Source organism: Acinetobacter kookii, from assembly GCF_900096895.1.
Lineage (GTDB): Bacteria > Pseudomonadota > Gammaproteobacteria > Pseudomonadales > Moraxellaceae > Acinetobacter > Acinetobacter kookii.
In genome coordinates this window covers 1-56,411 of record NZ_FMYO01000014.1, presented here as the reverse complement: position 1 = coordinate 56,411, position 56,411 = coordinate 1, and the positions used below count along the sequence as shown (strand labels likewise).

General features: G+C 43.9%; 47 protein-coding genes. 25 read left to right on the top strand and 22 right to left on the bottom strand.

The window, feature by feature from the left end; all coding sequences use genetic code 11:
• Positions 1 to 470: 470 nt before the first annotated feature.
• The 6 genes from BLP85_RS14085 (at position 471) to BLP85_RS14060 (ending at position 5,296) form a co-directional block, all read left to right on the top strand.
• The gene (locus tag BLP85_RS14085; protein WP_092820912.1) at positions 471 to 1,451 is read left to right on the top strand and encodes an MlaA family lipoprotein; all 981 of its coding nucleotides are present in this window, start codon (positions 471 to 473) and stop codon (positions 1,449 to 1,451) included.
• Positions 1,452 to 1,548: 97 nt separating this feature from the next.
• Positions 1,549 to 2,517 (top strand): RsbU family protein phosphatase GigA, encoded by a 969-nt coding sequence (gene gigA, locus BLP85_RS14080; RefSeq protein WP_092820910.1) that lies wholly within the window; start codon positions 1,549 to 1,551, stop codon positions 2,515 to 2,517.
• A 113-nt stretch (positions 2,518 to 2,630) separates the two neighbouring features.
• A complete protein-coding gene (gene gigB / locus BLP85_RS14075; RefSeq protein ID WP_092820908.1) occupies positions 2,631 to 3,149 on the top strand; it encodes an anti-anti-sigma factor GigB in 519 nt (172 codons plus the stop codon).
• A 24-nt stretch (positions 3,150 to 3,173) separates the two neighbouring features.
• Positions 3,174 to 3,998: a carbon-nitrogen hydrolase family protein gene (locus tag BLP85_RS14070; protein WP_092820906.1), complete on the top strand. Its 825-nt coding sequence runs from the start codon at positions 3,174 to 3,176 to the stop codon at positions 3,996 to 3,998.
• Positions 3,999 to 4,118: 120 nt separating this feature from the next.
• The gene (locus BLP85_RS14065) at positions 4,119 to 4,544 is read left to right on the top strand and encodes an organic hydroperoxide resistance protein (protein ID WP_092820903.1); all 426 of its coding nucleotides are present in this window, start codon (positions 4,119 to 4,121) and stop codon (positions 4,542 to 4,544) included.
• Between the two features lie 113 nt (positions 4,545 to 4,657).
• On the top strand, positions 4,658 to 5,296 hold the full coding sequence (locus BLP85_RS14060; protein ID WP_228143306.1) for a hypothetical protein: 639 nt from the start codon (positions 4,658 to 4,660) through the stop codon (positions 5,294 to 5,296).
• 114 nt (positions 5,297 to 5,410) lie between these two features.
• Here BLP85_RS14060 and gspE read toward each other — a convergent pair whose 3' ends face one another.
• Positions 5,411 to 6,898: a type II secretion system ATPase GspE gene (gspE, locus tag BLP85_RS14055; RefSeq protein ID WP_092820899.1), complete on the bottom strand. Its 1,488-nt coding sequence runs from the start codon at positions 6,896 to 6,898 to the stop codon at positions 5,411 to 5,413.
• Between the two features lie 94 nt (positions 6,899 to 6,992).
• On the opposite strand from gspE, the gene BLP85_RS14050 reads away from it, so the two are divergent.
• Together BLP85_RS14050 and BLP85_RS14045 are read left to right on the top strand one after the other, a co-directional pair.
• The gene (locus tag BLP85_RS14050; protein WP_092820897.1) at positions 6,993 to 7,823 is read left to right on the top strand and encodes a hypothetical protein; all 831 of its coding nucleotides are present in this window, start codon (positions 6,993 to 6,995) and stop codon (positions 7,821 to 7,823) included.
• Between the two features lie 8 nt (positions 7,824 to 7,831).
• Positions 7,832 to 8,758 carry a mechanosensitive ion channel family protein gene (locus BLP85_RS14045; RefSeq protein WP_092820895.1) on the top strand — a complete coding sequence of 309 codons (927 nt, stop codon included), beginning with the start codon at positions 7,832 to 7,834 and terminating at the stop codon, positions 8,756 to 8,758.
• A 164-nt stretch (positions 8,759 to 8,922) separates the two neighbouring features.
• Here the strand turns inward: BLP85_RS14045 and BLP85_RS14040 are convergent, their stop codons facing one another.
• Positions 8,923 to 11,637 (bottom strand): DUF2339 domain-containing protein, encoded by a 2,715-nt coding sequence (locus BLP85_RS14040; protein ID WP_092820893.1) that lies wholly within the window; start codon positions 11,635 to 11,637, stop codon positions 8,923 to 8,925.
• 163 nt (positions 11,638 to 11,800) lie between these two features.
• Between BLP85_RS14040 and polA the strand changes: the two genes are divergently transcribed.
• Positions 11,801 to 14,566, top strand: a complete 2,766-nt coding sequence (gene polA / locus BLP85_RS14035; protein WP_092820891.1) for a DNA polymerase I — start codon at positions 11,801 to 11,803, stop codon at positions 14,564 to 14,566.
• Positions 14,567 to 14,803: 237 nt separating this feature from the next.
• On the opposite strand, the gene BLP85_RS14030 is transcribed toward polA, so the two are convergent.
• Genes BLP85_RS14030 through ppx form a run of 5 tightly spaced genes read right to left on the bottom strand, consistent with a single transcriptional unit; the run spans position 14,804 to position 19,941 of the window.
• Complete coding sequence (locus BLP85_RS14030) at positions 14,804 to 15,373, bottom strand: YggT family protein (protein WP_092820889.1); 570 nt, start codon at positions 15,371 to 15,373, stop codon at positions 14,804 to 14,806.
• 27 nt (positions 15,374 to 15,400) lie between these two features.
• Positions 15,401 to 16,231 carry a pyrroline-5-carboxylate reductase gene (gene proC / locus BLP85_RS14025; protein WP_092820887.1) on the bottom strand — a complete coding sequence of 277 codons (831 nt, stop codon included), beginning with the start codon at positions 16,229 to 16,231 and terminating at the stop codon, positions 15,401 to 15,403.
• 28 nt (positions 16,232 to 16,259) lie between these two features.
• A complete protein-coding gene (gene tilS, locus BLP85_RS14020) occupies positions 16,260 to 17,609 on the bottom strand; it encodes a tRNA lysidine(34) synthetase TilS (protein ID WP_092820885.1) in 1,350 nt (449 codons plus the stop codon).
• Complete coding sequence (locus tag BLP85_RS14015; RefSeq protein WP_092820883.1) at positions 17,546 to 18,370, bottom strand: acetyl-CoA carboxylase carboxyltransferase subunit alpha; 825 nt, start codon at positions 18,368 to 18,370, stop codon at positions 17,546 to 17,548. Before BLP85_RS14015 ends, tilS begins: the two co-directional genes overlap by 64 nt.
• A gap of 50 nt (positions 18,371 to 18,420) precedes the next feature.
• Positions 18,421 to 19,941 (bottom strand): exopolyphosphatase, encoded by a 1,521-nt coding sequence (ppx, locus tag BLP85_RS14010; RefSeq protein WP_092820881.1) that lies wholly within the window; start codon positions 19,939 to 19,941, stop codon positions 18,421 to 18,423.
• 261 nt (positions 19,942 to 20,202) lie between these two features.
• Between ppx and trxA the strand changes: the two genes are divergently transcribed.
• The 3 genes from trxA (at position 20,203) to BLP85_RS13995 (ending at position 22,795) form a co-directional block, all read left to right on the top strand.
• Complete coding sequence (gene trxA / locus BLP85_RS14005) at positions 20,203 to 20,529, top strand: thioredoxin (RefSeq protein ID WP_092820879.1); 327 nt, start codon at positions 20,203 to 20,205, stop codon at positions 20,527 to 20,529.
• 328 nt (positions 20,530 to 20,857) lie between these two features.
• The gene (gene rho / locus BLP85_RS14000) at positions 20,858 to 22,126 is read left to right on the top strand and encodes a transcription termination factor Rho (RefSeq protein ID WP_005007569.1); all 1,269 of its coding nucleotides are present in this window, start codon (positions 20,858 to 20,860) and stop codon (positions 22,124 to 22,126) included.
• Between the two features lie 420 nt (positions 22,127 to 22,546).
• Complete coding sequence (locus tag BLP85_RS13995; protein ID WP_092820877.1) at positions 22,547 to 22,795, top strand: hypothetical protein; 249 nt, start codon at positions 22,547 to 22,549, stop codon at positions 22,793 to 22,795.
• 177 nt (positions 22,796 to 22,972) lie between these two features.
• On the opposite strand, the gene BLP85_RS13990 is transcribed toward BLP85_RS13995, so the two are convergent.
• The 3 genes from BLP85_RS13990 to pheS all read right to left on the bottom strand — a co-directional run bounded on the left by BLP85_RS13990 (position 22,973) and on the right by pheS (position 26,763).
• Positions 22,973 to 23,269 (bottom strand): integration host factor subunit alpha, encoded by a 297-nt coding sequence (locus BLP85_RS13990; RefSeq protein WP_086197465.1) that lies wholly within the window; start codon positions 23,267 to 23,269, stop codon positions 22,973 to 22,975.
• Entirely contained in the window at positions 23,266 to 25,647 is a 2,382-nt protein-coding gene (pheT, locus tag BLP85_RS13985) for a phenylalanine--tRNA ligase subunit beta (protein WP_092820875.1), read from the bottom strand. Before pheT ends, BLP85_RS13990 begins: the two co-directional genes overlap by 4 nt.
• A gap of 135 nt (positions 25,648 to 25,782) precedes the next feature.
• Positions 25,783 to 26,763, bottom strand: coding sequence for a phenylalanine--tRNA ligase subunit alpha (gene pheS / locus BLP85_RS13980; RefSeq protein ID WP_086197467.1), 981 nt, complete (start codon positions 26,761 to 26,763; stop codon positions 25,783 to 25,785).
• 157 nt (positions 26,764 to 26,920) lie between these two features.
• Here pheS and BLP85_RS13975 point away from each other — a divergent pair, with 157 nt between their 5' ends.
• Entirely contained in the window at positions 26,921 to 27,964 is a 1,044-nt protein-coding gene (locus tag BLP85_RS13975) for a hypothetical protein (RefSeq protein ID WP_092820873.1), read from the top strand.
• 95 nt (positions 27,965 to 28,059) lie between these two features.
• Here BLP85_RS13975 and BLP85_RS13970 read toward each other — a convergent pair whose 3' ends face one another.
• Both BLP85_RS13970 and orn read right to left on the bottom strand, forming a co-directional pair.
• The gene (locus BLP85_RS13970; protein WP_092820871.1) at positions 28,060 to 28,836 is read right to left on the bottom strand and encodes a tRNA threonylcarbamoyladenosine dehydratase; all 777 of its coding nucleotides are present in this window, start codon (positions 28,834 to 28,836) and stop codon (positions 28,060 to 28,062) included.
• Positions 28,837 to 28,983: 147 nt separating this feature from the next.
• Positions 28,984 to 29,538 (bottom strand): oligoribonuclease, encoded by a 555-nt coding sequence (gene orn, locus BLP85_RS13965; protein ID WP_092820870.1) that lies wholly within the window; start codon positions 29,536 to 29,538, stop codon positions 28,984 to 28,986.
• A gap of 125 nt (positions 29,539 to 29,663) precedes the next feature.
• On the opposite strand from orn, the gene rsgA reads away from it, so the two are divergent.
• From rsgA to secB, 4 genes are all read left to right on the top strand, one after another.
• Positions 29,664 to 30,728 (top strand): small ribosomal subunit biogenesis GTPase RsgA, encoded by a 1,065-nt coding sequence (gene rsgA / locus BLP85_RS13960; protein WP_092820868.1) that lies wholly within the window; start codon positions 29,664 to 29,666, stop codon positions 30,726 to 30,728.
• Positions 30,729 to 30,822: 94 nt separating this feature from the next.
• Positions 30,823 to 31,230 (top strand): rhodanese-like domain-containing protein, encoded by a 408-nt coding sequence (locus BLP85_RS13955; RefSeq protein ID WP_092820866.1) that lies wholly within the window; start codon positions 30,823 to 30,825, stop codon positions 31,228 to 31,230.
• 18 nt (positions 31,231 to 31,248) lie between these two features.
• Positions 31,249 to 31,503: a glutaredoxin 3 gene (gene grxC, locus BLP85_RS13950; protein ID WP_086197473.1), complete on the top strand. Its 255-nt coding sequence runs from the start codon at positions 31,249 to 31,251 to the stop codon at positions 31,501 to 31,503.
• Between the two features lie 38 nt (positions 31,504 to 31,541).
• A complete protein-coding gene (gene secB, locus BLP85_RS13945; RefSeq protein ID WP_092820864.1) occupies positions 31,542 to 31,997 on the top strand; it encodes a protein-export chaperone SecB in 456 nt (151 codons plus the stop codon).
• A gap of 157 nt (positions 31,998 to 32,154) precedes the next feature.
• Here the strand turns inward: secB and BLP85_RS13940 are convergent, their stop codons facing one another.
• The 8 genes from BLP85_RS13940 to BLP85_RS13905 form a co-directional block, all read right to left on the bottom strand.
• A complete protein-coding gene (locus BLP85_RS13940; protein ID WP_092820862.1) occupies positions 32,155 to 32,961 on the bottom strand; it encodes an enoyl-ACP reductase FabI in 807 nt (268 codons plus the stop codon).
• Between the two features lie 163 nt (positions 32,962 to 33,124).
• Entirely contained in the window at positions 33,125 to 33,859 is a 735-nt protein-coding gene (locus BLP85_RS13935; RefSeq protein ID WP_092820860.1) for a Bax inhibitor-1/YccA family protein, read from the bottom strand.
• 173 nt (positions 33,860 to 34,032) lie between these two features.
• Positions 34,033 to 34,854, bottom strand: coding sequence for a TatD family hydrolase (locus BLP85_RS13930; RefSeq protein WP_092820858.1), 822 nt, complete (start codon positions 34,852 to 34,854; stop codon positions 34,033 to 34,035).
• Positions 34,854 to 35,849, bottom strand: coding sequence for an RsiV family protein (locus BLP85_RS13925; RefSeq protein WP_092820856.1), 996 nt, complete (start codon positions 35,847 to 35,849; stop codon positions 34,854 to 34,856). Before BLP85_RS13925 ends, BLP85_RS13930 begins: the two co-directional genes overlap by 1 nt.
• Before the next feature lie 67 nt (positions 35,850 to 35,916).
• Positions 35,917 to 36,741 (bottom strand): hypothetical protein, encoded by an 825-nt coding sequence (locus BLP85_RS13920; RefSeq protein WP_092820854.1) that lies wholly within the window; start codon positions 36,739 to 36,741, stop codon positions 35,917 to 35,919.
• Between the two features lie 157 nt (positions 36,742 to 36,898).
• Positions 36,899 to 38,491 (bottom strand): peptide chain release factor 3, encoded by a 1,593-nt coding sequence (locus BLP85_RS13915; RefSeq protein WP_092820852.1) that lies wholly within the window; start codon positions 38,489 to 38,491, stop codon positions 36,899 to 36,901.
• A 124-nt stretch (positions 38,492 to 38,615) separates the two neighbouring features.
• Positions 38,616 to 40,685 carry a putative bifunctional diguanylate cyclase/phosphodiesterase gene (locus BLP85_RS13910; protein ID WP_092820850.1) on the bottom strand — a complete coding sequence of 690 codons (2,070 nt, stop codon included), beginning with the start codon at positions 40,683 to 40,685 and terminating at the stop codon, positions 38,616 to 38,618.
• 356 nt (positions 40,686 to 41,041) lie between these two features.
• Positions 41,042 to 43,243 (bottom strand): carboxy terminal-processing peptidase, encoded by a 2,202-nt coding sequence (locus tag BLP85_RS13905; protein ID WP_092820848.1) that lies wholly within the window; start codon positions 43,241 to 43,243, stop codon positions 41,042 to 41,044.
• 198 nt (positions 43,244 to 43,441) lie between these two features.
• On the opposite strand from BLP85_RS13905, the gene nagZ reads away from it, so the two are divergent.
• Both nagZ and BLP85_RS13895 read left to right on the top strand, forming a co-directional pair.
• Positions 43,442 to 44,464 carry a beta-N-acetylhexosaminidase gene (gene nagZ / locus BLP85_RS13900; RefSeq protein ID WP_092820846.1) on the top strand — a complete coding sequence of 341 codons (1,023 nt, stop codon included), beginning with the start codon at positions 43,442 to 43,444 and terminating at the stop codon, positions 44,462 to 44,464.
• 135 nt (positions 44,465 to 44,599) lie between these two features.
• On the top strand, positions 44,600 to 45,460 hold the full coding sequence (locus BLP85_RS13895; protein WP_092820844.1) for a class I SAM-dependent methyltransferase: 861 nt from the start codon (positions 44,600 to 44,602) through the stop codon (positions 45,458 to 45,460).
• A 28-nt stretch (positions 45,461 to 45,488) separates the two neighbouring features.
• Here BLP85_RS13895 and BLP85_RS13890 read toward each other — a convergent pair whose 3' ends face one another.
• A complete protein-coding gene (locus tag BLP85_RS13890) occupies positions 45,489 to 46,820 on the bottom strand; it encodes an alpha/beta fold hydrolase (RefSeq protein ID WP_092820842.1) in 1,332 nt (443 codons plus the stop codon).
• 303 nt (positions 46,821 to 47,123) lie between these two features.
• On the opposite strand from BLP85_RS13890, the gene BLP85_RS13885 reads away from it, so the two are divergent.
• From BLP85_RS13885 to BLP85_RS13865, 5 genes are all read left to right on the top strand, one after another.
• Positions 47,124 to 48,389: a glutamate-5-semialdehyde dehydrogenase gene (locus BLP85_RS13885; RefSeq protein ID WP_092820840.1), complete on the top strand. Its 1,266-nt coding sequence runs from the start codon at positions 47,124 to 47,126 to the stop codon at positions 48,387 to 48,389.
• Between the two features lie 126 nt (positions 48,390 to 48,515).
• A complete protein-coding gene (locus BLP85_RS13880; protein WP_092820838.1) occupies positions 48,516 to 48,917 on the top strand; it encodes a hypothetical protein in 402 nt (133 codons plus the stop codon).
• A gap of 313 nt (positions 48,918 to 49,230) precedes the next feature.
• Entirely contained in the window at positions 49,231 to 50,451 is a 1,221-nt protein-coding gene (locus tag BLP85_RS13875) for an acetate/propionate family kinase (protein WP_092820836.1), read from the top strand.
• 55 nt (positions 50,452 to 50,506) lie between these two features.
• Complete coding sequence (pta, locus tag BLP85_RS13870) at positions 50,507 to 52,648, top strand: phosphate acetyltransferase (protein WP_092820914.1); 2,142 nt, start codon at positions 50,507 to 50,509, stop codon at positions 52,646 to 52,648.
• A 125-nt stretch (positions 52,649 to 52,773) separates the two neighbouring features.
• Positions 52,774 to 53,271: a hypothetical protein gene (locus tag BLP85_RS13865; RefSeq protein WP_092820834.1), complete on the top strand. Its 498-nt coding sequence runs from the start codon at positions 52,774 to 52,776 to the stop codon at positions 53,269 to 53,271.
• A gap of 172 nt (positions 53,272 to 53,443) precedes the next feature.
• Here the strand turns inward: BLP85_RS13865 and BLP85_RS13860 are convergent, their stop codons facing one another.
• Positions 53,444 to 54,055: a class I SAM-dependent methyltransferase gene (locus tag BLP85_RS13860; RefSeq protein ID WP_092820832.1), complete on the bottom strand. Its 612-nt coding sequence runs from the start codon at positions 54,053 to 54,055 to the stop codon at positions 53,444 to 53,446.
• Positions 54,056 to 54,690: 635 nt separating this feature from the next.
• Here BLP85_RS13860 and BLP85_RS13855 point away from each other — a divergent pair.
• The gene (locus BLP85_RS13855; RefSeq protein WP_092820830.1) at positions 54,691 to 56,217 is read left to right on the top strand and encodes a fumarate hydratase; all 1,527 of its coding nucleotides are present in this window, start codon (positions 54,691 to 54,693) and stop codon (positions 56,215 to 56,217) included.
• Positions 56,218 to 56,411 lie beyond the last annotated feature (194 nt).

Below are 56,411 nucleotides of genomic sequence, written 5' to 3'. Positions count from 1 at the left end.
CGAGTAATTTCTACCATCAATCAATGAAAATAATTTCGATCGATCAACCAGTAAAAATCCACACAAGTTGTTCTTCATAATCTCTTAATGATCTTCTTCCTGGTTCGTCACCAGCAAGCTAGGTCGGCTATATTACGCTTTCTTTTCAGAAAGTCAACCAGTAATGAAAAATATTTTTAAACTTTCTTCCTAAAAACCCAACTCAATCAATTTTAACTAAGTTACTGTTTTATCAGAAGTTTTAATCTTCATCACCGCCGATGGATGTGCATTCTACAGTATTTCCAACCCAATGCAACACCCTTTTTTAACTTTTCACATCATCAGGATATTTTTTAATCATTTTATCTTTTTTTTCCTACATATTTTGATCAAATTTGTTTTAATAAGCCTATGCAGAGACCTGTTAATATATTTTATTACGTATTTTTAGCTTTAAGTACCGGCTTCATAGAGCTCTAGGATTTTTTATGCGTCACTTTCATTATATTTGGGCTAGCTTTTTATCTTTAGGGTTAATTTCTCCTGTATTTGCACAAGATTTAGTTCCGTCTGCTGAATCTCAAACTACATCGGATCTAGACTCTTCTACATCACAAACTCAGACAGCTCAAACCTCCCGTCTTGATGCACTCAAAGAGTTAAAAAATATTAAAGCTAAAGACTTAAGAGTAGACGCCAATGCAACTCAACCTGAAAACCAGAAGGATCCTTTACAACCTTTAAACAGACAGATCTTTGCTTTTAATGAAGTATTGGATCGCAATGTTGCCCGCCCTCTCGCCATTCAATATAAGGAAAAAGTACCAACTGAAGTGCGTGGCTCTTATCGCCAGTTTCGTAAAAATTTAGGCGAACCATGGAATGTGGTAAACCAGCTGATTCAAGGCCGTCCGCTTCGTGCGGCAGAATCTTTAGGACGCTTTACCATTAATACCCTCACCACCTTAGGCTTTGCTGATCCTGCTCGTCGTATCGGTTTATCTGCCGAAGAAGAAAACTTTGGCACGACACTGGGTTATTACGGTATTCCTTCCGGTCCTTATCTGGTGTTGCCTGTGTTTGGCCCAAGTACATTCCGTGATACTGTGGGGCTGGTTGTCGATGGCCAGGCCCGTCCCCAAAAGTATCTTTTAGAAGATCGTGAAGGACTGTACTGGAGTGAGCAAGTGCTACGCGGTATTGATGCGCGTTCGCAACTTTTAGATATTGAAGATGTGTTACAAGGTGATAAATATTCTGCAATTCGCGATATTTATTTACAGCGTAAAAACTTTTCAATTGCCGAAAAAAAAGGACTGGAACCTGAAACCCTGTTCATTGAAGATGACCAAGACAGCTCTCAGGATCAGGATCAGGATCAGGATCAGGATCAACAGGACAATCCTGATCAATCCAGTGATGCAACCTCTGAAGATTATGCAAACACCACACAAGTCGCATTTATTTAATAGTAATATGATCAGCACAGCATCTTCCTTTGCTGATCATTAGATTGTTATAGTACAGCTCTCGATGTTATCAATTTAAGGATCATACAATTTCTTTATGTATTTCATTCAACCGACTCGCAATATTCCTTATTTAGATCAGGTACTCAGCGCACTTTCCGGTGTGCAAATGATTCACATAGACGATATTGATTTGTATGACCCAACCATCCTGGCAATTGCTGATGTACAGGACTATCTTATCCATCAGTGGTCACTTCCCACGATTGTGCTGGCTTTTGAAAATGAAGGCACAGCTTTAGCCCAAGCCTGGGAGCTTGGAGCTTTAGCCGGCTGGATCTGGAACAAGCTGCCACGTGATCCGGAAGATTCCTTACTGAAAATTGATGCTCAGTACAAGCGCAATCAGGATAGTCGCGACCTCCCTTCAGCCGCAGAATTACAAAAACGCTTACTTCCCAACCCTATAGAATTGATGAACTATAAAGTTGAAACCCTGTTTCAACCTTCTGCCTATCTGTCTGGTGACTGGTATGATTACTGGAAAATCAGCGATAAAGAGATCATGTTCTATCTGGCGGATGTTTCCGGACATGGCGTGACCAGCAGTCTACTCACCTCCTGGATGGCGGCTTTTCACGGGCGCTCTAAAACACCACGTGAATTGGTCAAAAAACTCAATGGCATGCTGGTGCAAGAAAATATTGAAAAACACATCACCATGATTGCCGGAATTTTAAACCTGGAAACGCATCAACTGCGTTGGTCAAGTGCCGGGCATTATCCTCCCGCCATTATCTTTGAACCCAATCAGCCGCCTAAAATTTTAAATACCAGCAGTTTCCCTTTGGGACTCACTGAAGACCTGGAAGTTGAAGAGTTTGAATGCGTACTGAATCGTCATGCCCGGTTTATTATTTGTTCAGATGGCGCACTTGAACCATTTGATGGCGGACTCAATGAACAATTTGAAAAATTAGTCTTTCATTTGCAAAATCAATCATTCCAGGCCCCGGAACATGTGGCAGACGATATTGCCATCTTAAGTTTACGCCGAATGAATTAATCACATAATCAATACGTTAACTTTCAACTAAGCAATATACGACTGTTGGCTACTTGAGTCTATAGTGGCCCTATGTGATAATTTTAATATCCTTCTCTGCAAATGGCATTTATATGTCAACAGGTCATGTTGAATATGCAAGCTTGAATGGAACGCATATTTTTAAGCTTATTGGCGAAGTGCGTGCTCAATCTTGTATCAGTCTAGACAAACTTCTTAGTAAACTTGAACAGCAATCAAATGTCGTTGGGGCAATCGTAGATTTAACCCAAACTACATTTATTGACAGTACGGTTTTGGGTGTGCTTGCCAAGCTGGGTTTAAAGCTGAAGCAAATCCATCAAATTCAGGCCGTCATGTTATCTACCAATCCTGATATTACCACCTTGGCCAATAGCATGGGTCTGGGACAGGTTTTTGTGATTTTAAATTACTGCGGTGACCCGAAAGTTTGTACCCGCGAGTTAATTGAAGAGCACATTACCCATAATGCCATGTTAACCACTGTTCTAGATGCGCATAAAACATTGATGAAGTTAAATGAAAGTAACCAGAACATGTTTGAGCCTTTGGTGAAACAATTACAAAAAGAACAAGAGAGCCTAGAACAGGTCTCTCAACAAAACGTATAAAAATGATGATTTAGAGCTCACGCCATGACTTTACTCTCTGTTGTACAAATGAATTCCCAGGATGATATTGAAGCGAATTTCATCGTGATCGAGTCATTGATACAACAAAGTAAAGCAGATGGAGCCGAGCTGATTGTTTTCCCGGAAAACTTTGTTTGTTTTGCCGCAGGAAAACAACGCGAGACTGCAGCGCAGTTCGAAAACCTACAGCAGCGTCTGGAAAAACTGGCACATCAATATGAAATCTGGATTGTGGCAGGGACACTTCCCTGCCCGTTCCGCCCGGATGGTTCCATCATTACTGATGGCCGTGTACGCACCGTCAGTTTATGCATCAGCCCTGAAGGGACTGAAGCACGTTATGACAAGATTCACCTGTTTGATGTACAAGTGGGTGATGCTGTTGGTGGATATCAGGAATCTCGATTCTTTGAGCCGGGTACCGAGGTGGTCGTTGCCCAAACCCCATTTGGCCATATTGGTCTGATGGTGTGCTATGACTTGCGTTTTCCTGAACTGGCTTTAACTTTACGCCATCAAGGTGCAAATATACTTACTGCACCTGCTGCATTTACCTATACGACTGGCCAGATGCATTGGCAGTTATTGCTTCAGTCACGCGCGCTGGATAGCCAATGTCAGGTTCTAGGTGCGGCTCAACAAGGCTGGCACGGTAAAAAACGTCAGACTTGGGGACATGCAGCTGCCAGCAATAGCCGCGGCCAAATTTTAGATATCGTTCATAGTGAAGGCGCAAGCTTAATTACCGTGCCGTTTGATTTAGCTGAACAAACCCAAATCCGTGAGTCAATGCCTTTAATTCAGCATCGTAAAATTATCAACTTCTAATTTGCCTGCCTTAAATCGAATTTTCATCTCTGGACTTCTATAAAATTACAAAATCACTGCTTATTCTTTATTCAAAATCCCACACCATAACAGCTTCAACAAAAATGTAGGGATAAAAAAATGGCCTTAGAAAAAGCAGTCTATACAGCAAAAGCGAAAGCTACAGGTGGGCGTGACGGACATGCAACCTCATCGGACGGAATTCTGGATGTCCAGTTAGCCGTGCCTAAAGAAATGGGTGGAATGGGGGGCGGCACCAATCCCGAACAACTTTTTGCCGCAGGTTATTCAGCGTGTTTTTTAGGTGCCATGAAATTTGTCGCCAACCGGGATAAATTCAATATCAGCAAAGATGCCTATATTGAAGGTGAAGTCGGCATTGGTCCTATTCCAACAGGTTTCGGTATCGAAGTGACATTGAATATTCATTTAGAAGGTATGGATCAGGCCGAAGCACAAAAACTGGTGGATGCCGCGCACATTGTTTGTCCTTATTCCAATGCAACACGTAACAATATTAATGTAATCCGAAATGTGATTGTCTGATTTTCGAAACCTACTTAAAAGCAGGCCCCCCTTTTGAGTAGGTTTAATTTTTAAAAATATTCTAAATTGACCTTAAGACCGAGATCTTCTAGTACACTCTATGTAACTTTTTATTGACTCAAACAACGTCTAAATCATATCTAAAAATGAAATCACTTAGAAAATCAAATCACGACATTCTTATACAGCTCACCAATATTGCACGTAATTTTAAATCAACTGAAGAAAGCTATTTCCTTTCTTATCCTTATTTTTTAAGTTACTTCAAAAATTTAAAATCTATAAACCTGGAAAATTTGATTATCGGGATAAGCTTTACTTATTCTTGGATGCCAACGACCCTCAAAACAATAAATCTTCAAAACTCAAAGGAAATCATCACCCTATTGAATGATGTAAAAAATGGTGAGCTCATCGATGAGAAACAACTTACCACTTTAAAAACAGCCTTTAATAATTCTTTGGTCGGCACATCAAAACTATTGCATTTCATCAACCCAGAGCAATATGCCATATGGGATAGTCGTGTTTTTAGATTTCTAAACAATTCAGAGCCACATAAATACAAACTCGAAAAACCCAAAGTTTATATTGAGTATTTAAAGCTTATCGAAAAGCTAAAAAATGAAAAAGCCTTTGAAGCATTTTTTGAGTTAATGAAGCAAAATGTTGGTTATGAAATTACCGAATACAGAGCATTAGAACTTGGATTCTTTATAGGCGCCAAATTTCAGCACAAAGGAATCTCCTGACTTTGCATATTTTAAAATATGAATTCACTCCTGAGCCTTATTCATACTTAACTTAGTTGTAAATTTTCTTATAAATAATGAGGAAAAAGCAAAGCCGAGGAAGAGTCCTTCTAATCACTCCGCGGCTTCATTGGTCACACGCAGCACTTCTTCTAAAGTGGTTTTCCCTGCCAGCACTTTGCGTAAGCCATCATCGCGGATTGAGCCGGACTGTTTACGTGCATAGGCTTCCAGTTCATATTCGGCAGCATTGCCATGAATCAGACGGCGCATCGGTTCATCTACCGGGACAATTTCATAAATGGCAGTTCGCCCCATAAAACCGGTATGCGAGCAGTGATCACAACCTTTCGGTTGCGGTAATTTTAATGCATTGTCTGTTTGTAAATGCTTAAAAATTTCGCTTTCAAAAGCATCCGCCTCATGCCAAGTTGCACAGCGCGGGCATAAGGTACGCACCAAACGCTGAGCGATCACGCCAATTAAAGAACTGGCCAGCAAGAACGGTTCAATCCCCATATCTTTTAAACGGGTGACCGCACCAATTGCCGTATTGGTATGTAATGTAGATAAAACCAAGTGACCGGTTAAGGATGCCTGCACGGCAATTTCAGCCGTTTCCAGATCACGAATCTCACCGACCATCACCACATCCGGGTCCTGACGTAGCATGGCTTTTAAAGCGCGGGCAAAGGTCATGTCTACTTTGCTGTTGACCTGCGTTTGTCCGATACCTTCCAGTTGATATTCAATCGGATCTTCAGCCGTTAAGATATTTTTTGAGCCGTCATTCAAGTCAGATAAGGCTGCATATAAGGTGGTGGTTTTACCCGAACCGGTTGGCCCGGTCACCAAGATAATGCCATGTGGACGATGCACCAGATGGGTCAAACGTTCATAATCCGGCTGCATTAAACCCAGATGGGTCATATTCAGACGTCCAGCCTGCTTGTCGAGTAAACGCATCACCACACGCTCGCCATGCGACGACGGCAAGGTCGAAACACGCACATCCACTTCACGTCCTGCCAACCTTAAAGAAATACGGCCGTCTTGCGGAATACGCTTTTCAGCAATATCCAGTTTGGCCATAACCTTGATTCGCGAGACCAACAGGGGGGCCAGTTCACGGCGTGGCTGCACGATTTCGCGCAGCTGTCCATCGACACGCAAGCGCACCGACAGTTTTTTCTCAAAGGATTCAATATGAATATCCGATGCACCCACGCGGATGGCTTCAGACAGTAAGGCATTGATCAGCCTGACAATTGGAGCATCATCTTCCTGATCCATCAGATCTTCAGCTTCGGGCACCGAATCTGCGAGGCTAAGTAAATCCGGATGATCTTCCAGACCGGCTGCCACTTGTTGCGACTCACCGGTATCGCCCGCAAAACTGGAACTGAGCAACTGGTGAAACTCCTGCTCAGAACATAACTGGTGCTGTGCAGGATGCCCCAAATAGCGACGTGCTTCCTGTATTGCCAGCAGCGGCGTATTTTCACGACGCACAATAAAAGCCTGATTACCCTCGTAGCGCAGCAATACGCCATGTCGTTTGGCAAAACTATATGGTATTTGTAATTGTTTAAGTACTTGCATCAAAGTTTATAATGATGAATAAATTGATTTGAGTGTACTCTAAGCATAAGACAGCGTGAAGTCTGTTTTTTCATGATTAAGCTATAAAGGAAATATGCCGTTGTCTAAAAACGATGAACTGGTAGATGCAGAGCAGCCCAATTTAATCAAATGGTGGGGCGAACAAAGCTTCGAATTGAACCAGCCTAAAGCCTGGCAGTTTGGTTCACTGTTATTTCGTCTGACCCGTGGTCTGCAGGAATGGCGCCTGGAATATCATCGTCCACAGGTGCAGTATGACTATGAACAGAAGTGGAATGCGATTGAAGATCCGAATTTTGCTTTTCCGCAACCACTCAAAGTTGAACGTTATATGTTCAAGTCTACCCAAAATAAATTACAGCTGATGCCGCGTCTGGCTGATCGCTCGGTGGTGATTAAACCGGTCGATCCGATTTATATTCCGGCTGGCCAGCGCGGTACGCTGTATATCAGTACACCTTTATGGATTGCCGGTTTTGTCGAAGGGCAAAAAGATCCGCTATTTGACATTCCGGTGATTCTGCCCAAAGACACCTGGTTTGGGCCCAATCATCGTCATGGCGAAATTTGCTATGCCACAGCAGTGGATGGCCGTACTGAACTGCATCAGCTCAAGCCACGTGCCTTTCGCGCGGTGACCCCGATTGAATTTCATAATACCAGCCATCAACAGTTACGCTTTGACCGGATGAATGTGCCGGTTTCTGCACTCCCCCTGTTCTATAGTGAAAGTACCGGTCGCCTATGGACGTCACAAATTAAAGTTTTGCATGAAGGCTTGGATAGACCGCCGCGCATCCGTATTGAAAACCGTACCCCTCCTCATGCGGGTGAAGTGATCTATGTCCATCCGCCACGTGAACCGGCAAGTGCCTTGTTTAATATGTTTGATTCATTTTTCTAGGGGGTAATATGGCCGATTCAAATATTCCTAAAGAAATTACCAGCAGCTTCAAAAGTATTTTTACCAATATCAACACAGAACGCCTGACCGAGATTATCGTTGCCATCGTCCTGTGTTTTATTGGTTTTTTAATTGCACGTTTTGTCTCCAATACCTTTATCCGTACTGTTGGCTCACGCTTTAATGCCCACCAAAGTCTGGTTTGGCGACGCGGGATTTTTTATTTCATCTTCCTGATTTTTGTGATGGCCAGCCTGAAAGAAGCCGGTTTTAAACTAAGCGTGTTTTTAGGTGCAGCGGGCATTTTAACCGTAGCGCTGGGTTTTGCTTCGCAAACGTCTGCGTCTAACCTCATCAGCGGTTTGTTCCTGATCGGGGAAGGTTCTTTTGAAATCGGTGATACGGTACAAATGACCCTGATTCGCGGACATACTATTGAAGGTGAAGTGATTTCGATTGACCTGCTTTCAGTGAAACTGCTGACTCAGGACAATGTCTATGTGCGCGTACCGAACGAACAGCTGATTCGTGCCCCCGTCTACAACCTGTCCAAATTTCCCATTCGGCGAATTCCCATCACTTTAGCGATTAACTTCCACGAAGACATCATTAAAGTCCGTGAGGTATTGCTGGATGTTGCCAATAAATACCCGCTGGTTTTAGCGGATCCAAAACCGGCAGTAACCGTAACCGCTTTCCGTGAGTCCTCGATTGAGCTGTTATTTGCCATCTGGTGTAACCGTGAAAACTTCCTGAAAGTTCGTGATGAAATGCAGGAACGCATCCGTAACGGTTTTCTGGCCAATCAAATTGAAATTCCGGTACCGAAAATGGGCTTTGTCGACCGGCCAGCACCTGCCCAGCCTTTAAGTGATGAAGATATTGACCCGTATGCCAATGCCAAAGAAGTGAAGCGTGAGGCGGGGTTGAAATAATAAAATCCCTCCTAACCTCCCTTTCTTACACTTCATTTAAAGCGGCGCTTTAAATTTGCTCAGGGAGGAAAGTCCCTCTTTTTCAAAGAGGGATTTAGGGAGATTTTATTTATTTGCATCTAAAGAAAAGAAGTTACCTCTCCTTCTCTTGCGCCATATATGGCTCAGGGAGAAGGTCGGGATGAGGGATTCGTATTTTCCCCTTCAGGAATCGGTGCAATATACGCAATCATCAGCATCACAAAGCCTGCACCCAGGAATGAAATCACCCGGGTTAAGGTGCCAATATGCGACAGGTCAAACAGCACCAGTTTCAAGGTTACAATCACCAGAATACTACCGCCCAAAATCCAGACTGAACGCAACTGTTTTCGGCTGGCCAGACTCATGGTTATAAAGGCCAAACTGACCCATAACAAAGTCAGACTCAGTTGAACGGTTGCATTTCCCCACACCGCCATTTCATTAAACGGCGTGTTTAAATAAACATGCAATGCTCGCAGCACAATATAGCTGCTAAGCCAGAGCAAACTCAGCACCATCAGCACCGCGACAATGCCTTTATCCAGTCCCGATTTAACCTGCAAGGACAACATCCAGATAAAACCTGCCAGCACGGCAATACTGACCAGATCAAAAGGATTGATAATTGGCAGGATATAGCCCTGAAAGGCTTGCTGGCTAAACAGTTGCGAGCAGATAATCCAGCTCGCCATCAGCACCAAACTAATGTGGGCTTGCCAGAACATTTTCCAGTCCGGATTATCCAGCTGCCAATAACACCAGGCACAAAAAAGCAAGGGCAAGATCACCACACTGATATAAGGCATACCCGGAAGGAGGGTTAAACTGGTCATGGCCAGACTGGTCAGGGTACCAAAACTGACCCACTCTTTTTCAGTCCGCACACCTAGTAGTGGACGAAGCCACAATGCCGTCAGCATTAATCCGGAGAGTGCAAAACCCAGGCGGTCAAACAGCGTTGGCCAAACAATAATCCCCTGCTGACTTTGATCAATCACAATAATCAGGGCAAATACAAAGACTGGAATCAGACCTAGCCATTTGGGAAATAGCCAGGTCCAAGTGGCTTTGCACCGCAACATGGCTTCATTGATCAGCAGATAGAATCCGCTCACAATCAACAGGCTCATCACCAGCTGGCTGGAATGCTCAATTTCATCCAGTAACAGCACAATCAACATGGTGGTGGCTGACAGCATCTGCAAACAGTGGAAGGCTATCGTGGAGCTGCCCAGTTGCTGCCTAAAGGACTCTCGGCTATTTGCCACCACAACCACGGCAAAATAGCTCAGGCATAAGCCCCAATACATTTCATTGGGAAACTCATTCAATTCCACCAGGTAATACAAACTGGATAAGCCGGCAACAATCATCAGTCCCATAGCCAGATAGCGACTGATATCCGACTGGCGATACAAGGCATAAATAAATATGATCAGCCCTTCCACAGCCCAGCCGATTACGCTCCATTGTTTGTGCAACAGAATCGGTGGAATTAATGCCAGAAAAATCAGCATTAAACTGAAATAGCTTTGAGAAATCAACAGCACCGCCTGATGACGTTTTGAAAGTTGATACAGGCCTGCGTACACGGCTGCAAAGGCTAGACTCGCTCCAGCCTGCCAGCGCGTTTCTTCAAAATGCATTAAATAAATAAAAATATAACCGACCAGAGGTGCGCCAAAAATCAGGGCAATATCCAATACCGGTTTGAGCTTGAACTGAGCAATATCTTCTTTGGCAATCAGCTGGCTAAAACGAAAACTCAGCCAGACAAAGATTGCCGTATGCACTGCCACCAAAAAGGTTAGGGTATTTTTCTCGAATTCTTTGCCCTGATAAAAGGCATAGCCACCGCCAACGATGACCGTCATCAAGAACGCGATCTGGTTCAGCATTTTCCAGGGGCGTAAGGTACTTAAGACCGCCACAGCCAGATTGATCACCACATAATAAGCAATCAGTTCAATCGCGGTCGCATTGCGAACCGGCAAGGTAAACGGTGCAATATAGGCAATGATCATCGCCATCAGCACCAGTTCAATCGATTGCTGTTTTAAGCTGAGAATCAGGGTCACGCCCATGATGAGGGCAAAACATAATCCAGCGATGGCGAGCGTCGGAATCACCGCATTGTAATAGGCAAAGAAAAGCGTCAAAAATAAGGCTGCTAAACCCAGACCTTCCAAGGCCAGGGCGAAACTGCGGTTTTTAGTCTGCATCCAGTAACCAAGTGCGGTTACAGCCCCACTGATGCCTGCAACAATTGCCAGCTTCACCGCCAGACTGAGTTGCCAATGTTCGGTGGCAAAACGCAGTAACAGAATAATACCAATGACCAGTACCAAGATGGCCACTTTTAGAACCGGATTACCTTGAAAAATCCACTGCTTAAACTGTTCAATCAATTCCGATGATGATGCAGGCTGAGTTTCATGAGGCTGAGACTGTGGATTTTCGACAACCGAAGAAACCGGCGTTTGAGGGTGCTGTAATCGCGTTTGAATCTGGTTCAATACCCCTTCTAAACGGCGTAACCATCTTAAAAAGAAAAAAACCCAGCCTGTGATCCCGACAGCAATTGCAAATTCCCAATCAAGAATACCGCCGACAATGGCAATAATTGAACAAAGATATAAAGGAACTTTAGAGCTTTCCTGAACTGAAAGATGTGTTTCTGCAGCAATTTGTGCTGCCGGGGAATAGATCGCATCGACATATTGCATCACGCTCATGACAAAGGCTAAGCCACACAAATAGGTGAAGATGCGTACATCCAAAAACCAGGCCCCCACCCCGACAATAATCAATACCATCAGCCAAATCATCCGGATTTCGCTCTGTCCTTTCCCCATTTTTTCTTTATCTCAATCCTGATTGATTCGATGATACAACAGCTGTGACTTTGATTTTTAAGCATTCATCAGATATTCGGTAACACGCATCTTGAATGATGTGTCTATGTTCATGTGCAAAATCACGTACAATAAGGCCGATATTTGAATTAGGAATCTTTCAATGCCACCATTTGTTTTGGTCGATGGCTCATATTTTTTATTTCGTGCATACCATGCACTGCCACCACTAACCACTTCGACTGGTTTACAGACCAACGCAATTCGTGGTGCCATTTCTGCGATTCAAAAGTTGATGCGCCGTATCCAGCCGACGCATATGGCGGTGATTTTTGATACGCCTGAGCCGACATTCCGTCATCAGCTTTCGCCCATTTACAAGGGTGACCGCCCAAGCATGCCGGATGAACTGTCTCAGCAGATTCCCTATCTTCACAACCTGATTCGCGCTTTGGGCATTCCTTTACACACCCTTCCTGGCGCTGAAGCAGATGACGTGATCGGTACCCTGGCCAAACGCGCAGAAGCCAAAGGTTATCAAGTGCTGATCTCGACCGGCGATAAAGACATGGCACAGCTGGTCACCGATAAAGTGACCTTGGAAGACAGCTTTAAAGACAAGCCGATGGATGTGAATGCTGTCTTTGAAAAATTCGGGGTATGGCCCAACCAGATTGTCGACTACTTAACCTTGATGGGTGATACGTCAGATGGCATCCGTGGCGTACCGGGTGTCGGCGCGAAAACCGCGGCCAAACTGTTGACCGAATACGGTTCGATTGGTGGCATTCTGGAAAATGTCGATAAAATTAAAGGCAAAGTCGGTCAAAGCATTAAAGACAATGTCGAAGGCATTACCCTGGATCATCAGTTGGCCAGTATCGTTTGCGACCTGGATATGGGTCTTTGTTATGAAGACCTGAAACTCGGTGATCCGAATGTTGAAGAATTGCGTCGACTGTATACCGAACTTGAGTTCCGTAACCAGTTACAGTCCCTTGATCATCCGAATAATCCCAACAATTCAGTTTATAAACAGGCAGCCAAAAGTATTGCAACTGAGATCAATGCCCCAGCTGTCATTAACACTGAAGATGAGGCTGAACTGACCAGTGCAGATGATCAACTGGGCAAATCCACTTATCACACCATTTTAACTCAAGCGGACTGGGACCCGCTTTTCCAGCGTTTAAGCAGCAGCAAACGTTTTGCCTTCGATACCGAAACCACCAGCCTGGATTACCGTATTGCAGAAATGGTTGGCTTTTCACTGGCTTTTGATGCCAACGATGCCTATTACATTCCGCTGACTCATGACTATGAAGGTGCGCCTGAACAGCTGAATCGGGAAACTCTCCTGGCGCAAATCAAGCCGATTTTAGAAGATGCAGCAGTTGAGAAAATTGGCCATCATTTAAAATATGATGCGCATATTTTGCAAAATCACGGCATTGAACTGCAAGGCTGGTATTTTGATACCATGCTGGCATCTTACGTCCTCAATTCTGTGGCGACCCGTCATGGCATGGATGATGTGGCGCGCGTGTATTTAAGCCATTTGACCACCACTTTTGAACAGATTGCCGGTAAAGGTGCCAAACAGAAAACCTTTAACCAGATCGAGATTGAAACCGCGGCACATTATGCGGCGGAAGATGCACATGTAACCTATCGTCTGTATGAAGTCCTGTCGAAAAAATTGCAGGCGATTCCTGAGCTGAACAATATTTTGCACAATATTGAAATGCCGGTAGCGCGTGTGCTCACCATCATGGAAGAGAATGGCATTGAACTGGACCTGAAGTTTTTAGACCAATTGAGCGTGGATTTTTCCAATACCATCCAGAATCTGGAAAACCAGATTATCGAACTGGCTGGTCAGCCGTTCAATGTCAGCTCGCCGAAACAGGTCGGTGAAATCCTGTTTGATAAACTCGGACTCAAAGGCGGCAAGAAAACCTCGACCGGCCAATACAGCACCAGCGAAAGCATTCTGGAAAAAATCGACCATCCGATTACCGATTTGATTTTGCAGTATCGTGGTCTGTCCAAATTGAAAAGCACCTACACCGATGGCTTGCAAAAACAGGCCAACAATGACAGCGGTCGTGTGCATACCAGTTATCATCAGGCTTTAACGGCAACAGGTCGTTTATCCTCTACCGATCCGAACCTGCAAAACATTCCGGTACGTGAAGAAATTGGCCGCCAAATCCGTAAGGCCTTTATTGCCCCTGAAGGCCGGGTTTTGCTGGCTGCCGATTATTCACAGATTGAACTGCGTTTAATGGCGCATCTTTCCCAGGACGAAGCCCTGGTGGATGCCTTTAAGCATGGTCAGGATGTACACCGCCGTACTGCTGCCGAAGTTCTGGGCATTGCGCTGGAAGATGTCACCAATGACCAGCGTCGCCAGGCCAAAGCCGTTAACTTTGGTCTGTTATATGGCATGTCCGAATTTGGTCTGATTCGTCAGCTTGGCTTTACCCGTGAAGAATCGCAAAACTATATCAAGCAATATTTCCATCGTTATCCAGGCATTTATGAATATATGCAACGTACGCGTCAGGTGGCTTTGGAACAAGGTTTTGTAGAAACCATTTCAGGTCGCCGTTTATATACGCCGGATATTGATGCGCGTAACATGATGGTGCGTAAAGCAGCTGAACGTGCGGCCATCAATGCCCCTCTACAAGGAAGCGCTGCTGACATCATTAAAATGGCAATGGTGGAAGTGGATAAAATGTTGCCGAAAGATCAAGCCAAAATGCTGTTACAGGTACACGATGAATTGGTATTTGAAGTCGATGCCGATATTGCCGATGCACTGGCACCGAAATTGGCAGAAGTGATGCAATCGGTGATCCAGCTTTCCGTACCGCTTATTGTCGAAGTGGGTAAAGGCATGAATTGGGACGAGGCACATTAAAAGCCCTCTCTGACTTCCTTTAAAAATAGGGATAGCCCCTTCCTCCTTCTAGGAGGTGAGGAATATATTCCGCAAGAGGATGGAGGTCATTTTTAAAGCAGACATCTCTCTCTTCTAAGCTCTCTTGCGTTTTACTTGAAAGCAGGGCTTTCAAGTTTGCTCAGGAAGAGGAATTTTTCCAATAAAAAAGGACTCGATCGAGTCCTTTTTTATTGCCTGGATTTTACTGTTTAAACCTTAAAGTCCAGTCAGAAGCGCAATTGCCACTTCATTCATAATAATTTCGGCAATATACAGCGCCAGGAATGCAACAATTGGCGACAGGTCAATCATGCCCATATTCGGCAAAATACGGCGGAACGGAGCCAGTAATGGTTCTGCCAGTTCTTGAATCACTTCAATATAAGGTGAGCGAGATTGAGTAAACATCACCACCCAGCTTAAAATGATCGTTGCAAAAATCAGGTAACGACAGAAACGAATCAGGTCCTGAATCATAGTGACAAAGGTCAATATCACCAGATGTACCGGACTGTTCGGCATGGCCCCTGAAAGATACATCACCCCAAAAATCTTGAGTAAATATAAAAGCACCACCAAAGCCAAGGCTGCCGAATTGACACGACCTTTTGCCAGGGTGGGGAAAATACGCCCAAACACATCGACAATTTTCGTCGCTTTCACAGTAGACATGACGACGGGATTATAAGCGTTCACCGCTGCAAGCTGCATGAGAAAACGGAAGAATACGAGCAAAATCGCTACGTTAATGATAATGCCAAAAATCAGCGCAGAGTTTGCACCCATACTGGAACTTTCCTAAATAAAAACGAGTTATTTGCTACTTTCACTTAGCTCTTGAGCAAGTTCTTGACTGCGCTTTTGCGCTGCAGCCAAAGCGGCCTGAATATTTTGAGAGATTTGCGCACGATCGAATACTTCCAGTGCAGCTTGGGTCGTACCATTTGGAGAGGTCACATTTTTACGAAGTTCTGCCGGTGTATTTGAACTGGTAATCGCCATTTGTGCGGCACCCAAGGCTGTTTGCAGCGTCAATGCAGTCGCCACTTTTTCATCCAGACCCAGGTTTTTCCCTGCACGAATCATGCTTTCCATCATATAGAAGAAATAAGCCGGACCAGAACCTGATACTGCAGTGACAGCATCAATCTGTGCTTCTGAATTGACCCAAATGGTTAAACCGGTTGCAGCCAAAACCTGGCTGGCCAATTCACGGTCCTGTGCATTTACAGCTTCAGTTGCATACAAACCGTGCGCTCCTGTTTGTACCAAAGCTGGTGTGTTCGGCATGACCCGAACAATACGGTTGGTATCTAGCAGGTTAGCGATAGTCGCGATTTCAGCCCCAGCCACAATCGACATCACCAATTTGCCTTCCAGCAAGCCCTTGAGCGGTTTTAATACGCTGGCCAGGACTTGCGGCTTCACTGCAAAAAGGACGATATCGGCATCACGAATGGCAGCAATATTGTCATCCGTCACATGTACATCTTTTTCTGTTAATAAAAGACGGACTTTCTCGACCGGATCAGAAACTGTAATACGTGTTGCTGGCAAGCCACGTGAAATCAGCCCGCCAATCAAGGCCTGGGCCATATTGCCACCACCAATAAAACTAATATTACAATTTAAAGCTGCACTCATGGATTTATACTCGACTTAGAATTTTTAACTAAGAGATCAAATTTGGTTGCCATCCACCGATTTCACAATACTCAGATTGGGCTAACCAAAACCCTTTTGGTGTAAAAACACCAAGCATAACATTATCTATGCTTAATATTTGAATTCTATAACGCTGCCAGGGAAAAATTTGTGCTTCCTGAATGGCTTTTTTTAACGGCCAAGCCCCCACTCGTCCATACAAATGAATTTTTTCTCCACCCCGACGCATGACCAGATCCAGTTTTTGACCCAGCAATGCTGTTGACAGGCCTACTTTTGCAGTTTCAGCCAGATAATCACCTGAAAGCGTTTCAACCTTTTGTCCTAACTGCAGCAAGATTGTCTGTTTATTAGCAATCGATTGATTTTTTTCAGCCAAATATTCTGTGGTACTTAAGCGGAAAAGTTTTTGCTGATAACGCACATAATAATATTGATTCCAGTGCAATGCAGCCTGTGCATCAGATTTAGACTCAATGACTTCATGCAACAAGCGTTGCACCATCTCAAAACTTGGGCGATAAGTATCTTGCCCTTTCATCCAGGCAGAGAGCAGTTGCCTTTGTCTCGCACTTGATAATTCAGCTAATTTTTTTAAATCCAGTTCAGTGGCCGATCCGCAATGCTTTAAATCCTGCTGTAAAACGTCCAGCAAAATATCTTCCGCATCCTGCATCAGATAGCTGGTGCGGCTGAGTGCCTGCTGCATTTTCGGATAGCGTTTTTGCAACAGCGGCCACAGTTCATGACGGCACCAGGCCCGATCGTAGTGGGTATCCAAATTGGTGGGATCTTCAATATTTTGCACACCCAGCTGGGTTGCCCATTGGCAAATCTGCTCACGTGAAATATCAAGCAGCGGTCGCCAAATGGTAAATTGCTCTCGTACATCGACCTGTTTCATCGCAGCGAGCCCATGCACGCCGGCACCGGAAAGCAGACGCAACATCAAGGTTTCGGCCTGATCCTGCTGATGATGTGCCAGAACCAAAATTTCATTGGATTTTAGATGTTTTGAATACGCTTGATAACGTGCGTTACGTGCCTGATGTTCCAGGTTGCCGTCTTGCACTTCAACCGCTTCAACAATACACGGTACATTCAGCGCTGCGCATTGATCAGACACAAATCGTCCCCAATTTGCACTGATACTTTGCAACTGGTGATCGACATAGATTGTACGGATTTTTTCAGGAACTAAATAAGACATCAGATGCAAAAGCAGCATGGAATCCATGCCGCCGCTACATCCAATCAAGAAAGTGCTTTCAGGAGGAAAGCACTGGATTTGCTTTAAGACGCCAGACCGGAATTGTCGCTGCCAAACTTCATTAAACGCTGGTAACGTGCTTCGCATCTTTCATCCGCATCCATCGATTGCAATTCTTCTAAAGCCTGTTGTAACACATCTTTAAGATCTTGCATCACTTTTTCAGGCTGCAAATGCGCACCTTCACCTTCATCAACCACGTATTCAACAATACCGAGTTGTTTTAATTTCTCTGCAGTTAATGCCAGAGCTTCGCTGGCTTGTTCCGCTTTCTCTGCTGTTTTCCATAAAATGGATGCACAACCTTCAGGAGAAATCACGGAATAAATACTGTGTGAAAGCATCACTACACGATCCGCCACACCGATACCGAGTGCACCGCCTGAACCGCCTTCACCTAAAACGGTGGCAACCACCGGAACTTTCAGGCTAGAAAGCTGTGCAAGGCTGGTGGCAATCGCTTCCGCCTGACCACGTTCTTCCGCACCGACCCCTGGATAGGCACCCATGGTATCGATAAAAGTAAATACCGGCAGGTTGAAACGTTCAGCCATGTCGAGTAGACGCTGTGCTTTACGGTAACCTTCGGGATTACTCATGCCGAAGTTGTGTTGCAATTTTTCACGGGTGCTGCGACCACGATGTTGCCCAACAATCATCACTGGCTGACCATTAAAACGTGCCAAGCCACCGATCATCGCACCATCGTCACCAAATACCCGATCTCCATGTAAAGCATCGAATTCAGTGAAGATTTCACCAACATAATCCAGGAATTGCGGACGTTCCGGATGACGTGCAATTTGAACCGTTGTCCATGCTTTAGATTGAGCAGCTTTATTTTTCATAGGTCGACCATTATCCCTAAATTAACAATACCTTGTTAACCAATCACTTGTTAATAGATAAATTGTTCCGACTGAATATTCAATTCAATATCCCAATGCTTAAACTGCACCTGTTCATCATGCAAGTCTGCTACAAGCAAAGGCCATTGTTTGGCATCGCCAGAAACGCTGAGTTGCCATTGTTGCTCATTGATGACACTTAATTCAATGGCAGGAAGCATCTCATCGCTACGACTATGATTAAGCAAAACTGCTAAACGCAGCAATAGACATAAGTACACAAGTTTGCTACCACCGACCTTTGCAACATCTACGCGCGCATCGCCACGAAGTTTACGACGATGATGAGCGACCAAATGTGACAAATGGTTTTGATCAATTTGCGAGAAACCGGGAATATCCGAATGTTGCAATAAATAAGCCCCATGGCGATGGTAACCACTGTGACTGATCGCCAGGCCAATTTCATGCAAACATGCAGCACGACGCAGTAAGTCACTGTCATCACTGGTTAAATTTAGCGATTGTGCAACGCCATTAAACAATTGCTGTGCGGTATTGACTACACGTTCAGCCTGTTTGCTATCGGCGTTATAGCGTCCCATTAAGGCATGTACAGAACGGTCGCGAACGTCTTCATGCTGGAAACGGCCCAGCAAGTCATACATCACGCCTTCACGTAAAGCACCATCTGAATAGACCAGTTTATCCAGACCCAGCACATCAAATACGGCATATAAAATGGCAATCCCTGCTGGCAAAACTGCTCGACGGTCTTCTTTCAGGCCATCAAATTCCATTTCAGCCACGTGCCTATATTTAAGCAACTTGTCTTTAAGTTTTTCCAGGCCTTCACGGGTGAGTTCTTCTTTTTCATTGCTCCAGCCCATATTCACCGTAATCTGACGGCAGGCTTTAATCGTTCCGCTTGAACCCACTACCGTATCCCAACCTGCAGCTTTATAGGTATTGGCAATCCCTGAAATTTCTTTACGTGCAGCGGTCACCGCCTTATCAAAAACTTTCTGGTTAATTTCGCCATCCATAAAATAGGCTTTCGTAAAGGCAACACAGCCCATTTGTACAGATTCGGTATGAATCGGTTCGAATGCTTCACCAATAATCAGCTCGGTCGACCCCCCGCCAATGTCAATCACCAGACGGCGGCCGCTATTGGCCATGGTATGGGAGACCCCCAAATAAATCAGACGGGCTTCTTCACGACCAGCAATAATTTCGATCGGTTTAGGTAAAATGTCAGCAGCTTTCTGAATGAATTCATGACCATTTTTAGCCTGACGTAAAGCATTGGTTGCCACAATACGCAAACGGTTTGGCTGCACTGAACTTAAACGTCCGACAAAACGTGCCAGACAGGCCAACCCACGTTGCTGAGCCGCTTCGGTCAAATTTTTATTTTCATCTAAGCCAGCTGCCAATTGTACTTTTTCTGACATCGAAGCCACTTTTTTTACTTCGCCATGATCTACACGTGCAATTGCCAGGTGAAAGCTGTTCGACCCCATATCGATGGCAGCAAGTAACTCTTCATCAATCAAAAAATCAGACATTATTCAAACAAACCTATAAGAATTGTGCTTAGAGTAATTCACATGCATGCAATTTAAAAGCCATTTATCAGTTCAACTGAACCAGTTTTTAATTTTTTTAATACCGTAAACCATTGTAGGACACGATAATCAATATCGTGAGCATCAATTAGACAAACTCAATATAATGATTGAAAATTTACATATCCCCCTACATAGTTAAACGAGGCTATGTAATACTTATAGTTATAGAACTAACTTAAAATTTATTTGGAGCATTCCATGTCTGGCAATATCGTAAATACAACTGATGCGAACTTCGAAGCTGACGTTTTACAATCTGACATTCCTGTACTGGTCGATTTCTGGGCAGGCTGGTGTGCACCTTGTAAAGCCATTGCACCTGTACTTGAAGTATTGTCTACAGAATTTGAAGGCAAAGTAAAAGTTGTTAAAGTTGACGTAACTGCTTGTGAAGCGACTGCCGTAAACTACAATATCCGAAACATTCCTGCACTATTGATGTTTAAAAATGGTGAAGTTGTCGCTCAACAAGTCGGTGCTGCGCCAAAATCTAAATTGACTGCTTTTATTGAAGAAAATATCTAATTTAAAACAGCTTGATTGAATCCAATACGCTATCGCCCGATAGCGTATTTTTTTCGTCTATAAATTGACAAAAATACGATTAGCTCTTATATTGCTTGTTCAAGGAATACAGGATTTCTGATCCGTCATTTTCTTACAAGACACAACACATAAGATCGCCGCTCGGCAACAGAAATTGTTTTTACACTTTTCTCTTCGAAACAATGAATCAGACCTCTGAATTGTTATTGTGCAAATACAATTGCGTTACGTTTATTGCGTGTAAGCGGCTGAATGTTGCTCCCTTTTCTCATCTCTATCCCAGAATTTTAATTCTATCTGACCCCCTATGAATTTAACTGAACTCAAGAAAAAACCGATTGGCGAACTCATCAAGATTGCCGAGTTTATGGGCCTGGAAGGAATGGCCCGTAACCGTAAGCAAGACATCATTTTTGCCATCTTAAAACGCCATGCAATGAATGGCGAAGAGATTTTTGGTGATGGTGTTCTGGAAATTCTGTCTGATGGTTTTGGTTTCCTCCGCTCAGCAGCGGGCTCTTATCTTGCAGGCCCGGATGACATTTATGTCAGCCCATCGCAAATTCGCCGTTTCAACTTACGCACCGGTGATACCATTACTGGCACAATTCGCCCACCTAAAGAAGGCGAACGCTATTTTGCGCTTTTAAAAGTTAATCAAATCAACTACGACACACCTGAAAACTCGCGCAACAAAATCCTGTTCGAGAACTTGACCCCATTGTTCCCGACTGAACAATTGGTCATGGAACTGGGTAACGGTACCACTGAAGACTTAACTGCACGTGTCGTTGACTTGGTTGCACCAATTGGTAAAGGTCAGCGCTCGATTATCGTTGCACCGCCAAAAGCGGGTAAAACCATGTTGCTACAAAACATCGCGCAATCGATTGTTCGTAACAACCCTGAATGTTTCCTCATCGTCCTTCTAATTGACGAACGCCCTGAAGAAGTGACTGAAATGGAACGTACGGTTCGTGGTGAAGTAATTGCCTCAACCTTTGATGAGTCTCCAGCCCGTCACGTACAAGTGGCTGAAATGGTGATTGAAAAAGCCAAACGTCTGGTAGAACACAAGAAAGATGTGGTCATTCTGCTGGATTCGATTACCCGTCTGGCACGTGCCTATAACACTGTAATTCCTTCATCAGGCAAGGTTTTAACTGGTGGTGTGGATGCGCATGCGCTTGAACGTCCAAAACGCTTCTTCGGTGCTGCACGTAACATTGAAGAAGGTGGCTCATTGACGATCATCTCTACTGCCCTGATTGAAACAGGCAGCAAGATGGATGAAGTGATCTACGAAGAGTTCAAAGGTACCGGTAACCAGGAAATTACGCTTGATCGCCGCATTGCCGAAAAACGCGTGTTCCCTGCAATGAACATCAAAAAATCCGGTACTCGCCGTGAAGAACGCTTGATGAGCGAAGATAACCTTCGTAAAGTCTGGATTCTGCGTAAATTGCTGCATACTCAAGATGAATTGGCAGCCATGGAATTCTTGCTGGATCGTATGAAAGAAACCAAAACCAATGATGATTTCTTCGATCAAATGAAGCGTAAAGCGACCAACTAAACGGGTCATTATTGTTTTTCCATAAAAAGGCTATCTCTCGGGATAGCCTTTTTATTTGGTTGACTTTATTTACATAAAGCTACAATCCACCCTTTTCTTTGTAAAGTTAATAGACAAGTTAATTATTCTTAAAAATATTAGATTTATAAAACCATAATTTTTAGCAAGTTATTTAGTATTTATCCAATATAAATCTTCCAATTGATTGTTATTTTCTGTTAAAAAAATGCTCATTTTTTATCTTTTTTTGCATTTTTTAATAAGCACCTAGTAGTAATTCAAAATGCGCAGTGATAGCATATTCGCAGACCAGTTAGACTGCCTCTGCATTGTTACTGCCTAACAAATTTTAGGAAGAATAAAAGCACTCAACAGGCTAACATAGGTTTTTTTTAATCTCATATTTTAGAGAGTGATGCCATGTTATTCAAAAAAATCGCTATTGCTGCTGCAGTTGCTACTACTTTAGCTTTCGTTGGTTGTGCTAAAAAAACTGAAGAAGCTCCTGCTGCTGATGCTGCTGCATCTGAAGCTGTTGTAGCTGCATCTGAAGCTACTGCTGCTGCTTCTGCTGCTACTGTTGAAGCTGCTTCTGCTACTGAAGCTGCTGCTTCTGCTGTTGACGCTGCTCCAGCTGCTTCTGAAGCTGCTGCTTCTGCTGCTAAATAATCTTTACGATTATTCAGTAAAAAAGAGAGCCTATGGCTCTCTTTTTTTATGACTGAAATAAAGGTCAATCAAATCATATTGAATAAAAATATCCAATTTTCAAACAATACGCTTCCTTGCCTATCCTAGATAGAAAACCAGAATCCTTTAAAAAAACTTAAAACAAAAAAAAGCAGATCAATCGATCTGCTCATTTCCTACGCGCTGACGGAATTTCTGTCCTGCGCGGAATGTGACTACACGGCGTGCTGAAATTGGAATTTCCTCGCCGGTTTTCGGGTTACGGCCTGGACGTTCACGCTTGTCACGCAACTCAAAGTTACCGAAACCCGAAAGTTTAACCTGTTCACCCGAGATTAGCGCCTGGCTAATCTCATCGAAGAACAATTCGACCATTTGTTTAGCTTCACGACGGTTTAAACTCGTGAGCTCACTTAAATGATCAGCCATTTCTGCTTTTGTTAGTGCTGTCATGAAGCCCTCAATGTCGCTTGGTAAGTGTTTTCCAACACTTGAAGGATATTATCCATACCTGATTTAATTTCAGCATCTTCCAATGTACGGCTTGGATGCTGCCACAGAAGGGCAAATGCCAGTGAGCGTTTCCCTTCTTCTACTCCTTGTCCAGTATACACATCGAATAACCATGTCGAGTCTAGCAGCTCCCCACCTGTTTTTTCGATAAGTCCCTGAATTTCGCTAACATTAATCTTATCATTAATTAAAAGCGCAATATCACGCCTTACCGATGGAAAACGTGATAATTCTGTAAAATTAGATACATAAGTTTGCAAAACAGCCTTTTGATCAAGTTCGGCAACCCAAGTCATGCCCAAGTCGAGTTCATCTTCCAAAGAAGGATGTAAACGACCGAGATAACCCACAGACTGGCCATCTACTAAAATTTCAGCCGACTGTCCAGGATGTAACCAGCTACGCTCTGAACGAACATATTCAACTTTAACCCGTCCTGCTGCCAAAATTTCCTCAACTTCACCTTTTAAGTCAAAGAAATCCATTGGCTGAGCTTTGCCATGCCAAGATTCAGCTGTTTTGGCACCCACTGCAATTAAAGCCAAAGTCGGGATCTGTTTTAGATCATGAATGCTTTGCGCATTTTGATAATCAAAACGTAGTCCTAACTCAAAGAAACGCACACGGTTTTGCTGACGGTTGATATTGTATTGCACACATGGAATCAGGCTGGATAACAGCGTAGAACGCATTGCTGCCAATTCACTGGAGATTGGGTTCGCCAACATCAACGGATTTACCGCAGGATTCAGCTGTTTTTCAAGTTTGGCATCAGCGAAGCTGAAACTGATCGCTTCCTGATATCCTAAAGTCACCAGGGTTTGACGAAGTTGAGCCACCTCAAACTGATCTTGATGTTTGGCAAGTTTCACGTCAATCACAGGCAGGCTGATTTTAATATTGTCATAACCGTGAATACGGGCAACTTCTTCAATCAGGTCTTGATAGATTGCCATGTCATAGCGATGTGATGGAGGAACGACGCTCCATTGACCTTCAGCTTTAACTGTCACATCACAACCTAAACGCGTTAAGGCATCGGTAATAAAGTCAGATTCAACCTTATAACCCAATAACTGATCCACCTGAGCCTGGTTCAGTTCAATCGCTTCACGTTTTGGTAAAAGCTCGGTTTTTTCTGCCACGGTAATTGGACCAAACTCACCACCCGCCAGTTCAGCAATCAACTGTGATGCGCGGTGCATGGCAATAAGCGGCAATTCAAAATCTACACCACGTTCATAGCGCTGAGAGGCATCGGTATGTAAACCAAAGCTACGCGCACGGCCCGCAATATGTAAAGGCGCGAAGAAAGCAGATTCCAGGAAGATTTCCGTGGTTTCATCAGTCACAGATGAAGACAGGCCACCCATGATGCCCGCAATCGCCAATGCCTTTTCATCATCTGCAATCACCATCACGTCATCAGATAGCTCAACTTCCTGTTCATTGAGTAGAACCAGTTTTTCGGCAGCAATGGCTTGACGTACATGCACTGAACCTTGAACTTTTCCGCCATCAAAAGCATGCAGTGGCTGACCCAGTTCAATCAGTACATAGTTGGTAATATCCACCAAAATGCTGTGCTGACGGATACCTGAACGGGCAAGCGCACGCTCCATCCATTCCGGTGTAGGGGCTTTGGTATTGACGTTTTTGATGACACGACCTAAATAGCGTGGGCAGCCTGCAGTTTCCACAACGACTTTTTTCTCGTCAGTAATGCTTGCAGCCACTTCTGTGATTTCAGGTGCAGTCACAGGCAATTGGTTAATTACCCCAATCTCGCGCGCGATACCACGAATACTGAAACAGTCACCACGGTTTGGCGTGATACTGATGTCAATCACGTGATCATCCAGATCCAGATATTCACGGATGTTGACACCAACAGGTGCGTCGCCTGGAAGCTCTAACAGACCATCAATTTTATCTTCTAGGTCAATTTCAGAAGCACCACACAGCATGCCTTGTGATTCGATACCACGCAGTTTGCCTTTCTTGATTTTGAAATCGCCCGGCAATACTGCACCAATGATCGCTAGAGGGGCTTTCATGCCTGCACGCACGTTTGGCGCACCACAAACAATCTGTAAAGGCTCACCCGAACCGATATTTACGGTAGTGACACGTAAACGGTCTGCATCTGGATGCTGTTCTACAGTGAGTACTTCACCGACAACCACACCGGTAAATGGTTTTGCAGCTGGCGCCAGCTCATCAACTTCCAAGCCCAGCATGGTGAGTTGATCGGATAAAGTTTCGCTATCAACTGCCGGGTTTACCCAGGTGCGCAACCAATTTTCGCTAATTTTCATTTATAAAAACCTGTAATTTCAATCTCTAGAATCCCCCTCTGACTCCCCCTTTTTCAAAGGGGGAGAACCCCTATCTTTTCGCGGAGTCCCTCTCCTTTCTTAAAGGAGAGGTTAGGAGAGGATTAAATAAAAGCCTTAAGCAAATTGGCGTAAAAAACGCACATCATTCTGGTAGAACATACGCAAATCGTTAATGCCATAACGCAGCATCGCAAAACGTTCTACACCTAAACCGAACGCAAAACCTTTATATTTTTCAGGATCAATGCCTGCTGCTTGAAGGACATTCGGATGCACCATACCGCAACCCAAAACTTCTAGCCAGCGACCGCGTTCATCCATGATATCCACTTCGGCACTTGGTTCAGTGAACGGAAAGTAAGACGGACGGAAACGCACGGTTAAGTCTTTTTCAAAGAATTCGTTCAGCAGGTTCACCAACAAACCTTTCAGTTCTGCAAAGCTGGTGTTCTCAGCGACATACAGACCTTCAATTTGATGGAACATTGGCGAATGGGTCTGGTCCGAGTCACAGCGGTATACACGACCCGGGCAGACAATACGGATTGGCGGCTGATTCTTTTCCATGGTCCGTACTTGCACACCTGAAGTGTGGGTACGAAGCAGGTGGTTGGCATCAAAATAGAAGGTGTCATGCATGGCACGTGCCGGGTGATGCCCCGGAATATTCAGCGCTTCAAAGTTGTGATAATCATCTTCAACTTCAGGGCCTGTCGCAACCGTGAAACCGGCTTTGGTAAAAAATTGGCAAATGCGTTCCTGCACTTGAGTCACAGGGTGAATACTGCCCACACTTTGACCGCGACCCGGCAAGGTAATATCGATCGTTTCGCTGGCGAGTTTTTGTTCTAGTGCAGCTTTTTGTAATTCCGCCTGGCGTGTTGTGAGTGCGCCAGTGATGGCTTCACGGACCGCATGAATTTTCGCCCCAAAAACTTTACGTTCTTCAGGATCCATTTTACCCAGTGCCTTGGATTGTTCCGCGAGCTGGCTTTTCTTCCCTGTAAATTGCACTCGCACTTGATCGAGTGTAGCAAGGTCCTCTGCTGCTGCAATCGCAGCGAGCGCTTCAGTGGTCAGGGCTTCCAGTGACATAGTAACTCTCAAAGCAACAATTTAAAAATATAATAAAACCCCATATTCTAACAGTTTTTGAGCGCGTTGATGAAGTTCCCTGTAGAGGAAAAATTAGATTGGCAACCATATTTAGAAAAAGTATAAGATAAAGCCAATATTTATGAGATCAATAACAATGGCACTCGATCAGATTTGGAAACAGCAGCTTACTTTGGTGACCTATGGCAATGAATACCTCAGCCAGAATCTGAGCTTTAATCATTGGGTACAACATGCCATTTTCAACCAGCACAATTTGCGTTTCCGTGATCTGCTGTCACAACATTTATTGGCACAACATTTTCAAATCTGGCTGGAAGGTCTAAAAAAACAGGGAACGCTGCGCATCAGCCTGCACAGTTCCAGTCTGCTCAATGATGAACAGAACCCCAATGCTAATGTTGAACTGCTTGCCATTCCGCATTTTATTGTCAGCCATGAACACAATAAGAAAACCGCCTGGATTTTCGGCAAGGAATTGGCGGAATGGTATAACGCAGATCATGACTATGCAGCGCCCAAGCCACAACAGGAACAGTGCCGTCAGGAAACCTTCTGGCGTTTCGAGCTGAATTCAAAACTGGCAAAACGTATCGATGCCGATTTGCAACAGCCGAATTGGGATGACATTCAGGTTTATACCAACAACGAATTATTTGACAGCAAGTTTGCCCAAGGCTTTATCGAGCCTGCGAATCGTGATTTTCCGTATTATGGAATGCCGCAAACAGCAACGGAAAATGCGGATGGCTCCCCATTGCCGGAAAGTAAATATCTGCCTTTACTACCAAGCGATTATCAGGCGGATTATGCGCATACCACACTGCATCGCCTAGAAGCTTTGTCCATTTATATTCAGCAAAAACAGCAACATCCCTATCATGCGGATGGCAGTGAACTGACACCTGAAGAACAGCTGAATCTACGTCATTTCTCGCAAAAGCTGGATGATTTAACCGCAAAATTTATAGTCAAAGTTGCCAATCATTATCAGTCCGCACGATTGACCAAAGTTGAAGTGGCCAATCCACTAGATGGCGCGCCAAGCACTCCGCATACTGCCCCACAGGTGAAAAGCCATCCTGCGCATGCCTCGCATAAAGTCGGTACATCGGGCGTGATTAAACTGATTTTGCTAACCATTGTCATTTGTGTACTAGCTTATTATTTTGGACTTTAATTTTTATTTTTATAAGGTTTCAAAATCCAGATGAACCCGATCACAGCGCATCGGGTTTATCTTTTTATGGGCTTCTAATTTTTATCGTTATGAGGTCATGGCAGTTTTTTAGGCTTTTTCAAGGCCAGTTTTTTTAACACTTCTGATACCGCTACCATGGCAAAACTTGAAGTCACCACCACTGCCGAGCCATAACCGCCACAGCGCAGGCCGGCACTGGCACAGACTTCTGCACCCGAGAACGGATTATCAATAGAATACACACAGCTAATGCCAAATTTTTCTTTGGGCTTTTTACAGATGCCTTTGGCACGTAGCTGGCTGCGCAGTTTCGCCAGCATTGGGTCCTGTTCGGTTTTGGACAAATCGGCAACCCGAATTTTTAACGGATCCAGCTTACCACCTGCTCCACCCGATACAATCAGCGGAATTTTATTAAACCGGCAATGTAGCATTAACGCCAGTTTGGCTTTGACATCATCAATACAGTCCAGAACGACATCAGGGGTATTTTCTAACAGTTCTTTGACATTGTCCGGGGTTAGATAATCATCCACCAGATTGATCTTGATCCGTGGATTAATCGAATAACAGCGCTCGGCCATCACTTCTATTTTTTCCCGCCCCAAGGTCGAAGTCATGGCCGGCAATTGACGGTTAATATTGGATGCAGCAACCACATCCATATCAATCAGGGTCAGTTCACCAATACCGGTACGTGCCAGGGCTTCAACAGCCCAGGAACCAACGCCGCCAATCCCGATCACCATCACATGGCTGTGTTCATAGTGACGAAAAGCCTCATCTCCATAAATTTTTTCTACCCCGGCAAAGCGGCGCTCATATTCATCATCTTCAGGAAGATTAGTCATTCGTCATCTAACAGCTAAAAAACACCGCTGCATTTTATCAAATTCCAGCTGAATTCGATAACCTATCTCTTTCGCATTATTCAATAACTGTAGCAGGCATAAAAAAAGAGGCTTTCGCCCCTTTTCCATTCATCTATCAACACTGCTTTATTTATTCATAATAAAGAAGTATTCACGATAGTATTTCAGTTCGGCAATCGAATCACGGATGTCATCCATCGCCAGGTGTGAAGCATTCTTTTTCAAGCCGCTCATAATTTCCGGGCGCCAGCGTTTTGCCAGCTCTTTCACTGAAGATACATCCAGATTACGGTAATGGAAGAACTGTTCCAGTTCCGGCATTAAACGGTGCAAGAAACGGCGGTCCTGACAAATGGAGTTACCGCACATCGGTGATGATTTTGGATTAACCCATTTTTTCAGGAATTCCAGGGTTTGCTGTTCGGCATCTTGTGCAGTCAATTTACTGCGGCGTACCCGTTCGATCAGACCCGATTGACCATGTTGACGCGTATTCCATTCATCCATCGCATTTAACACGCGATCCGACTGATGCACAGCCAGCACTGGACCTTCCGCCAGAATATTCAGGTTATCGTCAGTCACAATTGTTGCAACTTCAATAATTTGATCGTTATCCGTATCCAGACCTGTCATTTCCAGGTCAATCCAAATCAGGCGGGTATCAGGGGTGCTGCTCATAAATGTGCAATCTTATTGGGCTTAAAAACCGCTATAGTAGCAAATTTATTGCAACTTGGCTGTAACTCCTACCCCGCTTCATGCTATTTTTGCCATTCTTAGTCCATGCTTTTTTTAGGATATGAATGGCTTTAATTCGTAAACGTCGTTTAACTGAACAGCAGCAACGTCGCATTCAGAAACAACATCAAACACGTCAAGAAGAACTCGACACTTCAAATGATTTAGAAGGCCTGGTGGTGCAACATTATGGCCGTCAGCTTGAAGTGCAAGCCCTCTCAGCGCCCGAAAAGCACCCGAGTAAACCTATCGTTGCAGCAGGTGAACCAGAGCCTTTCTGGAAGCCGATTGAAGTCGGCAGCGTATGGCGCTGTCATACCCGAACCAATCTGGAAGCGCTGGTCACAGGTGACCGCGTGAAATGGCAGGCCGATCCGAATACCGGGCTCGGTATTATTACCGCCATTCATCCACGTAAATCGCTATTGACTCGTCCCGACCGTTATCACAAGGTTAAACCTGTCGCGGCCAATGTCAGCCTGATTGTGATTGTATTTGCCTCCTTTCCGGAAGTTGCACCCAGTCTGATTGACCGTTATCTGGTGGCCTGTGCCGATGCTGAAATTCCGGCACTGTTAGTGCTGAATAAAGCTGATTTAATTCAGGAAAATGACCCGATTCTAGACCTGGTCAAAGAATACCGAGACTTGGGATATGAAGTCATGCAATGCCAGTCTACCGGTGAGGTGTCGGTTTCCGCTCTGGCAAAACGCCTGGCAGGTGAAACGGTCGCCTTTGTTGGCCAGTCCGGTGTCGGCAAAAGCTCGCTGATTAATGCCATTGTTCCCGAAGCGGCACAAAAAACCAATATCATTTCGGAAAACTCGGCGCTGGGTCAGCACACCACAACATCTACCCGTTTAATTGCCTTTGGTGAAGGCGCTGCCCTGATTGACTCTCCGGGAATCCGTGAATTTGGTTTATGGCATCTGGATCTGGCCAAAGTGCAGCATGGCTTTCCTGAAATTGAAAATCTGCTGGGACATTGCCAGTTCCGTAACTGTACCCATAAGCATGAAAAGCAATGTGCTTTGCGTCAGGCGGTGGAATCTGGTGAAATCTTGCAGCGCCGTTTAGACAGTTATTTGCGTTTAATCGATGAAATTACTGAAGCACAGCAAAAAAATTAATTTTTCTTAACCCTTAGCCCTTGAAGCAGTGATTTTGATCGCCATATTTATAGGCTATACTCTACGCAATTTTGAAATTGTAATTAGGTGACTTGTGGAACGTTGGTTCGAATTTATGGGGAATCACCCCTTCTTGTTTGGAACGCTCGGGGTATTGGTTGTTTTGTTCTTTATTTTAGAAGGGCAACGCAATGGCCGTAAAATTTCACCACAATCTTTAGGTATTTTAGTCAAAGCTAAAAATGCCATGCTGATTGATTTACGTGATGCCAAAGATTTCCGTGAAGGTCATATCAGCGGTAGCCGTAATATTCCCTATAGCCAGATTAGCAGTCATATTGAAGAGTTAAAATCTGCAGACCGTCCACTTGTGTTTATTTGCAATTTGGGTCAAATCGCAGGTTCAGCATTACAACAAGTGGGACATGCCGACAGTTACCGTCTAGACGGTGGAATCAACAACTGGAAAGTGCAAGGCTTACCCCTGATTAAAAGCAAATAATACGCTTGGAGATTTTGAATGGCTGAAGTAATTATTTATTCCACCACCGTATGCCCATATTGCATTCGCGCAAAGCAACTTCTTGAGCGTAAAGGCGTGGCTTATAAAGAAATTAACTTATCTAACGAAGCGCCTGAAGTACGTGTCGAATTGATGCAACGCACCAATCACCGTACTGTTCCACAAATTTTTATTAACGACCAGTTTATTGGTGGTTTTGATCAACTTTATGCTTTAGAGCGTGAAGGAAAACTAAACGAACTATTGGCTTAACATTTTATTAAGTCAGCTCTTCAATTAAGGATTAAAGAATGAGTGAACAACAAGCTCAACCACAATTAGCACTAGAACGTATTTATACTAAAGATATTTCTTTTGAAGTACCTGGGGCACAAGTATTTACTAAAGAATGGCAGCCTGAACTTAATATCAACCTGTCTTCTTCTGCAGAAAAAATTGATGCAACGCATTACGAAGTGGGATTACAGGTCGTGGTTCAGGCCAATAATGCGGGTGATACAGCATTTATCGTGGATGTGACTCAAGCCGGTATTTTCCTGATTGACGGTGTTGAAGAAGAACGCCTTCCATATATTCTGGGTGCTTATTGTCCAAATATCCTGTTCCCGTTCCTACGTGAAGCAGTCAATGACATGGTCACCAAAGGAAGCTTCCCGCAATTGCTGCTTACGCCAATTAACTTCGATGCTGAATTTGAAGCAAATATGCAACGTGCTCAAGCTGCCGCTGCTGAAGGCCAAGCTTAAGCGCTTAAGCCTGAATATAAAAAAGACCGCAAATGCGGTCTTTTTTATTGGCTTTTAAGCCCCTCTTTAATAAAGAGGGGTTTGGGGAGATTTAAGTATGGATAACTTTCCGAAATATAATCCTCCCCAACCCTCCTTTAAAAAAGGAGGGAGTTTTTTATTCATCATCCATCATCAAATCGGCGCTCATACCTACAGTATTAAAGCCGGCATCAACATACATAATTTCGCCAGTAATACCATTGGCCCAAGGTGAGCACAGGAACAATGCCGCATTACCGACATCTTCAATGGTCACATTACGTTTCAGTGGCGCAACTTTTTCATTCAGGTCGAGCATTTTACGGAAAGACTTGATGCCTGAAGCAGCAAGGGTACGGATTGGACCTGCAGAAATGGCATTCACGCGAATACCTTCAGCACCCAAACTAGAGGCTAAATAACGTACACCCGCTTCTAACGATGCTTTCGCCATACCCATCACGTTGTAATTCGGCATTACACGTTCAGAACCCTGATAAGTCAGAGTCAGCAGGCAGCCTTGGCGAGCCAGTAATAATGGTTTTGCAGCACGTGCCATGGCAATAAAGCTGTATGCACTGATGTCGTGGGCAATGTTAAAACCTTCACGGTCGGTAACATCGGTAAAGTCACCATCTAAAGTATGCGCTGGTGCAAAACCGATTGAATGAACCACGCCATCCAGGCCATCCCAATGTTTTGCCAATTCTGCAAAAGCCTGGTCAATTTCAGCATCTACAGCCACGTCACAAGGGAAAACCAGTGTTGAACCGAATTGTGCAGCAAACTCATCAACACGTTTTTTTAATTTTTCATTCGGATAGGTAAATGCCAGTTCAGCACCTTCGCGATGCAAGGCTTGAGCAATACCAAATGCAATGGATAATTTACTTGCAATACCCGCGATGAGAAAACGCTTACCCGCCAATAGTCCTTGTGCCATGTGAATCTCACTCAAAATAATTTACCAGCATAATGCCAAGTCTGAAGCATTTGCGAAATTGCATAATGCGCCTTTTTTTAACATGTTGTGTAAAAACCATAAAAAATGCTCCACCATCGGGGAGCATTTCTGGATTGATCCTGGGCTGTCATGCTGAAAAGGATTAATCATCCCCTTGCAACAATCCCAGCAAGCGTAGGAACGAGTAATACATCCAGACCAAGGTTGCCAATAAGGCAATACCACACAACCATTCCATCGCTTTCGGTGCATACTGTGCAGCAGATGATTCGATCAGGTCAAAATCAAGTATCAGGTTTAAAGAAGCAATGACTGCGACAAATGCAGCAAAGCCAATCCCCAGCCAGTTGCTTTCAAAGATATAAGGGATACTTGAGCCAAAAACCAACCCCATGACCATTTGCACCACAAATACAATGGCAATGGCAATCGAAGCAGACATCACCACAGCTTTAAATTTTTCTGTGGCACGAATAATCTGAAAGCGGTATAACCCAAACATGACCAGTGTGGTAACAAAAGTTGCCAGCAAGGCCTGCAAAGGTACACCTGGAAATTTCAGCTGAAATATGACCGAAATGCCCCCCAAAAATGCCCCTTCAAACAGCGCATAAGGAATGGCCAAGGTGGGTGCTGTGTTGGGCTTGAATGTGGCGATAAGTGCCAGGATAAATCCGCCAATCGCCCCCACCATGGCAGCGGCATAGGCAATGGATATATTCAGCGTCATAAAGCTATATAAAAAAAGCGATACACCGACTACAGCGGCAATCACGGTTAATAACACTGACTTCTGGATGGCGCCTTGCACCGTCATGGCCTGGTTAAAATCACTCCGGGTTTCGACCCGGGTTAAAATAGGATTATTACTTTGCATAATTTCCTCATTATTGTCGTTTAATTTTTAAAGGAGTATAGATAGCATTTAAGAACAGAAAATGAATCTTTGCAACTTTGCATAAAATATCGCTCAGACAGGCAAGCCAATTCATGGCAAAACATAGCTTAAGAACCCACATTGATGGATCAAATCTGGTTTTACAATGTTTTTTAAGATGTCAGCCTTAGGGCATCCAGGGAATTTTGCCAGAGTTGTGCGGCAAGAAAAGCCTGGTCCAGATTCAGCGATTGTGCCAATCCATCCAGCACATAGGGTAAATTGACTGGCGTATTGCGGCTTCGCTGTTCAGTGGAGCTTTGACAGCATAAGGGGGTCATATCCGGACAGTCGGTTTCCAGAACCAGATGTTCAGCACCTATAGCCTGCACCACCCGATGCAGTTTTTTGGCATTGGGATTGGTAATTTGCCCGGTGACACCAATTTTAAAACCCAGTTTAACAAAGGCCTTGGCTTCTTCTATTCCGCCACTAAACGCATGGGCAATTCCACCCAAGCTAAATTGTTGCTGTTTTAATAGGGCCAGTGTTTCCGCATGCGATTTGCGGATATGCAATAACACCGGCTTATCAAACTGTTGCGCCAATTCGAGTTGTGCAGCAAAAAAATCTCGTTGTTTCTGAAATATGTCTGGCTGCTTGTGCTGTGCCAAAAAGGTATCCAGGCCAATTTCACCCACCGCAACACAATCTTCTGTTTTTAAAAGCTGTTCCAGATCGGCCAGATGCGAAGTTTGATGCTGCTCAATATAAAAAGGATGCAATCCCGGTGCTAAATAGCTTTGAGGAGCCCCCTTTAACTGATTGAGAAAATGCTGCGTGTAGAGCAGATCCTGGAAACGGGACTGGACAAAACCAATCAGAATCAAACGTTCTACCCCCACCGCTTTGGCTGCATGCGCCAGTTGTTCCCGATCTGCATCGAAATCGGGAACATCAAAATGGGTGTGGGTATCAAACAGTGAATAAGACATTAAGATCGGGCTTTATTTGCGACAGCTGCACTTGCCGATGCAGCATCATTTTTGACTTCCACTGGAGGCAAGTACTCTTTCTTCAGCACGCTTTGCAATTGTTCATACGGAATGGTCAAACGTGGCAATCCAACGACATAAGGCCCGATTTCATATTCGCCATATTGCAAAATCAGGCCTTGAGTAGACAGGTAGAAATTGTCCGATAAGGTAAATTTCCACGCCTGTTCATATTCTTCAACGCTATTTGCCAACTTGGAATCAATAACCCAACGTTTAAACTCTTCATGGGCTTTCTTTTCCAGTACCGCTTTCTGCTTGGGCAGCAAAATATCATCCAGTGCGACCAATTTTTTCTTTTTCAGGTCAAAATTATAATAATACTGTGAGGATGAACCATGTGCACCGCCCAGATAACTGCTGGAATTTAACACCACAGTTGCCAAAGGTTGGGCTGCATTGAGAATCTTCGGCTTGATCATCAGGCTAATCTGATGACTGGCACTTAACGCTTTCAGTTCTCTATCCAGCGCTAAAAAGGTCTGCAGATAAGGAGCTACCTGCTTTTCCAGTTTCTGTTTCGGTGTTTCAATAGTTTCCGATGCAGCAGCTTCCGATGCCTGGGCTGAATTTGAATCTTTCGAATTTCCGCTCGCTGCAGTCTCCTGCTGCCCTGCCTTTAAGGATTTCGGCGAAATATCTACACTTTGCTCCAGCTGCTTTAAAATTTGCTGATCGATAAATTCATCAATAAAAGCCTGGTTACTGGAAAGACGCTCAATGCTGATTTCAGGACAGCTATTCCCATCACATTCAGGCAAATTTAAAGTCAGCTTTTCCGTGTCTCCTGCCAATGTTAAAGCTTCGGCTTGAGCAGCTTGCGACTGGGTCACCTTGTCCTCTTTTTTAGGCTCAGGCTGTTTAGGTTGGCATGCACTCAAGGCCATTGCTGCCGCAACGGCACTGAGGGTAAAGATCGTTTTATTTTTTAGCATCATCTGACCTATAAACTTAAATCGGGTAAATGGACGTTCACTTGATGTCTGGATTTATTCAGGATGACTAAAACATATGCTGATAAGCGTCAGCTTTCAATATCTGCTTGGTTTGTTCTTTGGTTAAATAAATATCCAGCTGGGCACCATCCTCCACAATTTCATGGGTGCGATAATGCAAACCGATGCCTTCCTGATCAAAGAACCAGTCCGCCTGCCCCCAATACAGTTTTTTTGGCGCTTTCTGTCTGGCTTCAGCCTTTTGTTGCTTTAACCATTTTTGATAAGCCTGCTGCACAATGCCATTCATGGCGGTTTGCTGCTGAGGTTCCAGAATATCCAGCAAAGTCACCGCCTTCTGTTTTTTACGGTCAGCCACAAAGAAGTAATATCGCTCTTTTACTTTTACTTCTTCTTGCGTCGTATCGACTCCTAACTGCATGAGCACATATTGATTCCGCTGATAGGCAATTCGGGTATACATTGACAGTTCATAGGGCTTATTTTTGGCAAATTCAGCCTGCCAGGCATCCGACTTTTTCACATAGGCATTCACGGCCTGCTGCAGGCTCATGTCCTGTTTTAAACCAATTTGATCTTGAATGACCTTGGACTGGCTCTTGGCAATCCAGTCATTTAACCAAGCATCTTCGGTATGTACCGTTTGAATACTCAGGTCTATACAGTTCTTGGTTTCGCAAAAAGGCAAGGCAATTTTTGCCTGCTGCTCCTGAATATTTAAATAGGGCAAGACATCCGCCTGATCGGTTTTAAATACCGAAGTTGGCGCTTGCTGCTGATCTGGTTGTTTGGATTCTTGTTTTGAAGCATCACAGGCACTGAGCATCAGACCAATGACGATTATCGATGCAGCCCCGAGTTTCCCGTTCATGCTGACCACTCTTTTTCTCAAGTAATTCATCTATCTTTATGATTCTAATAGGGCAGCTGACACTTCGTCTATGTTTGCGACAATACATATTGATGAAATGCCATCCACTCCCTAAAAAAACAGCTTCATAAAGAAGCTGTTTTTATTTTCGGTGATTTTAGTGTTCGCGAGTGGCGCGGAACTGGATATCCGGATAACGTTCCTGCATCAACTGCAAATTCACCCGGCTTGGTGCCAGATAAGTCAAATGACCACCCCCATCTACTGACAGCTGGTCATGGGCTTTTTTCTTGAATTCGTTGAATTTCTTCTCATCCTCACAAGATACCCAACGTACCGTATTGATGCTGACCGGTTCATAGATGCAGTCCACTTTATACTCTTCTTTCAGACGGTATGCCACCACTTCGAACTGAAGTACACCCACCGCACCAACGATTAAATCATTGCTGTTTTGTGGCATGAAGACCTGGGTTGCACCTTCCTCAGACAGCTCTTTCAGGCCTTTTTGCAGCTGTTTCGACTTCAATGGATCTTTCAGGCGAACACGGCGGAACATTTCCGGAGCAAAGTGTGGAATACCGGTAAACTGCAGTTTTTCACCTGAAGTAAAGGTATCTCCAATCTGGATGGTGCCGTGGTTATGCAGACCGATAATATCGCCTGGCCATGCTTCTTCCAGGTGCTGACGGTCACCGGCCAGGAAGGTCAAGGCATCACTGATGCGCACGTCTTTATCAATACGTACGTGCTTCATTTTCATGCCTTTTTCGTACTTGCCTGAACAGATGCGCATGAAGGCAATACGGTCACGGTGTTTCGGGTCCATATTGGCCTGAATCTTGAAGACAAAACCGGTAAAACCTTCTTCAGTGGCATCCACTTTACGATCTTGGGTCGGATGTGCTTTAGGTTCAGGTGCATAGTTGCTGAAAGCATCCAGTACATGGTCTACACCAAAGTTCCCCAGCGCCGTACCGAACAAGACCGGAGTTTGACGGCCTGCCAGGAATGCTGCATGGTCCAGTGGCTCATTGGCCATTTGGACCAGTTCCAGCGATTCTTCAAATGCCGCCCAAGCCAGTTCACCAACTTTTTCACGCAGGTCGGCATGCTCATAGCCATCACGCACTTCAATATCGGTAATCACTGAACCAAAACCGGCTTTATAAACGTAGAATTTTTCTTCCAGAAGATTATAAACACCGGCAAAATCGCGACCGGTACCCAGTGGCCAGGTTAATGGGACACATTTAATTTTCAGGACGTTTTCAATCTCATCCAGCAGCTCCAAAGGCTCACGGATTTCACGGTCCATTTTGTTGACGAAAGAAATGATGGGGGTGTCACGCATACGACACACGTCCATCAATTTAATGGTCCGTTCCTCGACACCTTTCGCACCGTCAATCACCATCAGTGCTGAGTCCACCGCGGTCAGGGTACGGTAGGTATCTTCCGAGAAGTCCTCATGCCCCGGGGTGTCCAGCAGGTTGATCATCTTGTCTTTGAAGGGGAACTGCATCACCGAGGTGGTGATCGAAATCCCACGCTCTTTTTCCATTTCCATCCAGTCAGAAGTGGCTGCACGGTCCGATTTACGGCTTTTCACCATACCTGCAACCTGAATCGCCTGCCCCCATAACAGCAGTTTTTCTGTCATGGTGGTTTTACCGGCATCGGGGTGGGAAATAATGGCGAATGTACGTCGCTGAGCGACCTGCGCCGCTAACTCATCTTTAAAACTCATGGAAAATACCTACTGCAGAACCGCAGTGCTCAAGATCAAATACGATCAATATGAAAAATTGGCCATATTGTAGCAGATCATAAAACTTTTGAAATGAACTAAACCTGTTCAACCCGCATCAAGCTTAAGTAAATAATGCCCTGTCCATGGTTTCCAGACGGTTCACATCCATCGGTATTCCTAACAAAAAGCCCTGCAATTGCTGACAGCCCAAACGGGTCAGAATGTCTGCCTGCAAAGGTGTTTCGACCCCTTCTGCCGTGACCACCAGACCCAGTTTTATGGCCAGCTGGATAATACTGGCCAGAATGATCTCATCTTTTGAACCAACGGCCAGATCCCGGATAAATTCCCGGTCTATTTTCAACTCATCCACCGGCAGGTTCTTCAAATATAAAAAGCTGGAATGCCCGGTTCCAAAATCATCAATGGCCAGTTTAATTCCCATCTGACGTAACCGCTCAAAACTCCGAATGGTAGAGTCAACATGATGCATGGCTGTCGATTCCGTAATTTCGATGGCTAAATGATTGGGATTAATCTGATATTGAGCAAATAATTTTTCCAGCGTTGAAAACAGGTGCTTATGTTCAAATTGCACAGCGGATAAATTCACCGCGACAGGGAAATAATTAGCACCTTTTTGCTCCCAGATTTGAATCTGTTTACAGGCCTGTTCAAGCGCCCAATAGCCCATCTGGATAATCAGCCCGGTTTTTTCAGCGCCCCCGATAAACATGTTTGGCGTCAACATTCCCAGACTTGGATGATTCCAGCGGATCAGGGCTTCTACACCGCAAATAGCATAATCCCGGGTGGTAAATTTAGGCTGATAAAACAGAACAAATTGTTGTTCTTCCACCGCTTTATATAAATCATTAATCAGCTTGGTCTGACTTTTGGTTTCCTGCTGGTCCACGCTGTAACTAAATACGGAATAGGTGTTTCTGCCTTGATACTTCGACATCAGCATGGCTGCATCGGCATTAATCAGCAGATCCTGCAAATTATTGCCATGATCGGGGTACAGGGCGATGCCAATGCTGCTGGAAATATTAATTTCTTTACCGGCAATCAAAAAACTGTCCTGGATTTGCTCCAATAACTGCTCGGCCTTTTCAACTGCATGTTCAAGGGTGGCCTGTTCCAGCACCATCAAAAACTCGTCTCCGCCTAGACGGAGCAGTTTTTCATTTGGTTTCAGCTTGTGCTGAATGCGGCTGGCCAGTTGCACCAGCAACTGATCCCCCACATGATGTCCAAAGACATCATTCACCGCTTTAAAGCGGTCTAAATCAATATAAATAAAAGCAATTTTATCATCGCTATAACGATGGTCCGTAAACAAAAAGTGTGAGTATTCAGCCAGGAATAAACGGTTGGGTAATTTGGTTAAATTGTCCTGCACGGCCTGATTGGCCAATTCACGATTGGCTTTAGAAAGCTGTATATTGCGAACTTCGAGTTTTTGTTCCAGTATGGCAACACAAAATGCTGCAAGAAAAATTAAACCAGTGACTAAAATCACACTCAATAAAATTAATCCTTGCTCGGTTTGATAATGTGTAACCATCTGATCTGCAACAATGGCATGAAAAAAAATTGCCCCCATACCCATATAGTGCATTGCAACTATGGTCAGCGCCATCATGCATACCAGGGAAATCTTGATCAGCAGTTTTTGCTGTACTGCATTTTTATATTTAAAGATGAGCCAAAATGTTAAACCTGAACCTGCTATTGCCATTAAAACGGAAAAAATCGTCAGCAAAGGATCATAATAAATTTGGTGCTGATCGAAAACCAGTGCCATCAGGCCGGTATAGTGCATCCCGGCAATACCCATTCCCATCAGTACCGCACCTAACACAAGCCGGCCAAAGGGTAAGGTTTCCCGCGTGGTCAACCAAATGGCAAAGGTCGATGCGATAAATACAATAAGATAGGAAACAAAAGTAAGGCCATAATCAAAAGAGTAATCTGCCGGGAAATGACAAGCGAGCATGCCGGCAAAGTGCATACCCCAAATTGCAGCCCCGAGCGTGAGACCACTAATAATGAGAAGCATTTTTTCATATTTCTGACTCAAGCCACGGAATAATAATTGTTCGAGTGAGACTGTAAAATAGCAGGCTAAAATAGCAATAATTATTGAAACAATTACCAGGCTAAAATCATAATGTATATGAACCATATTCAGTTCCGTAAAGGTTATCTTTCTTGTTTTAATCCACGTGATTCATACTCTTTATACAATCAAAAAAATTTCTATCTTTAAAGAGTAATTATAAAAACAATCAATTAAAACAAGAATCTAATACTATTCTATTTTGGTCAAGTGATAATTACTCTATTCTTTTTTATTTCTAATTTATTCATTTTACAAAAGAAACATAGTTCAACTTTTTTACCGTTATCCGTACACCGTTCATATTTTTAGAGCAGTTTAAAAATCATTTCGCTATTTGCTCACATCCCCATAAAAAAACCAGTCAGATCAACTAACTGGCTTTTTTGAATATTTAAATGAAAAATACCGAATTATATATCCTACTGACGAGCAGCAGCCTGAGTGGATTGTAATTTTGCATAATCCAATAAAATATTGGCAGATTCTTTAACAAAGGTTTCTTCTTCAGGCAAGGCAGGTCGTTGCGTAGCTTTCATTTTCGCACGCGACTCGATTAAAGCATCCATTGAGGCTTGATAACTTTCCCAATTGGCATAAGGCTTTTGCCCCGTCAAGCTACGGCGCTGATTTTCCGCCTCTAAAGTTTTCTGCTCAAGTGCATTCAACTCGGCTTTGCGCAGGTCAATATCCAGCACTACACGCTTTTGCTCATCGGTTTTTTTCGCAATCGCTTTACGTTGCTCCAGATATTTAAATTGTGGATCAACACTGACACGCTGTTGGGACATTTGCGCCAAAGTTTGCACATAAGGCTGGACCGAACCTTCACGCTTAAATGGGGCGGTTGGAATAGTATCCCATTTCAAGGCATTCTTCGCCTTACGCTCACCAAATTCTTCATTGTAGATATCGACCAGCTTGATGTCAGGAACCACCCCTTTATTTTGGGTACTTCCCCCGGTCACCCGGTAGAACTTACGCTGGGTCAAGGTTGCCTGACCATAGGCCAAGGTATCCAGTTGAACCTGAGCCGTGCCTTTACCTGTGGTGGTACTGCCAATTACGATACCGCGCTCATAGTCCTGAATAGCGGCAGAATAAATCTCACTGGCCGAGGCGGAGGCCAGATTGATCATGACTGCCAGTGGACCGGCATAGGTTTGTGCACCACCATCGTTGTCTTCAAACACGCTGACATTGCCATTACCGTCGCGAATTTGCACCACTGGACCTGACTTGATGACTTGCCCCAGCATACGTGCAACCTCTTCAAGCGAGCCGCCCGGGTTATTACGCAAATCGATAATAATCCCTTCTACATTCTTGGCTGCTAGGCTCTTTAAAGCATTGTTGGTATCTTCAGAAACAGAACGATACTCAGTACCTGCACGACGCGCTCGATAATTCAAATAAAACGACGGAATTTCAATCACACCAAAGGTATGATTTTTACCATCACGTTTGATCTCTACCGTACGTGAACGGACCCCTGCATCTTCTTCCTGAATCACATCACGCACCAGGCTGACTGTACGTGCCTGCCCCATGGATGCACCCGCACCCAATAAACGCAGGCTGACCTTGGTTCCGCGCTTGCCACGAATCAGGCCGACCACTTCATTACTGGCCCAACCGATCACATCCACCATTTTATCGCCGTCTTGCGCCACCCCAATAATGCGGTCTCCCGGTTTAATCTGGCCTGATTTGCTGGCCGGTCCACCTTCAACAATGCTTTCAATCTTGGTGTAATCTTCATTGCCGCGTTCAGGACGAATCGAAACCCCAATCCCTTCTAGCTGCAAGGTCGTCTGACGGTTCAATTCCATCGCATCTACTGGCGGGAAATAGTTACTATGCGGATCATAGGTCAGCATCATCGCATTCAAAGTCTTGTCGAGGACATCATCACTTTTTACACGGCTGGCACGTTCAAGCTGGCGAGTATAACGCTTGGTCAGGGTTTGAACCGGCGTTAGGTCCTCAGGGCTTGCCAGATCCTGACCATTGGCCAGCGTCGGATCTTCTTTCAAGGCTTTTTGCTTCGCAGCCTCTTCTTCCTTGCTGATGGTCAGGTTAATCAGCTGCGACACCAGCATTTTTTTCCAGTGTTGCTGCTGCTCTGCGGCAGTCTTGAAATAAGGTGCTTTTTCACGGTCAGTTTCAATATAGACATTACCTTGTTTCAGATTTTGCGGCTTTTTCAACTCTGCCAACATAAACTCATAAAACTGTTTTAAACGGTCACGATATTGGGCATGAATTAAATAAGGTCCAGATAAATCCCCTGCTTTTAATGCAGCACCAAAATTTGCACCATAATTTTTCTTATATTGTTCAACTTCAGGGGCTAAAAACAATGAATGGTCTGCATCCAGACTATCTAGATAAAAATCAAGAATACGATTGGAGGTTGCCGCATCTAAACGCTGATTTAAATAATGTTGACGGTCAACCAAAGTCGCCAATTGACGAGAAACCAACGCCTGTTCCTGCGTGGGTTGAATGGTTTGAGAAACTGCCTCTGTATTATTAGCTGCAATTGCCTCGTTCATTACATGAGAAAAGAAAAATCCTCCAGTCGCAATTGCAACTGCACAAGCTAATGTCTGAAGTTTCATAAATAATTCGTACTTCCTTGGTCTTAGACCAATATTGCAACGTCGTTTTTCAACATGAATCGAGTATATTCAAAATCTTAAACAACTTAATATGTATGTCGTGTAGTTTTATCATATTCTGTACTGTCAAAATGTAGCAAATCATTGCAGAATTCGGGTATTGTTTTTTCTTTATAAAATTCCAACACGGACACCGATATGATTGGCGCATTGATGCTAGACATCGCTGGCACAGAACTTACTCAAGAAGATATTGAACTATTACATGCACCGCAAGTAGGCGGCATGATTTTATTTTCACGAAATATAGAATCACCACAACAAGTTCGCGCCTTAACCGATCATATGCGTCGCATCAGACCCGACATTTTAATTGCCGTTGATCAGGAAGGTGGCCGGGTACAGCGCTTGAAACAGGGCTTTAGCCTGCTTCCAGCGATGGGCCGGTTGGGTGAACTTTATCTCACGGAACCTGAAAAAGCTGTTGATTTAGCCGAACAGTGCGGCTGGCTGATGGCCACCGAAGTGCTTGCCGTAGGGATTGATTTCAGTTTTGCACCGGTACTGGACTTGAATGATGTCAGTGATGTGATTGGCGATCGTGGATTTGCCAAAAATATTGATGATATTGTCCCGCTTGCCAGTGCGTTCATCAAGGGAATGAAACGTGCAGGCATGGCCAATACCGGTAAACATTTTCCAGGTCATGGTTCAGTGAAAGCCGATTCTCATATCGCCGCACCGGTAGATTCACGTTCTTATGAGGAAATCTATCACAAGGACATGCAAACCTTTATCCAGCTCATGCCGCAACTAGATGCCTTAATGCCTGCGCATGTGATTTATGACCAGATCGATCCGAATCCTGCCGGTTTCTCGCCCTACTGGATTCAAAATATTTTGCGTCAGCAACTCAACTTTGATGGCGTGCTGTTCTCCGACGATTTAACCATGCAGGCAGCATGTGTTGCCGGAGGTGCCGATGCCCGTATACAGGCCGCCCTCAAGGCTGGATGTGATATGGGTCTGGTCTGTAATGACCGCTTAGCAGCATGTACAGCACTAGAAGGAATTCGTGATTTACCTTTACCGGACCAAGCACGTCTGGAGCGTATGCGAGGAAAAATCCCAGAGATCAGGGTTGGGCAAACTCTGGACTTGGGGGCAGAATGGCAAAAAGTTCGTGACACCATCGAAAACTTTAAAAAATCATTGAATTAATACGACAAAAGGAACACGACAAGGTGTTCCTTTTTCATTATGATAAACAAAAACAAGCCAGGTATGTCCTGTAACAAACTCAACAGAACACAGTAATACATTAAAAACTAAAAAAACAGATAAGGTCAGGATGACATGACACAACAACTTTCAGAACATCGACATATTTCATTTACTGCCCATTACACCGGTTACATCTGGTATACCATGGGCATTTCTCATCCGGTTTTTGCAACCTCTAAAGGGAAAATGCTCGCCAAGCTGGTACATCCTTTAGAAAGCTGGGCTGAAAAATTTGTGGGTGGTAGTATGCGTACCACCTTGAAACAACGTCACCGCATGATTGATCAGCATCTGACCCAACTGATTGAACAGCACCCAGATATACAGGTGCTTGAAATTGCCAGCGGGCTTTCTCCGCGTGGCTGGAATTTCCGAAAGAAGTTTCCGGATATTGATTATCGTGAACTGGATTTACCCGATATGGCAAAAGTCAAAACCCAAGCTTTAAAACAGATTGATGCCAATAGTCCGGAAGTTTTATCCGTGGATTTATTCACGGCTGATTTTGAACAGGCTTTTCACGTATTCGATCCGAATCGCCCCTTGGTGGTGATTAGTGAAGGCCTGATCAACTACTTTAATAAAGACATGTTGTTACAACTGCTTCAAGCCATTTACCGTTACGGTCAAAATTTCAAGGAACTACATTACCTCACCGATATTTATCCAGAACCGGTCAAAAACAAATTGGCCAATTTTATTTGGGCCAGCAGTAAATTACTGAAATGGATGTCCAAGAGTGCTTTTAGTTTCCATTTTATTGATCCACAACAGGCACAGGATTTTTTCCAGCAAGCCGGTTTTGAACAGGTCAGTATTGTGCAACCACAACAGTATTTTCAAAATCCAGCAGTACCCTTCACATCTAATGAAGAACACCTGGGTGATCTGGTCTGGATGATTCATGCCAGCAAAAAAAACAGCGTTATATAACGCTGTTTTTATTTGAGCTTAGCTCAAATTAACTGACCGATTCCAAAACCGTCATCACTGCTTTTTGTCGTTGTACATAACGCAATAAACGTTCTGCCACATCAAAACTGCCATGCTTGAACAACGCCCGAACTCGTGTTGAATGAACCTCAAAAATTAAGCATTCAATTTTAAACTGACCTTCTTCATCTTCCAGATGCAAGGCCAAATCACGCGGGTATTGTTCAGCTTTTTCTGCCAATCCTGGCGTAAACTCAAGTAAAACACCAAAAAAGTTTAAATCCACAATACGGGTAGGCAACTGCACATCTGAATGACGATGCGTTAATACGGTCATCGGCTTCTGTACAGCAATACGTTCTTCACCACGGCGCTCCAGGGTCAGCAACTGGGCACGTGTCATCGGGATGACCCCTTCTACATCTTGAATAGATTGTCCCTGCAGGAATGTTGCAAACAGCCCCATGGTTTCTTTACGGCGCTGTAATTGTGGCACATGGTCAGCATTTGCAATCATTGCAAATTCCATATCTGGACATTGCAAAGCAAAATTGGCATTTTCATGCGGCAAGGTAAAACTGTCGTATTGCCCACATGCCACCAGTACTTTACATTGCGGAATAGGAACATCGGTTAAACGTAACAAGCGGCTACAGTTGATTTCATAGCGGTCTTGCTCGGTTGCGGTAAATTCAGCCATCTGTTTAAAGAACAAACGCTTTGCTGTCGGTGACATGCGGGTTTGATCGATTTTGGCATGATTCACCAGATACAGAATCACTGCCTGGCCAAACTCGTCCATGCGCTGTTCATTCATTAAATGCAAAGATTCTTCCAGCAGCATACGCCAGCTTTTACGCGTTTTTTGCATCACGCCCATCAGAATCATGCGATCGACCAGTTCCGGACGTTGCACGGCAAAACTTGAAGCCACAACCGAACCCAGTGACATGCCCATCACTGAAACTTTGGATAAATTTTCAATATCGACCCACTCCCCCAACATTCGCGCCAAGTCAGGCAATTCCAGTGTTCCTGCAGAAATGCCGGTATCGCGATTGGTAATTTGCTGATTGGCGCCCATGGAAGGCAGGTCAATTAAAATGATCGGGCCAGCACTAAGTAATTGCTCCACACAATATTTATAGGAATTAAAATTTTGGAAAGCCCCTCCAATAATAACAATTGGAGTGTTGTGGATGGTTTCTGGTTGAGCAATGGCCATGTATTCAATTTTCCAGCCATCAATCCAGGTGGTACGTGCGGGTTCTTTAAAACTGTTCCTATGGTAAAGATCAAAAAAACCAAAACTTGCGTTTGATTCTTCTACATCCGAGTCCATTTGGATCATGGAATTCATATCCCTTCCTCCATTCTTGCCTTATTGTTATTTTGCAAGAAAATAAATATAGAATTTCTGCGTCATGCTGCGTCCATTCTTCGCTGTAATTATCAGACTTCACTGTCTTTATCTTTTCATAATATACAGAGGATGCTTGCCCAAGCAACTGATTCCATGACCACTTATCTAAATTTACCTAGAAAAGGATTTCAAAATATTAACAGCCTGAAAGTTTCAGGGACTTTTTTCCAAGCAGATGCTTCATTGTCGGGTTCCAGACTGTTACTATCAAAGATGTAATTTCTAAGTGATCAAACCGCTATGCAAGATTCGATTGAACAATATATGCAAACGGTAGGACAACAGGCACGCCAAGCTTCTCGCGTGTTAGCAAGCGCTTCTACCCAAACCAAAAACAATGCCTTATCTGCAATTTACACTGCATTACAAGACAGTGAAGCTGCAATTCTGGCTGCCAACCAAATTGATATGACCAATGGTCGTAACAATCATTTGGACAGTGCATTACTTGATCGCTTAGAACTTACCCCCAGCCGCTTTAAAGGCATGCTGCATGGCTTGAAAGATGTCATGAGTCTGGTTGACCCGATTGGGGAAATCACTGACCTGGCTTACCGTCCTTCAGGCATCCAGCTTGGGAAAATGCGGGTGCCTTTGGGCGTCGTCGGCATGATTTACGAATCACGTCCAAACGTGACGCTGGAAGCCGCCTCACTGGCCTTGAAATCAGGCAATGCCATTATTTTGCGTGGCGGTTCGGAAGCCCTGCAATCCAACAAGGCAATTGCTGAAGCGATTCAGCATGGTCTAAAGGCTTCGGGTTTGCCTGAAACTTCGGTACAGGTGATCAATACGGCTGATCGTGCCGCAGTCGGACACCTGATTACCATGTCTGAATATGTGGATGTGATTGTTCCACGTGGAGGCAAAGGCCTGATTGAACGGATCAGCAATGAAGCACGTATTCCGGTGATTAAGCATCTGGACGGCAACTGCCATGTCTTTGTTGAAGCACAGGCCGATTTGCAAAAAGCCCTGCCGATTGCATTAAATGCCAAGACCCATCGTTACGGCGTATGTAATGCCATGGAAACCTTGCTGGTGGATGAGAAAATTGCCGAAGATTTCTTGCCAAGCATTGCTGAACTGTATGCAGAAAAACAGGTGGAACTGCGTGGCTGTCGTGAAACCCAGCGCATTCTCGGTTCAAACGTCAAACCGGCCAGCGAAGAAGATTGGTACACTGAATATTTAGGCCCGATTTTAGCGGTTAAAGTGGTTAGCGGAATCGATGAAGCCATTGATCATATTAACAAATATGGTTCACACCATACCGATGCCATCATTACCGAAAACTTCAGCCTGGCGCGTCAGTTCCTGGCCCGTGTCGATTCAAGCTCAGTGATGATCAATGCCTCTACCCGTTTTGCCGACGGTTTTGAATATGGTCTGGGTGCTGAAATCGGCATTTCGACCGACAAGATTCATGCGCGTGGCCCAGTCGGTCTGGAAGGCCTGACTTCGCAAAAATGGGTGGTATTTGGGGACGGTCAAATTCGCCAATAAGCCCTCTATTTAAAGAATCTTTTGGTGTTCAGTTTCAGGCATGAGGCTGAACACAGCGACTACACTATCCCCATCTTAAATTTTGTAACATGATAAAAATAATGAGAAAGATATAAGGAAAATCGCATGTTTTATTATTTAATCATTTGTACCTTTTTACTGGCATTACTGGTTTCTTTTGCAGTAATGAAAATTTTTTCCAATTCTATTAATGCCATTTTGGCACGTATCATTCACGACCCGATTCATGAAGCCTGGGCAAAATACACCAAATTTGCCGGCATGGTGGTCGGCACATCTTCCGGCATTCGTATTTACGATATGGAAAAATACATCACGCCCCTGACCTATACAGAGAATGACAAGAAAATTGTGATTGAACTGACCCAAGAGCGCTGGGTACTGGAAATTTACCGGACCATTATTGAAACCTTACAAGGTCTGGCCTGGATGATGCTGGTCTTTTTTATGGTGGCATTGATTGCCTATGTCATTGTACGCTGGTCAGAAATAAAGTATCAAAAGTAAGCAATAATACAACAGGAATGCCCTGCTCAAAATACATCATGCATGCCATTCTAGCTTTGAAAATGGGCTTCTAGTAAACATTTTATGATCGGGTACTATTTTATTAATAAATGAAATCTATTAACTGATAAATTTTAATTATTATTAGTTATTGGGTCGATAGTGCTTAAGTCTAATCTCCTAAAGTCTATCTAGGACAAAAAAAAATCGCATGTTAAAACATTATCACTGATCTAAATTGCATCAATAAACAAAACTGCGTTCAGATCAACGTTATGGATGAATATTTCAATTAAAATTTGGGTAAGAAAACGTGTCTACATCAGTATTAGTAATTAACTGCGGATCTTCTTCAATCAAATATGCGTTGGTTTCTGAGCGCCGTGAAGACCGTATCTTTGGTCTCGCAGAAAACCTGGGGGCTGCTGACGCCCGTATTAAAGGGATCACTGCGGGCGGTGAACCCCTTGAACTATCCATTCCACATGCTGATCATGAAAAGGCACTGGAAACCATCTTAGAACGCTTATCTCATTATAATCCACAAGCGATTGGTCACCGTGTGGTACACGGCGGTACATTGACCAAAGCAGAATTATTAAATGAAGAAATTGTAGAACGTATTCGTGCAGCAACACCACTTGCGCCTTTACACAACCCTGCGCATTTGGTCGGTATTGATGCCACTATGCGTTTGTTCCCGGAACTTCCACAAGTGGCAGTTTTTGATACCGCATTCCACCAGACTATGCCAGCGCATGCTTACCGTTATGCATTGCCAAAATTCCTATATACAGAACACAATGTGCGCCGTTACGGTTTCCACGGTACCAGTCACGCTTATGTTTCTGAACGTGGTTCTGAATTGGCTGGCAGCTTGAAACAAGGTGGCTGGTTAACAGCTCATTTAGGCAATGGCAGCTCGACTTGTGCCATCTGGAATGGACAAAGTGTAGACACTTCAATGGGCTTAACCCCGCTTGAAGGCATTGTGATGGGCACCCGTAGCGGCGATGTCGATCCAAGTTTGCATAGCTTCCTGGCTGCAAACCTGGGCTGGGATGTCTATAAAATTGACAAGATGCTGAACAAGGAAAGTGGCTTGCTCGGTTTATCAGACAACCTTTCAAATGACATGCGTACCCTGATTGAAGCATCAGAACAAGGCAATGAAGATGCAACGCTGGCCATTGAAGTATTCTGCTACCGTCTGGCTAAATCTCTGGCTGCTTTAAGCTGTGGCTTGCCGCGCCTTGATGGCCTGTTCTTTACCGGCGGCATTGGCGAAAACTCGGCTTATATCCGTGAAAAGACCATGGCTTACTTACCTCATTTCGGTTTCAACTTAAGCAAAGAACAAAACGATAATTTGAAACGCGGTACAGAAGGTCGTATTGATGCTGGCACAGGCCCTCAAATCTGGGTCATTCCAACTGATGAAGAAGGCCGTATTGCTAAAGAAACTGCACACGTTGTAGAAGAGGTGAATCAGTCAGCTGCAAAAAAGCCTGAATGTGAGGCTACGATTGCTTAAGCAATTGTAGTCTACGTATGCTTTCAATAAATCCCTTTATGATTTAAAAAAAATGATGAAAACAATACTTTTGGTTCCTACAGAAATTGGTGTTGGCTTAACGTCTGCATGTCTTGGTTTAATTTATGCACTGGAATGCCAAGGCATAAAAGCAGGTTTTCTAAAGCCTTTCTCTCAAGAATTACAGCCTGAAGCAGACCGCACCACTGCACTGTATCGTCACCTGTTCAAGCATGAAACCGTTGAACCGATTTCCTATGCGGCCCTGACTGAACGTTTAAAAAATGATGAAAATGACGAGCTGCTTGAAGATGCAGTACGTTTACACCGTGAAATTTCCAAACATCACGATGTCATTATTGTAGAAGGCGTGCTACCAAACGGACGCGATCCTTATGCAACAGAACTCAATGCCACTCTGGCAAAAGCGCTTGATGCCAAAGTGATTATTGTCAGCAATGCCGACATTAACAACGCAGCAAAAACTGCGGCAAAAGTTGATAACCAGTTACGTTTCTTTGGTGGTGCGACTTGCGAGCGTACTGCAGGCGTATTGTTCATGCGTACCAAAGGCTTGCCGGAAGATTCTGCACAAATTCCTGTTACGCTTGATCCAAACCTGCGTTTAATTAGCGATACCAACCGATTTGTGAGTGCGATTCAGACCACGCACCCAATGATTGGTAAAGACTGTATGCCAGTGATTGGCTTAGTTCCATTCAGCAACACTTTAAGTGTGCCACGCATGTCTGACTTGGCTGCACATATTTCAGCTGAATGGATTAACCAGGGCGAGGCAAAACAGCGCCGTGTATTACACAGCAGCTTAATTGCGTCCAATATTGAACACGAAATGCATAAATTCGTGGCAGGTGAACTCATCATCAGCGGTTCTGATCGTGTTGATGTCTTGCTTGCAAGTAGCTTGGCAAGCAGTAATGGCATTCCACTTGCAGGTTTGGTTTTAACTGAACATCAGGCACCAAGCACTCAAGCTTTAGAATTCTGTCAAACAGCAATCAAAAATGGCTTGCCAATTTTACACACCAAATTGAGTACTTTTGACACAGCACAACAATTGCTGAACTTAAGCAATGAAATTCCGGTAGATGATACCGAACGTGCTGAGCAGGTGACCCGTTTCGTGGCCAGCCACATCAATGCAGACTGGTTGACGCAGTTAATCAGCGATGCCCATAAACCACGTTTATCCCCTTCTGCATTCCGTCATGAACTGGTACAAAAATCAATTGCAGCGAAAAAGCGCATTGTTCTTCCTGAAGGAGATGAACCACGTACCATTCAGGCCGCAGCAATCTGTCAGTCTCGTGGAATTGCCCACTGTATTCTGCTGGCAAAACCTGAAGCTGTGGTTGAAGTAGCAAAAGCACGTGGAATTGAATTACCGCATGATCTGGAAATTCTTGACCCAGACCTGATTCGCGAGAATTATGTCGAAAAAATGGTTGATCTACGTAAAGGCAAACTCAACGAGTTACAGGCGCGTGATCAGCTACAAGATACGGTAGTTTTAGGTACCATGATGCTGGCTCTTGATCAGGTGGATGGCCTGGTGTCAGGTGCAGTTCACACGACAGCCAATACGGTTCGTCCTGCATTCCAGTTAATTAAGACTGCACCGGATTATTCACTGGTATCTTCTGTGTTCTTTATGCTGCTGCCAGATGAAGTCTATGTCTATGGTGACTGTGCGATTAATCCTGATCCAGATGCAGAACAACTGGCTGAAATTGCCATTCAATCTGCAGACTCGGCTAAAGCGTTTGGTATTGACCCGCGCATCGCGATGATTTCTTATTCAACCGGTACTTCGGGTGCAGGTGCGGATGTAGAAAAAGTGGCGAAAGCGACTGAAATTGCCAAGCAACGCCGTCCAGATTTACTGATTGATGGTCCATTGCAATACGATGCAGCATCGGTTGAAAGTGTTGGACAGTCAAAAGCGCCAGGCTCACCTGTTGCAGGTCGTGCCAATGTCTTTATTTTCCCGGACCTCAACACAGGGAACACCACCTATAAAGCAGTACAACGTTCAGCAAATGTAGTGAGCGTGGGACCAATGCTGCAAGGTTTAAATAAGCCGGTGAATGACTTGTCACGTGGTGCATTGGTGGATGACATCGTGTTTACCATTGCATTGACTGCGATTCAGGCAGAGCAACAAGCTGCTCAATAATTCGTAAATCTAAGTTTTCCAAACCATCTGATTGAAAAATCGGGTGGTTTTTTTATGTGTAGATTTAGTATAACAGCCATTATGTTAAACTATTCCAAACTCTTTAATTCAATAGAACTCTTAGAATGTTGAAAATTGATGTTCAAAACAAATCCAAAACTGATCATAAATTATTTATTTTAAATACTTATTTAGACTGCATGGCTACTTTAAACAGTCGTACTGTAGCATATGATTTTTATATAGAGCCTATATATAGAAAAGGTTCACTTCAAAGTAGTCTCACAGAATTTTTTACCAGGGAATCAATAAGATATTCTGAATTAAATCACTTTCCATTTTCTAAACTAGATTTTACATATGAACCAATATTAGATTGGAAAACGGAGCTTAATAAATCCTTAAATGAATGGCTCTTTGGTTATGATTTCCCAATTTCAAATTATTATGAGACTGTTAAAAAAAATATAATTTCAAAAATTATAGAGCTCCTAGAAAGCATTTCAGAATATGAGTTAAAGCTATATTCGTTAGATAACAGCTCATTTGATGTTTGTTATCTTGATTATGTAGTTACATATCAAGATGACTATTATTATTTACACTTTTCTTGGAATGATTAGAAAACCTAAAATTAACATAAGACAGCTTATACGCAATCCTTTTGAAATTGTTTTATAATTCAATATGTTGATTCTAGTTTTATAGCCCACTCACCCTCGAATGGGCTTTTTTTATGGTTTTTCACGCTCAATTCTCAATCATTGTTCCACATTATTATTTAGCATGACTAAATCACAACTTCTGTGCCAACCACACCGTATGCCCAGCACAGTCGGGATCTTCCGCGAGCATTTTCACAACCTCATAGCCATGATCTTTTAACAATTGTCGATATTCCTGCTGTGACAAACTGGCATGATACAGTACATCACCAAACATATCCCCTATCGCCTCACCTGCAGCAGGCCCACTGGTAAACATTAAAACCGTGCCCTGCTCAGCAAACCTAGAAAACTGAGCAAACATCTTGCGCTGATCATCTTGGGTCAAATGAAAAAAACTGTCCCACGCTAAAATCCCCTGAAACTTTTGCCCTAAATCCAGCTGACGCATATCTGTCTGAATCCAGTGCTGTTCAGGAAAGTTGTGCTTAGCCATTTCAATCATGACATCAGAACTATCTACCCCGACTACGGAATGCCCTTGTTCAATTAAATAGGCAGCAATCGGTTTGCCTGAACCACAACCTAAATCCAGTATTTGAGCATGTTCAGGAATCAGCGAAAGAAAATAATTGAGCCATGCTTTTTCATACAGCAACTGGCCGCGTAATTCCGTCCACGCACGTGCATGTTTCTTATAAATTTTAATGATATTTTTCGCAAACTCAGATTGATCTTTCATGAGTGGTTTTTCTAAATGTGCCTTTCAATAGTATAGGCAGATTGAGATCAGGATTTGAAGATTTGAAGATTTGAAGATTTGAAGATTTGAAGATTTGAAGATTTGAAGATTTGAAGATTTGAAGATTTGAAGATTTGAAGATTTGAAGATTTAGCATGTTTTTATTTCGAGAAAATTTAAAGCAAAAAAAGAAGATAAAGCCTATACCTCATCTTCTTGCTGACCGAAACCCTATCCCTGCACGACATAAAGAAAAATCAATGACTCGAACAATTGAAAGGAGTCTATATGTATCAGATGAACTTTTATGTGCTTATTACATAAAAGTTTTACGACAAAATTATCTTACCTAACTTCATTTAAAAAAGATCAGACTTAACTTTTATTTTTCAGAAATTTAAAATAACAAACGAATTAAAAACAGTTTAATCAATATTTTAAATATAATATTTACCCGGAAGAATAATTACCTTTTGTCATCTTTATGACAAAAATCACTCAAAAAACAACAGTTCATCTGAGCTGAAATTCACCATTAAACTTTCGGCCAAAAAGCATTCAAAATACCCACAAAACCTGCTTTTTATCTTATAATTTAGCCCGCTAGCTAACAGCCCGCTCAAGAGATATTTGATATGACAACTATTATCAAGCAAGATGACTTGATCACATCGGTAAAAGATGCGCTTCAGTTCATTTCTTACTATCATCCACAAGACTTCATCCAAGCGATGAGCCGTGCCTATGATCGTGAAGAGAACAAAGCCGCAAAAGATGCTATTGCACAAATCTTAATTAACTCTCGTATGTGTGCAGAAGGCCACCGTCCTATCTGCCAAGATACCGGGATTGTGAACGTATTTCTTGAAGTGGGCTTAGACGTTAAATTTGATTTAACCATGAGCCTGGACGATGCAATCAATGAAGGTGTGCGTCAAGGTTACCTGGAAAGCTCTAACGTACTTCGTGCATCAGTTTTAGCTGATCCTGCATTTGGCCGTAAAAATACCAAAGACAACACGCCTGCGGTAATCCACTACAAACTCGTACCGGGCAACAAAGTCGACATTACTGTTGCTGCCAAGGGTGGCGGTTCAGAAAACAAATCTAAACTTGCCATGTTGAACCCATCTGACTCTATCGTGGACTGGGTACTGAAAACTGTTCCAACCATGGGTGCAGGCTGGTGTCCTCCTGGTATGCTCGGTATCGGTATCGGTGGTACTGCTGAAAAAGCCATGATGCTTGCCAAAGAAGCATTGATGGAAGAGATCAACATGGACGAATTGCTTCGCCGTGGTCCACAAAGCAAAATGGAAGAACTCCGTATCGAGATCTTCGAAAAAGTAAATGCATTGGGTATTGGCGCGCAAGGTCTTGGCGGCTTAACCACTGTACTTGATATCAAAATCAAAGATTATCCATGTCATGCTGCAGGCAAACCGGTGGGTATGATTCCAAACTGTGCTGCAACTCGTCACGCACACTTCCAGTTAGATGGTTCAGGTGTTGCACATATTCAAGCACCTAAACTTGAAGACTATCCGGCTGTCACTTGGGATTCTTCATCTTCTAAACGTGTTGACCTGGACAACATCACCCAAGAAGAAATGAATTCCTGGAAACCAGGCGATACCTTATTACTTAACGGTACCATCTATACCGGTCGTGACGCTGCGCACAAACGTATGGTGGATATGCTGAACAACGGTGAAGAACTTCCTGTAGACCTTAAAGGCAAGTTCATTTACTACGTTGGCCCTGTCGATCCTGTAGGCGACGAAGTGGTGGGCCCTGCTGGTCCGACAACTGCAACACGTATGGACAAATTCACTCGCCAAGTGCTTGAAGCGACTGGCTTGTACGGAATGATTGGTAAAGCTGATCGCGGTCCTGCTGCGGTTGAAGCCATCAAAGACAATAAAGCAACTTACCTGATGGCTGTAGGTGGTGCTGCTTACCTGGTATCTAAAGCTGTTCGTGAAGCTGAAGTTGTGGCTTTTGCTGACTTGGGTATGGAAGCTATCTACAAATTCAAAGTTGAAGATATGCCTGTATCTGTAGCGGTTGATGTCAATGGTACTTCTATTCACGCGACTGCGCCAAAAATCTGGCAAGCGAAAATTGGTAAGATTCCAGTGGTTGATGCTGCTGCGAACTAAGATTGCACGCTAAAAAAGCACCCAAATGGGCACTACTGTCCCATAGTTTGCTTTAAATAAAAAAACCTGAGTCTAAATAGTTAAAATATAAGTGCAAACAAACACTTTAACTATAAAGGACTCAGGTTTTGTCACATCAGAATACCGTATTTCATCAATTACTCAAACCCATTTTAAGACAAGATTTTGAACGT

Excerpts from the sequence above, each read along its gene's own strand:
- tilS (WP_092820885.1), bottom strand. The coding sequence starts at position 17,609 with ATGCGAAGCACGTTACCAGCGTTTAATGAAGTTTGGCAGCGACAATTC.
- nagZ (WP_092820846.1), top strand. The coding sequence starts at position 43,442 with ATGATTGGCGCATTGATGCTAGACATCGCTGGCACAGAACTTACTCAA.
- grxC (WP_086197473.1), top strand. The coding sequence starts at position 31,249 with ATGGCTGAAGTAATTATTTATTCCACCACCGTATGCCCATATTGCATT.
- BLP85_RS13890 (WP_092820842.1), bottom strand. The coding sequence starts at position 46,820 with ATGAATTCCATGATCCAAATGGACTCGGATGTAGAAGAATCAAACGCA.
- BLP85_RS13930 (WP_092820858.1), bottom strand. The coding sequence starts at position 34,854 with ATGTCTTATTCACTGTTTGATACCCACACCCATTTTGATGTTCCCGAT.
- BLP85_RS13915 (WP_092820852.1), bottom strand. The coding sequence starts at position 38,491 with ATGAGTTTTAAAGATGAGTTAGCGGCGCAGGTCGCTCAGCGACGTACA.
- BLP85_RS14030 (WP_092820889.1), bottom strand. The coding sequence starts at position 15,373 with ATGGGTGCAAACTCTGCGCTGATTTTTGGCATTATCATTAACGTAGCG.
- BLP85_RS13975 (WP_092820873.1), top strand. The coding sequence starts at position 26,921 with ATGGCACTCGATCAGATTTGGAAACAGCAGCTTACTTTGGTGACCTAT.
- BLP85_RS13905 (WP_092820848.1), bottom strand. The coding sequence starts at position 43,243 with ATGAAACTTCAGACATTAGCTTGTGCAGTTGCAATTGCGACTGGAGGA.
- BLP85_RS13880 (WP_092820838.1), top strand. The coding sequence starts at position 48,516 with ATGTTTTATTATTTAATCATTTGTACCTTTTTACTGGCATTACTGGTT.
- BLP85_RS13940 (WP_092820862.1), bottom strand. The coding sequence starts at position 32,961 with ATGGCACAAGGACTATTGGCGGGTAAGCGTTTTCTCATCGCGGGTATT.
- pta (WP_092820914.1), top strand. The coding sequence starts at position 50,507 with ATGAAAACAATACTTTTGGTTCCTACAGAAATTGGTGTTGGCTTAACG.
- BLP85_RS13860 (WP_092820832.1), bottom strand. The coding sequence starts at position 54,055 with ATGAAAGATCAATCTGAGTTTGCGAAAAATATCATTAAAATTTATAAG.
- BLP85_RS13855 (WP_092820830.1), top strand. The coding sequence starts at position 54,691 with ATGACAACTATTATCAAGCAAGATGACTTGATCACATCGGTAAAAGAT.
- BLP85_RS13920 (WP_092820854.1), bottom strand. The coding sequence starts at position 36,741 with ATGAACGGGAAACTCGGGGCTGCATCGATAATCGTCATTGGTCTGATG.
- gigB (WP_092820908.1), top strand. The coding sequence starts at position 2,631 with ATGTCAACAGGTCATGTTGAATATGCAAGCTTGAATGGAACGCATATT.
- rho (WP_005007569.1), top strand. The coding sequence starts at position 20,858 with ATGAATTTAACTGAACTCAAGAAAAAACCGATTGGCGAACTCATCAAG.
- BLP85_RS13970 (WP_092820871.1), bottom strand. The coding sequence starts at position 28,836 with ATGACTAATCTTCCTGAAGATGATGAATATGAGCGCCGCTTTGCCGGG.
- BLP85_RS14085 (WP_092820912.1), top strand. The coding sequence starts at position 471 with ATGCGTCACTTTCATTATATTTGGGCTAGCTTTTTATCTTTAGGGTTA.
- BLP85_RS14040 (WP_092820893.1), bottom strand. The coding sequence starts at position 11,637 with ATGGGGAAAGGACAGAGCGAAATCCGGATGATTTGGCTGATGGTATTG.
- proC (WP_092820887.1), bottom strand. The coding sequence starts at position 16,231 with ATGAGTGCAGCTTTAAATTGTAATATTAGTTTTATTGGTGGTGGCAAT.
- BLP85_RS14065 (WP_092820903.1), top strand. The coding sequence starts at position 4,119 with ATGGCCTTAGAAAAAGCAGTCTATACAGCAAAAGCGAAAGCTACAGGT.
- gigA (WP_092820910.1), top strand. The coding sequence starts at position 1,549 with ATGTATTTCATTCAACCGACTCGCAATATTCCTTATTTAGATCAGGTA.
- BLP85_RS13990 (WP_086197465.1), bottom strand. The coding sequence starts at position 23,269 with ATGACAGCACTAACAAAAGCAGAAATGGCTGATCATTTAAGTGAGCTC.
- BLP85_RS14050 (WP_092820897.1), top strand. The coding sequence starts at position 6,993 with ATGCCGTTGTCTAAAAACGATGAACTGGTAGATGCAGAGCAGCCCAAT.
- gspE (WP_092820899.1), bottom strand. The coding sequence starts at position 6,898 with ATGCAAGTACTTAAACAATTACAAATACCATATAGTTTTGCCAAACGA.
- BLP85_RS13885 (WP_092820840.1), top strand. The coding sequence starts at position 47,124 with ATGCAAGATTCGATTGAACAATATATGCAAACGGTAGGACAACAGGCA.
- rsgA (WP_092820868.1), top strand. The coding sequence starts at position 29,664 with ATGGCTTTAATTCGTAAACGTCGTTTAACTGAACAGCAGCAACGTCGC.
- ppx (WP_092820881.1), bottom strand. The coding sequence starts at position 19,941 with ATGTCTGATTTTTTGATTGATGAAGAGTTACTTGCTGCCATCGATATG.
- BLP85_RS14015 (WP_092820883.1), bottom strand. The coding sequence starts at position 18,370 with ATGAAAAATAAAGCTGCTCAATCTAAAGCATGGACAACGGTTCAAATT.
- secB (WP_092820864.1), top strand. The coding sequence starts at position 31,542 with ATGAGTGAACAACAAGCTCAACCACAATTAGCACTAGAACGTATTTAT.
- trxA (WP_092820879.1), top strand. The coding sequence starts at position 20,203 with ATGTCTGGCAATATCGTAAATACAACTGATGCGAACTTCGAAGCTGAC.
- orn (WP_092820870.1), bottom strand. The coding sequence starts at position 29,538 with ATGAGCAGCACCCCTGATACCCGCCTGATTTGGATTGACCTGGAAATG.
- polA (WP_092820891.1), top strand. The coding sequence starts at position 11,801 with ATGCCACCATTTGTTTTGGTCGATGGCTCATATTTTTTATTTCGTGCA.
- pheS (WP_086197467.1), bottom strand. The coding sequence starts at position 26,763 with ATGTCACTGGAAGCCCTGACCACTGAAGCGCTCGCTGCGATTGCAGCA.
- BLP85_RS14045 (WP_092820895.1), top strand. The coding sequence starts at position 7,832 with ATGGCCGATTCAAATATTCCTAAAGAAATTACCAGCAGCTTCAAAAGT.
- pheT (WP_092820875.1), bottom strand. The coding sequence starts at position 25,647 with ATGAAAATTAGCGAAAATTGGTTGCGCACCTGGGTAAACCCGGCAGTT.
- BLP85_RS13910 (WP_092820850.1), bottom strand. The coding sequence starts at position 40,685 with ATGGTTCATATACATTATGATTTTAGCCTGGTAATTGTTTCAATAATT.
- BLP85_RS13995 (WP_092820877.1), top strand. The coding sequence starts at position 22,547 with ATGTTATTCAAAAAAATCGCTATTGCTGCTGCAGTTGCTACTACTTTA.
- BLP85_RS13925 (WP_092820856.1), bottom strand. The coding sequence starts at position 35,849 with ATGCTAAAAAATAAAACGATCTTTACCCTCAGTGCCGTTGCGGCAGCA.
- BLP85_RS14070 (WP_092820906.1), top strand. The coding sequence starts at position 3,174 with ATGACTTTACTCTCTGTTGTACAAATGAATTCCCAGGATGATATTGAA.
- BLP85_RS13895 (WP_092820844.1), top strand. The coding sequence starts at position 44,600 with ATGACACAACAACTTTCAGAACATCGACATATTTCATTTACTGCCCAT.
- BLP85_RS13935 (WP_092820860.1), bottom strand. The coding sequence starts at position 33,859 with ATGCAAAGTAATAATCCTATTTTAACCCGGGTCGAAACCCGGAGTGAT.
- BLP85_RS13865 (WP_092820834.1), top strand. The coding sequence starts at position 52,774 with ATGTTGAAAATTGATGTTCAAAACAAATCCAAAACTGATCATAAATTA.